The sequence below is a fragment of the Shewanella sp. M16 genome (genome assembly GCF_018224605.1).
GTDB lineage: Bacteria > Pseudomonadota > Gammaproteobacteria > Enterobacterales > Shewanellaceae > Shewanella > Shewanella oncorhynchi.
In genome coordinates this window covers 57672-98646 of record NZ_JAGTUL010000020.1, presented here as the reverse complement: position 1 = coordinate 98646, position 40975 = coordinate 57672, and the positions used below count along the sequence as shown (strand labels likewise).

The window sequence follows — 40975 nt, the reverse complement described above, 5'->3', positions numbered from 1 at the left end:
TTTTGCGAGATCAATTCCTATTAGTGTAACTTTCATTTTGGACACCTTTTGTTGTTATTGAACGTGCAAATTCAATATGGCGTAAATGACGCCTACTTCACAAGAGGTGTCCATCCCATCATCCGTGTATGCTCGAACGTGGCATCCATGCCGCGGACGGTCACATCCATGCGAGTGCTTAATCTAGTTAAGACCTGCGTATACATCTAGCCTCGTTAAATCCGTGAATCAGACTTGCCTAGTCTGGTTCACACGCGAAAACACAGCCATTTTGCGCTGGCTTCGGGTGCCCCATTCCGTGTTTCGGCTCGTTAGCTCAACCGAAAATTCCCACTCCTGCTGCCATACAAATTCTTATCTATTTGCCTATGTTTGGCCTTACCAGAGATCGACTAACAATGTATGGGTACAGTTGTATTTAAATGTAGATGCTTTTGAGTGTTTTTAAGCTCATTTGTTTGCGCATTTATCCAGCCTTAAATTAATAAAATACATTAAAATCATTCATATATATATTTGCCAAATTAGATAATAGGTTTGGGAAACGCGCATGCGCATTTTTCCAGATGGTCTATTGGATAGAAATATGATAATTTATTTATAATACAATTAGTTAACAATACGCGTTTTTACTGGTCTAATGAGGTAAACAGCGCAGCGCATAAATACTAAGACGTTATACGCTAATTGAACTTTGTCGCTAACTTTAAGGGGGACACTATGGATGAACTAATTTTAATCAAAGACTTTGTGATATCGACATTAATGGCAGGATTTCTGGCTTATATTGCATACCAGCAATTGGAAACAAATAGAAATAAATTAAAGCTGGATTTATACAATAAAAGATTTGAAGTCTATTCAGTTTCTTTGACGTTTTACCAAGAACTAACAGGCTCTGGTGCATCAAAGGAGCTTGTAAGAGAGTTCATTGAAAAAAAGGAAGCTGCAAAGTTTCTTTTTTCAACGGAACCATCAATATATTCATTATTAGATGAGATGCATGAAAAATCATTTAAAATAAATGCAGTAAAAAAGAACCGTGATGATTTGGTAGATAATATCGAAGTAATGGATTTGTTAGCTAAAGATGCCACGGAAGCTGCAAATTGGTTTGGTCCTGCAATTAAAGAACTAAGCCAAAAAATGGAATTTTTTTTGAATACTTAAAAGCGTATAACAAGTTGCTGCACGCGGACTCGATACAGTTGTCGTGGTTTTTGCTAAAAGAAAAGGCAGCAAAAACAGCACCAACTTACTCGCCTGTGAGCAAGGCGTTATGTTTTTTGAGGAGAGTTGTAAGTGTATAAAAATCCAACTGATTTAGAGTTGCTTGAATGTATTTATAACCACTATAAATCAGAGTTCGCATTGTATGATTCAGATAAAACAATTAGAGCTGGGAAAGTATATGTGCCTATAGACTGCAAGTTCATTGCAGGGAAGTTGCATGCCGACCCAGAATTAGTATTTGGTCGATTGTATTATCACTTAGCTAATGTATACAAATATCAACAATCCAAAGGTGTTGAGGTTAAGTTGTTTGAGTTTGAAGTAGATAAACAACGTCATTGTATACAGTTTCCCGTTTTGGCGTCAGCCGTAGCCAATCTAAAAGCTGAACATCAACGCTATAAACACACGCTTATAGCTTCAATATTCGCGGTAGTAGTAGCTGTCGGTGCTGCGGCAATAACAGCATACGATGTATTTGGCTCCAAAAATGAGCCAGTGAATCACTCTACCCCAGACTGATTCATCACTCCGCTAAAACATGCCCTTAAGCCCTGTTATCGGGTATTGGAGGGCATTTTTTTACCCTAAAATGAATCAAATTCCTTAAGAACTGATTCAAGCCATCTTGATGATGCCACATTATCAACATAACGAGTTTGTGATGGCGGCGCAGTTTCCTGAAACGTAAATTGCATAAGGCTAATGGCTAAATTAGATCGTTAATATGCGCGGGAGTTGATGAGATTAAGCGCTGGCATGTAAGGGACCGTTCGTGACAGGGATGTCACGGTCGAGCCCTCAAGGATGAGTTTATGGCGCGTCACTGGAAAGCCAGTGCTTAATCATTTTCTGATTATTTGCACATTGCCGCACACTCAGTACAGGGTTACTTAGTTGACACAATCAACTAATCTCGATATTGTTGATACAGTCAACTATATCGAGAGCCTTCTATGTCGTCATTGTCACTCAGTGAAACTTTGCACAGATTAGTGCATGCCTACAAAAAGCAATTGCGTAGTGATATTGCTGCACAAGAGATTGATTTACCTGTCACTCATATCCGAGCCTTGAAGGGCGTGTGTCGCAATCCTGAATCGACAGCCCAGTCTATCGCCCTGCGTATGCAGCGGGATAAAGCACAAATTACCCGTGTTCTTAATGAGCTACAGCAGAGCGGGTTGATCACTAAAATCGATAACCCTAAGGATGGCCGCAGCCAGTTACTGCGACCCACGGCTGAGGGGGAAAAGATCATGACTCAGATCAATGCCTCAGAACGTAAAACCGTGGCGCGCATGACGCAGGCGCTCAGTTCAGACGAAGTCGATACTTTTATTAAACTTGCCAATAGGATCAGTAAAAGTGTGGATGATGCCGCTGCCGCCAAAAGTGAAACTGATTGCCTTACTCAAAAAAGACCATCTAGTAAGCCAAAAGATACGGCTGGAAAAGGAGCCATTGAGTTGCGCTTAACGGCAGAAAACGCAATAGGAGAAAATCATAATGAATAAACCTGCACCACGTGAGCTAGAAGTGATCCGCTCCACTTATATTACTCCGCATATGTTACGCATCACCTTAGGCGGTGCGGGATTGGCTGGATTTCCTGCCGATCAAGAGAGTGCCTATATCAAGTTGTTATTCCCACAAGCGGGTGAGCGTCCATTAATGCGAACTTACACTATCCGTCAGCAACGCGATGATGAAATCGATGTGGATTTTGTGCTGCACGATACCGACGGCCCCGCATCGAGTTGGGCGAAAACGGCGCAGGTGGGTGAACTCATTCAAATTGGTGGACCCGGGCTTAAAAAACTGATCAATTTTGAGGCGGATTGGTTTTTACTCGCAGGTGATATGACAGCCTTACCCGCCATTAGCGTGAATCTGGCAAAATTACCAAACAATGCAGTGGGTTACGCTGTGATTGAAGTGCTAAGCGAGGCTGACATTCAGCCTCTCGTACATCCTGAACACGTGGAGCTGCATTGGGTGATCAATCCTGAGGCCGATCCCGAAGGTCGCCCTTTGATCGAGCGAATTGCCCAATTACCTTGGCTTGCTGGCGAGCCCGCCGTATGGATTGCCTGTGAATTTAATAGCATGCGCGCGTTAAGAAGACACTTTAAGCAAGCGCATTCATTGCCTAAGAGTCATTTTTATACCTCGAGCTATTGGAAAATAGGTTGTAACGAAGGTGAGCATAAGCTGGTAAAACAAGAAGATGAACAGTTAGAAAATGGGGCCAGTGTTTAAATCCAGATAAGGTCGCCAAGTTTGACTTAACGACCTTATCTAACCTTTCGCTTATGCCGTTTTTGCTGCTGATGCACCTATTATTGATGCACTTAGGCTACTGGTGAACTAGCTTGCCATTCTTCACTACATCTTTGCAGGGATTGACGCCGTAGCTGTAGGCCAACTGCGCAGGCGTGGCGATATCCCACAGACAAAAATCGGCTTGTTTGCCAACGACTAAACTGCCGACGTTATCTTCAATTCCGAGTGCTTTGGCGGCATTTAAGGTGAGTCCAGTTAGGGCTTCTTCTGGCGTTAAGCGGAACAAGGTACAGCCCATATTCAGCATCAACAGGGTTGAGCAAATGGGGGATGAACCGGGGTTGAAATCGCTGGCGAGCACCATAGGTACGCCGTATTTGCGCAGTAAATCGATAGGTGGTTTTTGGGTTTCCCGCAAAAAGTAAAAGGCGCCCGGCAGCAGTACGGCGCAGGTGCCGCTTTCACTTAAGGCTTTTACGCCTGCCTCATCTAAATATTCGATATGATCCACAGACTTAGCACCAAGACGTGCGGCCAGTGCGCTACCGCCCATATTGGTTAGCTGCTCGGCGTGGAGTTTAATCTCTAAGCCCGCCGCTTTGGCTGCGCTGAGTACCCGTTCTGTTTGCTCAAGGTTAAAGGCGATATTCTCGCAGAACACATCCACTGCATCGGCAAGATTTTCGGCGATCACTGCGGGCAGCATTTTATTGATAATTAAGTCGACATAGCCGTCGCTATTGTCTTTATATTCTGGCGGAATTGAATGGGCGCCAAGGAATGTGGTCTTCACATCTACATGGTGATGCTTGCCGAGCTCGCGGGCGACACGCAGGATTTTGAGTTCAGTTTCAGTATCTAAGCCGTAACCCGATTTGATCTCAACCGTAGTCACTCCTTCTTTGGCCAGCGCGTTTAAACGCTGACGGCCGAGTTCAAATAATTCTGCTTCATCCGCTTCGCGGCAAGCTTTAACGGTCGAAATAATGCCGCCACCTGCACGAGCAATTTCTTCGTAACTGGCGCCCTGTAGGCGTAACTCAAATTCATTGGCGCGATTACCGGCAAAGATTAAGTGGGTGTGGGCGTCAATTAATCCTGGGGTGATCCAACCGCCTTTGCCCCTGTAAACGGGAATTGACAAAACATCGAAGGCGGGCAGTTCGCTGCGGGGGCCAAGCCAAGCAATTTTGCCATCTTTTACTGCGATGGCCGCGTTGGTGATCGCACCATAAGGTGCTGATACGGAAGGGTCCATTGTGGCTAAGTTAACGTCTATCCAAACCTGATCCCAAGACATGTATTCCCCTCGCTGTGCTGGCAGATGTTAACCAAGTGATTAACGGTTTATTAAATTTATGTGAGCTGGCTTGTATTTACTTGTATATACAAGCTAGGATTGTAGCCGCAATTTTGAACGTTTGAAAGAGTGAATAGCACCTAGATTCTAGCGCTTTATATTGAGGAAATGTTTTGGCTACACCTAAGTTTGCAGAAATTAAGCAATACATTATCTCCTCTATCGAGTCGGGTGAGTGGGAAGAGCATGCTCGCGTGCCTTCTGAGAATCAGCTTGCCGATTTGTTTACCTGCAGCCGAATGACGGCGCGACGTGCGCTAACCGAGCTGACGGATAGCGGTGTGCTTGAGCGTTCTCAAGGGTTAGGCACCTTTGTCGCAGGGTGTAAATCCCAGTCGTCTATGTTGGCGATCCGCAATATTGCCGATGAGATAAAAGACCGCGGCCACGGCTATAGCGTGCAGCAATGGGTGTTAGAACAAGTCGCGGCGAGTACGAGTATCGCAATTTCCCTTGGACTTGAGCACGGTGCGACAGTATTCCATTCGATCTTAGTGCATTGCGAGCAGGGCTTACCGTTGCAAGTTGAAGAGCGTTATGTGAATCCTGAGCTGGTACCCGATTATTTATTGCAGGATTTTACCCAGCAGACACCCCACGAATATTTGTCCCAAGTGGCACCGCTGACCGAGGCGCATCACACGATTGAAGCGATTATCGCCAGTGAAGCATTACAGCAAAGGCTCGAAATCCCCGCCACTGAGCCCTGTTTACAGATTTTACGCCGCACTTGGTCACGCCAAGGCGTCGTGAGTTTCGCAAAATTAGTTCATCCAGGTAGCCGTTTTAAACTCGGCGGCCACTTAACCTTTAGCAAGTAACGCCAGTGGCGTGATTAACAGATGTAAATCAGTAACTTTGATAGCTGTACCCTTATAAGTTAAAAGATAAAAACAATAGTGCTAACCCGTATTAGCGACTTAGCGAATACGAGTTAGCACCACAGGTTGAAAGAGGAAAATTCAATGGATAAGCGCCACGACCCAAGCCGCCGTATTATTGCACCGCATGGCACACAATTAAGCTGTAAGAGTTGGCTCACTGAAGCGCCAATGCGTATGTTAATGAACAACTTACATCCCGATGTCGCCGAGCGCCCAGAAGACTTAGTCGTCTATGGTGGTATCGGCCGCGCCGCCCGCGATTGGGACTGTTACGACAAAATTATCGAAGTTTTACAACGCCTCGAAGACGACGAAACCTTATTAGTGCAATCGGGCAAACCTGTGGGCGTATTTCGCACCCATGCGGATGCACCGCGCGTACTGATTGCTAACTCAAACCTAGTGCCACATTGGGCGAACTGGCAACATTTCAACGAGTTAGATAAGTTAGGTTTAGCCATGTACGGCCAGATGACGGCGGGTTCGTGGATCTACATTGGTACTCAAGGCATAGTCCAAGGTACTTACGAGACCTTTGTGTCGGTCGCAAAACAGCACTTTGAGGGTATCTCTAAAGGCAAGTGGATCCTCACCGGCGGGTTAGGCGGCATGGGCGGCGCGCAAACGCTGGCGGGCACTATGGCTGGCTTCTCAGTGTTAGCCTGTGAAGTCGACGAGACTCGCATCGATTTCCGCCTGCGTACTCGCTATGTTGACAAAAAAGCCACTTCGCTCGATGAAGCATTAGCCATGATTGAAGAAGCGAACCAAGCTGGCAAGCCAGTATCAGTGGGCTTATTAGCGAATGCCGCCGATGTGTTTGCTGAATTAGTTAAACGCGGCGTTACTCCTGATGTGGTGACCGACCAAACCTCGGCACACGATCCATTAAACGGTTATCTGCCGCAGGGCTGGACTATGGCTGAGGCTGCGGCCATGCGTAAAACCGACGAAGCGGGCGTAGTGAAAGCGGCGAAAGCCTCGATGGCGGTGCAAGTACAAGCCATGCTCGACCTGCAAACCGCGGGTGCAGCCACGCTCGATTACGGTAACAACATTCGCCAAATGGCGTTTGAAATGGGCGTTGAAAATGCCTTTGATTTCCCAGGTTTTGTACCTGCTTATATTCGCCCACTGTTCTGTGAAGGCATTGGCCCGTTCCGCTGGGTGGCGTTATCTGGCGATCCCGAAGATATCTACAAAACCGACGCTAAAGTCAAAGAACTGATCCCAGATAATCCACACCTGCACAATTGGTTAGACATGGCGCGCGAGCGTATCGCCTTCCAAGGTCTGCCAGCGCGTATTTGCTGGGTTGGCTTAAAAGATCGCGCTCGCTTGGCGTTAGCTTTCAACGAAATGGTTAAAAACGGTGAGTTGTCGGCGCCCGTGGTAATCGGTCGCGACCACTTAGATTCTGGCTCAGTGGCCAGCCCGAACCGGGAAACCGAATCTATGCTGGACGGCTCAGATGCGGTATCCGATTGGCCATTGCTGAACGCACTACTCAACACCGCTAGCGGTGCAACTTGGGTGTCTTTGCACCACGGCGGCGGCGTCGGCATGGGCTTTAGCCAACATTCGGGTGTGGTGATTGTGTGTGACGGCACAGATGCGGCGGCAAAACGGGTTGGCCGTGTGCTGTGGAATGACCCAGCGACAGGCGTGATGCGCCATGCTGATGCGGGCTACGAGATTGCGAAAAACTGCGCCAAGGAGCAGGGCCTCGATTTACCTATGCAAGACTAGCCGATGCTAACGACTCAATAACAATAATAACTAAAAGCTTGGAGCTAAAAATATGAAATCTGTGAATCACTTAGTGTTAACGCCAGGCAGCTTGAGCCTAGCGCAATTGCGCGAAATCAGCCGTCATAAGTTGACACTGGAACTCGCACCAGAGGCGATTACTGATATCAACACCAGTGCGCAAATCGTGCAAAAAGTGTTGGATGAAGGCCGTACCGTTTATGGCATCAACACGGGCTTTGGCTTGTTGGCCAATACCAAGATAGCGCCCGAAGATCTGCAATTACTGCAACGTTCTATCGTGTTGTCACATGCCGCTGGCACGGGGCAATACATGCAAGATGCCACAGTGCGCTTGATGATGGTGTTAAAAATCAATTCATTAAGTCGTGGTTTTTCAGGCATTCGTTTAGAAGTGATTAACTTCTTAATCAGTTTAGTGAACGCCGAAGTCTATCCCTGCGTGCCAGAAAAAGGCTCTGTTGGCGCCTCGGGTGACTTAGCGCCACTGGCGCACATGTGTTTGCCTATGCTGGGTGAAGGTGAAATGAGCTATCGAGGCGAGTTAATTTCTGCCGCCGAAGGCTTAGAAATCGCTGGCCTCAAGCCAATCGATTTAGCGGCCAAAGAAGGACTCGCTTTGCTTAACGGCACACAAGCCTCGACTGCGCTGGCGCTGGAAGGGTTATTCCACGCCGAAGACTTGTTCGCGGCGAGTTCTGTGATCGGTGCCATGAGCGTCGAAGCGGCGATGGGCAGTCGTAGTCCGTTCGATCCTCGCATCCATGCGGCGCGTGGTCAGAAAGGTCAAATCGATTCGGCCATGGTCTTCCGTCATCTACTGGGTGAAGAGTCTGAGATAAGCTTAAGTCATGCTAACTGTGAAAAGGTGCAAGATCCTTACTCACTGCGCTGTCAGCCACAGGTACTTGGCGCTTGCTTGACCCAAATTCGTCACGCGGCCGAGGTGTTAGGCACTGAGGCCAATGGCGTAACCGATAACCCACTGGTGTTCCAAGACACGGGCGATATCATTTCGGGCGGTAACTTCCACGCCGAACCTGTGGCTATGGCGGCGGATAATCTGGCGATTGCGATTGCTGAACTGGGCTCCATTGCCGAGCGTCGTATTGCACTGCTAATCGATTCTAGCCTGTCAAAATTGCCGCCTTTCCTGGTGAAAAACGGTGGAGTTAACTCAGGCTTTATGATCGCCCAAGTGACGGCGGCTGCATTGGCGTCCGAGAACAAAACCTACGCACATCCGGCATCAGTTGACAGCTTGCCAACATCGGCTAACCAAGAAGACCATGTTTCTATGGCGACCTTTGCGGCGCGTCGCTTGCGCGATATGAGCGAAAATACCCGTGGTGTACTGGCAATTGAATTGTTAGCGGCGGCTCAGGGTTTAGATTTCCGCGCGCCTTTAGCCCCAAGTGCTGCAGTGGCTAAGGCTAAAGCCGAATTACGTGAAGTTGTCGCTTATTACGATAAAGACAGATACTTCGCGCCAGATATCGAAGCCGCGACAGATTTGTTGTATACAGCGAGCTTTAACACTTATCTGCCAGCAGGAACGCTAGCCAGCTTTTAGGCGTTTGTTTTAGTTTAATGGCTGAACAGGTGTTTACTTTGCGAGAATAGGCTGCACTGAGGCGCTTTTGTTATCGCGCCCAGATTTTGCGCCTCAATGTGCTAAAAATAAGCGTTAAAAGGCAAAATTTAAGGTGCAGGCAGATTGCTTGTGCCTTTTTCTTTGGTTTTTATCTGCTTTTCCTCGATCTTTGTCTTTGCCATTTTGGTGTGTTTAACACCGCAGACTCTGCACTTTTTACCCTAATCTTTACATTGTCAGTTTTTGTGGCTGTCTATCCCTCTAGAAACCGTTACCTTTGTGTTTTTATCCGCCATCATTATGCATATTTGGATGCATATAATCATTTTTAATAACCATAACCCTATAATGTGGGACAATATGGGGATGTCATGTTGGACAAATTGTCTTTTGCGGTTTATTGGTTTTTAATTCCAATTTTTGTGCTTTTATCATTGATAAGTAGTATTTGATACTTTGTTGTTGGTGTTTTTTGGAGTTAAGTTCTGTGGTTGTTTATTTGAGATCTTGATCTCATGTCATTATTTGTTATCTATTTCTTCTTTGGGGATAATCTTAAATTAAGTGTGGTCTTTAGTAGGACTCACTCAATCGGTTGCCATTTTTACCACAGCAACCACTAGACTCATAACGACAAGAGTGTGAGAGGACGCAATGAACAGACGCCAGTTTTTTAGACTGTGTGCTGCCGGAGCTGCCACCTCAGCAATTTCAGCGTTGGGATTGATGTCCGAAAAGGCCTATGCGGCCGTTCGAGAATTCAAACTCATTAGCGCGAAAGAAACCCGCAATAACTGCTGCTATTGCTCAGTGGGTTGCGGATTGCTGATGTACAGCAAAGGAAGTAACGGCAAAAACGCCGAACAAAGTATTTTCCATATCGAAGGGGATGCAGACCATCCAGTTAACCGCGGGGCCTTGTGTCCTAAGGGTGCTGGTCTAGTGGATTATGTGAACAGCCCTAATCGTCTTAAATATCCTGAGTACCGTGCGCCAGGCAGTAATGAATGGACTCGTATCAGCTGGACTGAAGCTTACCAACGCATCGCCCGTCTGATGAAGAATGACCGTGATGCTAACTTGATTGAAAAGAATTCTGCTGGGATGACGGTTAACCGTTGGCTTAGCACTGGGATGATGACCTCGTCGGCGATGCCGAATGAAGGCGGCTATATCACCCAGAAATTTGCACGGGCACTGGGCCTAGTTGCAATCGATACTATTGCGCGTAACTGACACTCTCCAACGGTAGCAAGTCTTGCTCCGACATTTGGACGTGGTGCCATGACCAACCACTGGATCGATATTAAAAACTCTAATTTGATCATTATTATGGGCGGTAATGCTGCAGAGGCTCACCCTGTCGGATTCGGCTGGGTTACAGAAGCTATGCAACATAACAACGCTAAACTTTTGGTGGTCGATCCTCGCTTCACCCGTAGCGCCGCTGTGGCCGATTACTATGCGCCGATCCGCTCGGGCACAGATATCGCCTTCCTGCTCGGGGTGATCCGCTATCTTATTGAAACCAAACAAGTGAACTATGACTATGTTAAGGCTTATACCAATGCCAGTTACATAGTGCGCGAAGACTTCTCTTTTAGTGAAGGTCTGTTCAGTGGTTTCGATGAAGAAACAGATAGCTACAATAAAGAGTCTTGGTACTACGAGTTAGACGAACAGGGTTACGCGAAAATCGATCCTAGCTTCGAACATCCACGCTGTGTGTGGAACTTAATGAAGCAACATGTAGAACGCTATGACTTTGAAACAGTAAGCAATATTACCGGTACGCCGATTGCGGACTATGAGATCGTTTGCCAACAAATTGGTAGCACTCATACCCACGATAGGGCCGCAACCTTTATGTATGCCTTAGGTTGGACTCACCACAGTAAAGGGGCGCAGAACATTCGCTCTATGGCAATGGTGCAGTTGCTGCTGGGTAACATTGGGGTGTTGGGTGGTGGTGTTAACGCTCTGCGAGGACACTCGAACGTGCAAGGCGCGACCGATATGGGTTTATTGTGTCAAAGCTTGCCCGGTTACCTCAAGTTGCCGAACGAAAAAGACATTAATCTTAAAACCTATCTCCACAACTATACCCCTGTCGCTCTGCGTCCGGGTCAAACCAACTATTGGCAAAATTACCCTAAATTCTTTGTTTCGCAAATGAAGAGTTTTTGGGGCGATAACGCCACGGTTGAAAATGACTTTGGTTATGACTGGTTGCCGAAATGGGACAAGCAGTACGACTTTACTAAACACTTAGATATGGCTTTCCACGGCGAAGTGAATGGCTACATTATCCAAGGTGTTAACGCCATTAACTCTATGCCAAACCGTAATAAGGTACTCAAAGCCTTGAGTAATCTTAAATACATGGTGGTGTTGGATGCCTTGGCAACGGAAACCGCAACCTTCTGGCAAAATGCCGATGGCTTCAATGAAGTCAATCCCGCTGAAATCATGACGGAAGTGTTCCGTTTACCTACGACGTGTTTTGCCGAGGAAGAAGGTTCCATCGTCAACTCTGGCCGTTGGATGCAGTGGCATTGGAAGGGAGCTAACCCGCCGGGTGAAGCCAAGCCAGATGCTGAGATTCTCTCTGGCGTCTTAATGGCAATGCGTGAACTGTACAAACAAGAGGGCGGTAAGCTGCCTGAGCCAGTGCACGCGATGAGCTGGAATTACCACAATCCTCACTCACCGCACGCTGAAGAAATCGCTCGCGAGCTTAACGGTAAGGATCTCGTGACTCAACGTCAGCTCAGTAGTTTTGCTGAACTGAAAGCTGATGGTAGTACCGCCAGCGCCTGTTGGATTTATGCGGGTTCTTGGACCGAAGAAGGCAACTTGATGGCTCGCCGTGACAACCATGATCCTTCCGGTAAAGGTGTTACTCCGGGTTGGGCATTTGCTTGGCCAGCAAACCGTCGTGTGCTGTATAACCGCGCTTCTTGCGATATCAACGGCAAACCTTGGGATCCAAAACGCACTATCGTCGAGTGGGTTGACGGTAAGTGGCACGGTATCGATGTGGGCGACTTCAATATGAAGTTAACACCACAGGAATCCGCTGGCCCCTTCATCATGCAACCCGAAGGTGTGGGTCGTTTCTTCGCCCTTAAACTATTGGCCGAAGGTCCGTTCCCTGAGCACTACGAGCCGATGGAGTCGCCTATTGGGTTGAACCCGTTACACAAGGTCACCAGTAACCCTGCGGTACGTATGTTACCGGGTGTGAAGGAAACCTTAGGTTCCCATAAGGACTTCCCTTATGTGGCAACTACTTACTGTGTAACTGAACACTTTAACTTCTGGTCTACGCATGCTCGTTTAGCTGCGATTTCTATGCCTGAAACCTTCGTCGAAATCGATGAAATGTTAGCGGCAGAAAAAGGTATCGCCAATGGGGATTGGGTCACTGTCAGCTCTAAACGCGGCAGCATTGAAACCAAAGCTTTAGTGACTAAACGGCTACAGCCGTTAAAGGTAAATGGCCAGTTAGTCCATACCGTCGGGTTACCCCGTCACGGCAGCCATAATGCACTCACTCGTAAGAGTTACTCCTGTAACGTACTCACCACGGAAGTGGGGGATGCAAATACACAGGTGCCTGAGTTCAAAGCGTTTTTGGTTAACATCACTAAAGCGGAGGGGATCTGATTATGGCATCACAAGACATTATCCGCCGCTCCGGTACTTCAGCGGTGACGCCTGCGGCAAAGGGGCGTAATTCGTCAGAAAAGGTCGCCAAGCTGTTCGACGCCACTAAGTGTAATGGCTGTAAAGCCTGCCAAGTGGCGTGTTCTGAGTGGAATGATTTACGGGAAGAGGTAGGTACTTTTCAAGGCAGTTACCAAAACCCTATGTCGCTATCGGGCCAATGTTGGACCCTGATGGAGTTCCATGAGGTGATGGAAAGCAACAAGCTGCGTTGGCAATTTACCCACTCGGCCTGTATGCACTGTGCCGACCCTGCCTGCTTAACGGCCTGTTCGACCTCTGGCGCGATTATCCAGCACGCCAATGGTGTGGTGGACTTCGATTCGGACAAATGTATCGGCTGCGGTTATTGCGCCAGTGCTTGTCCCTTTGATGTGCCCAAAATCGATCCTAAGGATAACAAGGCCTACAAGTGCACTATGTGCTCTGACCGTTTGGCTGTGGGATTGGAACCTTCCTGCGTTAAGTCCTGTACCACAGGGGCGCTGCGTTTTGGCACCCGTGAGGACATGTTGTTCTACTCGCAAAAACGGGTCGAAGAACTGAAGGAAAAGGGCTTTGCTAAGGCAGGACTTTATAACCCTGAGGGTGTAGGTGGCACGGGTATGATGATGATATTGCACGATATCAATCAGCCAGAAAGCTACAACATGCCTGATAACCCGCAGATCCCACTGTCACTTACTCTGTGGCAGGACTGGGTCAAACCTTTAGGCACTATGGGCATTCTTGCCACTGCCGCCGTCGCTTGTCTGCATAAGATCACCGTCGGTCGCAACATAGTCGAAGAAGACCAACCGGGTTATCAACCGCCAGAGGAAGAGGCTAAGCAGGAAGAGGGGGCCGACAAATGAGCAAGCATGATAAGCAAGAAATGATAGTGCGTCACAAGCTGTTCGATCGCATCTGTCATTGGTTCATTGTGGCGGTTGGCCTAGTGACATTTCTCACTGGCTTTTCCTTCTTCTATCCGTCGTTTCAATGGCTGGGGGCGATAGCGGGCACACCGCAATTGGCGAAGTTTATTCATCCCATTGCGGGCTTGATGATGTGCTTACCTCTGATGTTGATGTTGGTGCGTTACTACAAACACAACAAATGGGAAAAGCACGACCTCGCTTGGATGCTCGCCATTAAGGATGTGATGTTCGAGAACGAGGAGAAAATCCCGCCTATCGGCCATTACAACCCTGGGCAAAAGGTATTGTTTCGCGCCTTCGTGCTGACATCTATCACTTTAACGGTGACGGGAATCATCATGTGGCAGCCTTACTTTGCGCCCTATTTCTCAGCCACTGTGGTGGGTTGGGCCATTCTGTTGCACGCCATTTGTGCGCTCATCATGTTGATTTTTGTGATGGTGCATTTCTGGATGGCGACATGGGTGGAAGGGTCGGTTACAGGCATGCTTTACGGCAAAGTCTCTAAGGCTTGGTGCCGCAAACATCACCCTGTGATGTTGGATGAACATTCGGACGTGGAGAAACATTAATGAGTCATACAGCCGAGATACCTCTGGCCCAAGGCAGCGAATCGCCGCTGGAACTTAAACCGTTAAAAGCGGCAGATCCCCAAGCTGTGTATCACAGAAGGGCGCAACGTTTGCTGTCATTGGCCAAGGACTCGCCGCTGGCTGATTACTTTGAGCTATGTCGCCGTTTGGTCTCTATACAGGCCAGGTTAGCGCAGGAGGCTGACTTCGGTAAGCTTCTCGCTTGGGGGAAAGATGAGGCGACTCCGCTTTCCCTGTTGGGCTCAGAGGCAGATAGCTATTGGCAAGGACTGCTACAGCAACTGTTAAGTGATTTGTTGCCGCAGGTGGATGAATCCATAGCTCGGGTAGTGCGTTTGTTGATGCAGCAATCACCCGAGCAACTGAGTTCGTGGGGGCGTTCACTACGCCAAGGGCATGTCAGTGAAGTGCCTGCCCGTTTTAGCTTATTCATCTGGGCGGCGATGGGCGTTTATTGGTCGCATTGGGCACCTATGGTCATCAAGCGGATGGATCCGTGCAAGGTGGCGCAGCAGAGTATGTGTCCCGTGTGTGGATGTCATCCGGTGGCGAGTGTGATTGTCGATCAGCCTCGAGCTGGTTTGCGCTATCTGCATTGCAGCCTGTGCGAGAGCGAATGGCATTACATTCGCGCCCATTGCACCAGTTGCGGTCAGGACAAAGAGATGACGATTTGGTCGCTAGATGATGCCAAGGCTCAAGTGCGGATCGAAAGCTGCGATGAATGTCATGGCTATACCAAGATGATGTTCGTCGAGAAGTCACCTTCTATGGATGTGGCGGCAGACGATCTCGCAACCTTGATGTTAGACAGTGAGCTAAATGCTAAGGGCTTTGGGGCAACAACACTGAACCCACTGTTACTGGCCCACGAAACCACGTAAGCCACATAGCTTAAACAAATGCGGGAGGGAGTCGGGTTGCTGATCCCTTCCTGCTTTTTATAAACCAATGGCAATAATATAAACAAAATGACACAGATGATGACCCAAGCACCTGAAACACTACAAGTTCTGTACCGAGCTTTGCCTTCAATGGATAGCCTACTTGCAGAGCCTAGTTTTGTGGTATTGCAGCAGTCCTACGGCAAAGCGGCGGTAAAGGCCGCACTGGATACCCAGTTAAAGGCGGCGCGCAGCTTAATCGGCCGCGAGCACCGTTTGCCGACATGGTGTGGTGAGCTTGCGCAATTGCACAGATGTTTGGTTGATCAACTGTCTAACGATTACAGCCACAGCTTAAAACCCGTGTGGAATCTCACTGGCACCATATTGCATACCAACCTTGGCCGAGCGCAACAGTCAGAAGCGGCAATTCGAGCCGTGACTTCTGTTATGCGCTACCCCACACCGCTGGAGTTTGAGCTTGTGGCAGGTGAACGTGGTCACAGGGATAATGCAATCAGTGCTTTAATCCAGCGCTTAACGGGTGCCGAGGCTTGTTGTGTCGTGAATAACAATGCCGCAGCTGTGTTGTTGATGCTGTCAGCGGTGGCAGCGGGGAAAGAAGTCATAGTCTCCCGTGGTGAGTTGGTGGAAATTGGCGGCGCGTTTCGCATCCCTGACATTATGCGCCAAGCGGGTTGCACCTTAGTCGAGGTCGGCAGCACCAATCGGACTCACCTTAAGGATTATGAGCAGGCCATTACTGAAAATACCGCTGCGATAATGAAGGTCCACACCAGTAATTATCATATTAGTGGTTTTACTGCCGCAGTGGAGGAGGCAAGGCTGGGTCAGTTATGCCGTGAGCGTGGCATATCACTCATTTCAGATCTTGGCAGCGGTTCACTTACTGATCTGCGCCGCTTTGGTCTAAAGCAAGAACCTACGCCCCAAGCCATGCTAGCCGATGGGGTCGATTTAGTGAGTTTTTCCGGCGATAAACTATTGGGTGGCCCTCAGTCTGGTTTGATCGTTGGCAAACAGTCGCTGATTAAGCAGTTACAGAGTCATCCACTAAAGCGCGCCCTGCGTTGCGATAAGCTGATTTTGGCGGCGTTAGAAGCGACATTGATCCACTATCTTAATCCTGAAACCTTAGACATTGAGCTGCCTATTATGGCGAAATTTGCCCGTAGCCAAGAGACGTTATGGCAGATTGGTCGTCGCTTACAGCAAGCTTTGGTTCCACATTTTGAACCTTGTTATCGCATTGAGTTAGTCGAGTGCCAAACACAGGTCGGCAGTGGCTCACAGCCCGATACTTTTTTACCCTCAGTGGCGCTGTGTTTTACCGCACTCAATGGCGGTAGTTTAAGCCTATTAGAGCAATATTTTAAGCAGGCGGCACGGCCTATCATAGGTCGCATGAGTCAGGACCAACTCAGGTTAGATCTGCGCGGTCTTGATAGTGAAGCCGAACTCCTCGCCGAGTTGAGTACGTTAGGTGTGCAGTTGTGATCATTGTGACTGCGGGTCATGTCGATCATGGCAAGAGTACGCTTATTCGTGCTTTGACTGGGATGAATACCGATCGTCTGCCGGAGGAAAAACGCCGCGGTATGACGATCGATCTTGGCTATGCGTTTATGCCACTTCGAGATGGTTCGCGCCTTGCTTTTATTGATGTGCCCGGCCACGAAAAATTTATCAACAACATGCTGGTGGGCGTGAGTCATGCTCGACACGCCCTGTTGGTGATGGCCTGTGACGATGGCGTAATGCCGCAAACCCGTGAGCATCTGCAAATTCTTGCGCTCTTACCTTTGCACAGTTTGACCTTAGTGCTAACTAAGCGGGATTTAGTTGATAGTGGCACGGCGGCACAGCTTGTCGCCGATGGACTCACTTTGCTCGCCGAGTATGGCATTGAGACCAGTGGTGTTTTTGAAGTGTCGGCGAATGGCACCGCCGACTTAGCATCCAATGGTGTGGCGGCGCTGAAGGCGCATATTCTTGATTTAGGTGAGCAAGAGTCAAAGCGGGCGGAGGATGCCAGCAGCTTTAGGATGACGCTCGATCGCGCCTTTAGTGTGAAAGGTGCGGGTTGTGTCGTGACTGGCACAGTGATCAGCGGCAGCGTATGTGTGGGGGATAGTCTTTTTAGCTCAGGGCAAAAGGCCAAACTCAGAGTGCGAGGCATACATTGTCAGGGACAAGAAGCACAAAGGGCTGTCACAGGTACACGCGTAGCACTCAATTTAACGGGTGTCGATAACCATAGGGAGCCAGAGCGTGGCGATTGGCTGAGCAGTTTACCTCAAGCAGAGCTTTGTAGTCGCCCTGTAGTGCACATTCGAGCCTTCGATTTTTTAGGCAGTGAGTCATTGGTGCATTGGCAAAATGTCCACTGTCATCATGGCGCTGATCATACTTTAGGTCGAGTTTCCCTGTTAAATGAAGCTGATGAAGAAGGCTTCTGTCTGGCGGAGTTGGTACTCGAAAAGCCACTACTCCTATGTCAGAACGATCGAATTGTCCTGCGACACATTGGAGGTAAACAGACTTTAGGTGCGGGGCGAGTGTTGGCGCTGAAAGTCCCTAATCGTAAGAAACGTACACCTGAACGAGTCGCGAGATTACTGCAATTAGCACGCTTGGATAATCCTGCCCATGTGGTGGCTTTACTCGGCCAAACTCAGGCGATAGAGCTTGATGAAATCGCGTGGCGTTGGCAATTAACCGACGAAGGGCTGGCAATGCTGTTAGCCCAAGCGGGTTTAGTTCGTTTTGGGGCATTTGCTATAGCGACAAGTTTGCTTGAGCAAGAAAAACAACAGTTTGTTTCTTTACTTAGCGAGTTCCATCAACAGCATCCTGACCAACTTGGGCTTGGGCGTAATCGCCTGCAGCGCATGAGCCACAGCGCTTTGCCGCCCGAATTAGCCAATAAAGTGCTCGACACGCTTTGCCAAGAAGGTCGCATGGTGCTGCGTGGTGCCTTGTTGCAGCTCGCTGAACACAAAATAGTACTAGACGCTGAGGCTCAGCATTGTTGGCAGGCGCTTGCGCCTTGGCTTGCCGAGCAAACCGCCCCTGTATGGGTCACCGAAATGGGCGAATACCTTGCGCTAGAACCTGCCAAATTAAGGTTGTTGTGTTTCCAGCTGGTGCAGCAGGGGTTTATTACTGCTGTGGTGAAGGACAGATATTTGCTCAGCGAGCAAATCTGTTACTACGCCAGCTTAGTGCGTACTCATATTGCAGAACACGGCAAGCTCGAAACGGCAGAATTTAAAGACATGGTTGGGCTTGGGCGTAAGGTGAGTATTCAACTGCTTGAGTTCTTTGACAGAAGTGGTTTTACCCGTAGGAAGTATCGCAGTAATAGCCGAGAAGTTCGGGATGCCGAGTTGTTTTTTTCCCATGAGAATTGGCGGAAGAACATAGGAGTCGAACCTACCCAGGACTGCTGGCAGCCCTACCCGGATTTGAAATCCGGACGCCTCACCGGAGACGACGTTCTTCCAATAGAAGACTTAGGGATAGTAGAAAATGCGTAAGGATGATTCAAGGCGATTCTTATTTAGTTTATGGGTTTGTGATACAAGTCTTAAATTGTCATCAAACTAATTGTTTTTATTTGGTTTTATAGTTTTAAAGGGGCGCTATGGAATATCATTCACATGAAGTGGTGACAGAAAGAAACGTGATCTTGTTAGAACATGGGCACGCATCTGAGCTGACTGACTACTTAGCTAATGAAGTGCGAGTCGCACTGGTCTATAACGGCATAGCGCATACCGTGATGTTGGCGAGTCCTCAAGATTTAGAAGCCTTCGCTATTGGTTTTACGTTATCTGAACGTATCGTTTCCCATATCAATGATATCAAAGGGGTGGAGCTCGAGTTCACCAGTGAAGGCGTGTTGATCCAAGTGGAAATCAACCAACGATGCTTTATGGAACTCAAGCAACAAAGGCGCAATATGGCGGGGCGCACAGGTTGTGGATTGTGCGGCGTCGCCCAGCTCGAAGAGGCCGTCAAGCCTGTGATGCGGGTGGACTCAAATGCCAGATTCGATATCGAACACTTACAGGTTGCACTTGGGCAAATTCAAGATAATCAACAACATTTTAAGCTGACGGGCGCCACTCATGCGGCCATGGGGCTTAACCATCAAGGACAGATCATCGCCGCCTATGAGGATATAGGCAGGCATATCGCACTAGACAAGCTAATTGGCGCCTTTTCCGCTCAAAATGTGGAACGTCCAGTGGCCGTATTGCTCACCAGTCGCGCGAGTTTTGAGATGGTGCAAAAGGCCGCTAGTGCCAATATCCAAATTCTGTTTGCTATGTCCGCCGTGACTTCACTGGCGTTGGAATTAGCAGAGAAAAGCAATATCACGCTTATCGGTTTTTGCCGTAATGGCAGGGCAACGCTTTACACCCACGGTTATCGCCTGTTGGGGCAGCAGTGTGTCAGCTTAGCTAAAGCCATTTAAGCGTGAGGCCACTTGTGATTGAAGTTGTCGAACGACTTCAATCACTCTGGCACACAGGTTATAAGCGCATTGCGCTTATTTTTTATAGTCTCGTTCATTAGGGTAATGACATGACATGGCAACAATTTAAACAAGAATATTTAGTCCGTTTTTGGGCGCCTATGCCAGCGGTTATCGCTGCAGGTATCCTTTCTACTTACTATTTTGGTTTGACCGGAACCTTCTGGGCTGTTACTGGGGAATTCACTCGTTGGGGTGGTCATTTACTGCAGTTTTTAGGTGCAGATCCAGAAACTTGGGGTTATTTCAAAGTGATAGGTCTGCAGGGCTCTCCTCTAGATCGTATCGACGGCATGATGATTATCGGTATGTTTGGTGGTTGTATTACTGCTGCGCTTTGGGCCAATAACGTCAAACTGCGTATGCCACAGAGCCGTATCCGTATTGCTCAGGCACTGATCGGCGGCATTATTGCTGGCTTTGGTGCCCGTTTAGCTATGGGTTGTAACCTTGCCGCCTTCTTCACGGGTATTCCGCAGTTCTCTTTACATGCTTGGTTCTTTGCTTTGGCGACTGCGGCAGGCTCTTACTTTGGTGCAAGATTTACCTTGCTGCCGATGTTCCGTATTCCGATAAAACTGAAAAAGGTAAATAAAGCGACTTCAATCAAGCAGGACGAAAACCAAGCTAGACGTCGTTTCCGTATCGGTATGTTGGTGTTTGTAGGCATCGTCGGTTGGGGGTTATTGACTATGTTCAATGCGCCAAAACTCGGCATTGCTATGCTCTGTGGTGTTGGTTTTGGTTTATTAATCGAACGGGCGCAAATCTGCTTTACCTCAGCGTTCCGCGATATGTGGATCACTGGTCGTACTCACATGGCGAAGGCGATTATCTTAGGTATGGCGGTCAGTGCGATAGGTATTTACAGCTATGTGCAACTGGGTGTGCCACCTAAGATTATGTGGGCTGGCCCTAATGCGGTGATCGGCGGCTTACTGTTTGGTTTTGGTATTGTACTGGCTGGTGGTTGTGAAACGGGTTGGATGTATCGTGCAGTCGAAGGCCAAGTGCATTTCTGGTGGGTGGGCTTAGGTAACGTGTTGGGTTCAACCTTACTGGCGTATTACTGGGATGATATCGCTCAGCCATTAGCAACGAACTGGGACAAAGTTAATTTACTGACCAGCTTTGGCGATAAAGGCGGATTATTGCTGACCTATGTGCTGCTGGGGCTCTCCTTTGGCGCTATGTTGCTGTGGGAAAAACGTTTCTTTGCTCGTAAGGCGAAGCGTGATGAACAATTGCTAGCGGAGGCGGCGTAATGGCTCAATATATTCCAGATTATCAACTCGATATGGTGGGTGAACCTTGCCCTTATCCCGCAGTGGCTACCCTTGAGGCTATGCCAAAGTTAAAGCTCGGTGAAATTCTCGAGGTGATTAGTGACTGTCCGCAGTCTATTAACAACATTCCCCTCGACGCTAAAAATCATGGTTATAAAGTGCTGGAAATTGAGCAGAATGGTCCGACTATTCGTTATCTGATCCAGCGTTGAGGATAGGACTATGTTGACTATTCTCAGTGGCTTAGGTATTGGCTTAGCCATGGGATTTGTGATGCAAAGGGGTAGATTTTGTATGGCGGGCGGGATCCGCGATACCTATCTGCAACGGGACTTTACCATGGTGATCGCTATTTTGATTGCCATCAGCATCCAAAGTCTAGGGCTGTTCCTGTTTTACGAATGGGGTTGGGTTAAATTGCCAGAAGGGCATTTCCCTTGGTTGGCAACCTTAGTCGGTGGTGTATTGTTTGGTGTGGGTATGGCAGCAGCGGGAAGCTGTTCCACTGGCGCCTATTACCGCGCTGCCGAAGGGTTGGCTGCCAGTGTGATGGCCGTTCTCGGTTTTATTGCTGCCAGTAAATTAGTGCGTCTCGATGAGTTGAAAGGTCTACTTAAACCTTTTAAACAGCATCAACTTGAGGACCAAACGCTCTATCAAACTCTGGGCGTTTCCCCTTGGGTGATCGTGCTTGTCCTCGTATTACTCACATTGTGGTTGGCATTGGGTTATCTCAAACGCCGCAAACGTCCAGTTGCACTGATGGCACCCCGTAAAACGGGTTTAGCTCATTGGTTGTTTGAAGCGCGCTGGCATCCCTTTGTAAGTGCTTTGCTGATTGGTTTACTGGCGCTACTTGCATGGCCTGCAAGTCTTGAAAGTGGCCGTGTAGGCAGTGTTGGGATCAGTGGCCCGAGTGCGCAGTTATGGGATCTTGTCACCACAGGTAACACTAAGTTTTTTAGTTGGCCGGGATATTTTCTCTTGGGATTATTTGTAGGCGCCTTTATCGCTGCCCGGGGCAGTGCTGAGCAGCGCTGGCGCTACCCAGGTCATAAAGTGGTGTTATTTGGGTTTATTGGTGGCCTGTTGATGGGCGTGGGGAGCGGGCTTGCCGGAGGTTGCATGCTTGGTAATGCGCTCGTTGGCACGGCTTATTTGTCGTGGCAAGGCTGGCTATTTATCCCTGCTATTTTATTTGGCAGTTGGTGCTTTAACTATTTTGCGCTACTGAGGCCAATGCGTCTTGCGCAGATTTAACGTTTATAAAGGAGCTGTATATGGAACAGTATCTCGACACAACGGGTAAGCTATGCCCTTTTCCTTTAATTGAGCTACAACGCTTAATTGCGAGTCTTGAGACTGGCGATAAAGTGGTACTGGATTACGATTGTGGCCAAGCAACTGAGAATATTCCCCGCTGGGCGGCTGAAGCCGGGCATGAGGTGACCCACTTTGCCCAGAAGGGCGATGCTGCTTGGACTATGACGATTCAAAAGGGCTAACTCGTCCTCAACTAAAAAGCGCTGCATTTGCAGCGCTTTTTGATCTTAGCCTTGGCAATCTACTGGCAGATATTCATCCGGAATACCGTTGCTGCTGCAAACCCAAGTGATATTATTTTGCTCATCAACTTGAGGCGATAGATAGACTTCATAGCCTTGATAATCCCCGAGTGCTTCGCTTCCTATAAAACCGACTATGCCATCTGTGTACAGATTAAATGTCGCAATCTGCTCGTCCGTGAGTCCAAGCACATCCAATTCGGTTGGCCAAGCTTTGTTGGTTTGATAGTAACCGACTAAGATGTCAGTGATCGGTGCCAGTGCTTGATGTTGCTGGTCGATACTGGCAATGGCCAGTGCCGCATCGGGTACATTCAATGCTGCTGGTGTGGCTTCGGTCGTGGTTGGCGCCTCATAACTCGTGGCGGCACCCATTTTCTCTTGATAGTCCTTATACGCTGGCAACGCGACTGCTGCAGCAATACCAATAATCGCAGCGAAGATTATCAATCCACCGCCTGCTGTGCCTAAACGTGGCATAAAGAAGCTGAGTACATAGGCCCATGCACTGCGTGATGGCGGTGCATATTCCACTCCTTGTGCTTTGGCTTGGACTCTTGCCATGCGCTTGGTCAACCAAGGATAGCTGCCATTAAGCTCGTGCAGCGACATCCAAAAACCACTCGACTCACTGGCTTGGCGGATATATTGATCCACATTCATACGTTTCCATTGCTCGACACCAGCGGCTAACACAGCAACGGCATTTGTGGCTGAACGTAAGCTGTTGCAGCAACGTAATCCGTGGAGATCGCAGGTATATTCACAGGCGCGAGAATAAGCCGCACCCACTAAAGGTAACCAAGTGGCGAAGACTAAGAAGGGCGCTTTACCTATATGATTGCGGCGAATATGGCCTAACTCGTGGCCGATATAGAAGTTGAGCGCATCTTTATCTGACTCAAGCGCATCCACAATCGATGAAAATAGCACTATATAGTTGCGACCGAGGAAGCGTGTCGCCAGTGCGTTTAACATGCCATCGGCGGCCAATAAGTAAGCGCGTGGTGGCTCGCGCATTTCTAAACGTTCGCAACACGCTAAATATTGTTTATGTAATTCAGGAAATTGCTCTGCATTGATTTCGACAGCCGTGCCTTTTAAGTAGCTGATAAAGGCGGAGTGGCTAAAGAGATAAATAATGAAAAACATCAACACATAGAGCAGCGCCATGCCAAAAGTGCCTATGATCAATGCCGCCCAGACGATCCCAGAAATAATAGCTAACAGAGTGAACAGCGATTTTTCCTTCGAATAGACAATATCTGTCATTTGAATGGGATTCTCGTTCCCTGCGGTAATAACTTGTTCCATGTTGATCCTTTTCCTTGTGAAGAGACAAACGGCGTGAAAATAGTCAATTTTACTCGAAAATTCAACCACTATCGCGTGCAAAGCAAAAAATTAACCGTTTTGACATTCAGTTTAATCAGCTATGCGCAAATTGGAGTAGGTCGATTTCATCAGGATTTTGTGGTTTTTTAGCGCTAGAGAGTCCGATTATGCAGGCGGACACAGGTTAGTAAGTGGCTCTTAGTCTCTGGGCATTTTCCTCGCAGCGCACTAGAATTAGGTGTTTTCGCAGCATATCAGCTGAGGGTTAAGTCTTAAGTTAGAACCGAGATAAAAGTAAATTACATCACTATGAGTGCACTTTAAGGCATAGTTCTTCAAGGCAGAGTGCTTTGAGTCAGGCTCGGTTAAGCCTATATAGGGTTAGCTATGGCAAGCGTTAAAACAAACCACAGAAATACAAAGGAATTGAGATGGCTAAGTTAACAAATAAGATGATAAGTAATCGATTGGGTTTCAAATGGTACTGTGCCGCAGGCGTGATGGTTAGCGCGTTAAGTGCGGGAGTAATGGCGGCTAATGCACCTTCTTTTGACTGCACGAAAGTGAATGCTGGCAGTATTGAAGACATGGTCTGTAAGGATGCAGGGCTGAACCAACTTGATAATCAGTTAGCTAAGGTTTATAGCCAAGCGCTTGAAAAAGCGAAGAATGAACAACCTCCTACTTTAAAGGCGATGCAACGTGGTTGGGTGAAAGGCCGTAATGAATGCTGGAAGAGCGACGATAAGCACGCGTGTATTGAATCTAGCTATCAAACCCGCATTGCCGAACTGCAGGCACAATATCGTTTAGTCGACATGACCGGCCCAGTGTTTTATGCCTGTGACGGCAATCCTGCTAACGAAGTGGTCGTGACTTATTTTAAAACCGAACCTGCAACCCTGATTGCTGAACATGGTGATAGTACTTCATTAATGTTTGTGCAACCCAGTGGCAGCGGCGCTAAGTATCAAGGCCGCAATGAAAGCCTATGGGAACATCAAGGCGAAGCGAAAGTAGTTTGGGGCTACGAAGCACCAGAAATGACCTGTAAACTGGTGACCAAATAGGATTGATTTAAGGTCGCCATGAAACAAGCTCTCGTGCATATCGCCTTAGTCGTAAGAGATTACGATGAGGCGATTGATTTTTATGTGAATAAATTAAAATTCGAATTAGTCGAAGACACTTATCAAGCCGAGCAAGATAAGCGCTGGGTCGTTGTTGCCCCACCGGGTTCTAAGGGCGCTTCTATCTTGTTAGCGCGGGCGTCTAAACCTGAGCAGTTCGATTTTATCGGTAATCAGGCGGGTGGTCGGGTGTTTTTATTCTTGAATACCGATGACTTTTGGCGTGATTATCGCCGTATGGTCGCCGATGGCGTGGAGTTTGCGCGCGAGCCGCAAGAACAAGACTATGGCACAGTTGCTGTGTTTAAAGATCTCTACGGTAACTTATGGGATTTACTGCAATTGAATGATGAACATCCTATGGCTCACAGGTTAGCTTATCGGGAATCAGGATTAGAAGTTAACCCCTAATCCTAAGGTGTAGCTGGTATCTCTCGTATTGCCTATCACTGTTTTAGTGTCATTGAAGTCATATTTAAATGACAAATAAATCCGCTGAGTTAGCAGATATTTAAGTCCTACTGTCGAGTTTGAGATGTAATCAATCGAAGGCATATCTGGGAAGGCAATTTGCAGATCGGCATAGGACTCTAAAATGCCACCAAACCAATATTGTTTATAGTTAAGTGAGGCCGCCCAAGCATTTAGTTCTAGTTTAAAGGACTGTTGTTCAAGCCAAAAATGGTTGTAGGTTACGACGAAGTCTAATTTATCGCGCCCAGCACCCCAAAAGCGATAACCAGGACCGAGCGCTGCATAATAGCTATGGCTATCGATGCCGAGTTTATCTTCTTCATAAAAATCTTCCTGACGTAACAGCCAATGCTCATTGAGCAGATAGTCTAATGAATAATGTCCTTCGAGGGTGTTGCGCTTAGTCACGTCATCTTCGGTTTCGTAGCGCACTTCGGTCTTGATATTATGTCGCCATTGCAAGGTTTCCGCTGTGATATCGCCTTTGATATGTAGCTTCTGACTATTTTTCTTGTTTTTGGTGACATCAAGTGTGGTTTCTACACTACCGTTAAAATTCCAATCTGAGTTTGCATAGTGCTGCGAGAATCTCAACTCACTCACGGGAGTGTGCTGGTTATTAATTAATACCATGCCATGTTCATTAGAGGCTTGAATTCTTATGTCCTGTATGGAACGACTGACACTCCAAGGTCTAGTATCTGTGACTTCGAGGCTGAGAATGGCACTGCGTTGAATGGTAATTTTAGGGGCATAACTGGTGTTGATGATGAGATTTTGATCGTTAAACTCTTTAATTTCACCGCTAATTTTATCGCCATTGAGCAAAAAAACTGTGTCGGCATAACACAAGGGGCTGACACTACAGAGCGTAGCAACAAGGTACAATGCTGGATTGGATATCAGATTATGCATCTTGCTCGTGGGCTCAAAATAAAGGGAGAGTAAGTGTTGTCATTCTACTCGAACACAGGCTCTACAAAGCAATAACATTTGATAAAAGTGTTGATAAGGGATTGAAAACGGGTTTGCAAACGGGTTTGCAATCCCTTACTTCTTGGCCATGTTAGCGTGAGTTAATTTCGGTGATTTTGAGGTTAATGAGCTGCTTCTGCCATTGGGATTTATCTATGCCTTCGACCCAAATGACGCTGCTTTTACGCTGTTCGCCTTTGCGTAGATAGGTCTCAGGCATACGGAAAATGGCTTCCCACACTTCGAGTTTTTCGGTTTTGAGCAAAGTACCATTATCGGCGAAGAAGCTAGCTTCAACTTCAACTAAGGTAACGTGTTCATTGCTGGTGCTGGCGAGATCGAAGCTGAGTCCGAGTTTGTCGCCTTTCCATTGACCTTCAGCAAAGCTGACTTTGATCCCATCTTTTGCCGTTGAGCCTAATAGCTCAGGTTGGGTAATCGCAGTGGCGGTCAATGTGGTGACTGGCGCAGCAACAGTTTGAGTGGTAACTGCGGCACTTGGGACACTGGCAACATTGCTCGATGCACTTGCTACGGCTGTAGCGGCTAAGGCATTGGGCGCGGCTTTGGTTTCAGTGATCACGTATTCCCAGGTAAAGTCGTCTTTGAGCCTGACTTGGGCGCCATTTTCTAGGGTGATATTGGCTACGTCGGCGGCCATAACCGATGATGTTAGCAATAACAATGAGCTAAGTGCGCTAAGGCGTAATGAAGTGTGCATTAATTTTCTGGCTCCGATATCCGTCTGAGTCAATATTCTGCCCTAACATAAACAATTTGCCGCATGTTAGTCACTGTCTAAGTCGTGTTTTGATGAATAAAGTGGATTAATGGCGAGATTTTAACGCTAGTACAGATTGAGCTAGCTGACTGTGGCACTATTAGGGGGACATGAGCGGTATGCTCAATGAATAAAGTAACAGGAGATTAAGATGCAGATGAAACATGGAATTTATGGCTTAGTGATTGGATTGGCATTTAGCACTGTCACTTTGGCTGCTGAAGCACCGAAAGTGGGCTGCGCGGCGAAATTAGATGCTATTAGTGCCGAACTTGCCCAAGCAAAAGCGGCAGGTAATAAGCATAAAGTCGCGGGACTTGAAAAGGCCTATGACGAAGTTTCAACCCATTGCGACGATGATAGCTTATACGCCGAGCGAGTCGCTAAAGTTGAGGCCTTAGAGGAAAAACTCATTGAGCGCCAAAACGAATTGGCCAAAGCCATAGAAGAAGGTCGTTCTATGGATAAAATCAACAAGAAACGCAATAAAGTCGCCGAAGTCGAGGCTGATCTTGCTAAGGCGCGAGCCGAGCTAACGCAATAAATAGTTCAAGCTCAAGCCCAATCGCTAGGAGCTTAGCCCGCGTAACCTATGCTTAAAATAGTGGATTCTGTGCTGGAGTTATAACCGGCACTCAGTATGAAGTGCTCAGTGATTCGATATCTTAGCCCAGCTTCTGCGCCCCAACGGGTCGTTTTATCTTCTTCCCATGTGGGTTTGCCATCGACAATTTTGGGTGAAATGTTATTCGTGTAAGACACTGTGCTGATATAGCCACTGCCGCCGGCATAAAAGCTTAAATCTGCCGTTAAGCTGTAGCTTAAGCCTAAGCGGAAGAGGCTTTCTTGGCGATAGGATTCCGCGGGTTCTGGCACGATAATATCGGTTTCACGACTGCGGGCATAGCCTAGGTAATAACCCCATTGTTGGTAATTATTATCGAAATGATAGGGGGCGATTGTAATGCCATAGAGATTATCTGTGGCGGGAATATAATCGAGCATGAGAGCGATATAAGGTGCATTGGCAGTTTCGTCTGATTTATCTGGCCTAACTAATTGCTTAGAAGTGCTATATTCGGCCGCTTGAAGCGGTTGGCATAGGCTCAGGAGTCCAATGCTAAGACAGGCTAGCGTATATGAATGACGACACATGGGATGGTTTCCTTAGGGATAGGGGAAATATTGTTCATTTTCCTGTGTGCGGGGTCAATTCAAAATGCTAAAATCTCTTTTAAAATAAGTATTTGTAAATATTTTGTGTTTTGATTTGAGTGTTTTCTAGGGTGAAATTTAACCGAGGTCAACTCGGCAGTTACCTTTGTATGGGTTTGTTGCGCTAGCGCCTACGTTGGAGTGAAATTGTGGATCAGGAAATAAGGCTCGAAATTTCGGCATGGTTAGCGGGCTTTGGGATTGATAGCCAACCCTCTGATGGTATATCGACCACAGTTATGGTCATTGCTTGCTTACTGTTAGCGAGCATCGCTTATTTTATTGTCCGACGCGTGGTGATTCGTGCGGTGAATATGGTGATCCTGCGCTCTAAGGCGACGTGGGACGATGTATTCATGCGTTATAAGGTGCTTGAAAAGCTGGCCATGCTTGTGCCCGCTATCGTACTTAATCTATTGGTGCCAATCGCGCTGACTGAGCATCCACTGCTAAGCGGGCTAGTCGACCGATTACTGAGTATTTGGTTAGTGGTGCTGATTATCCGCGCTATGTATGCAGGTATGGATGCGGTTGATGAAATTTCAGATGTGAATCTGGTGAGTCGGCGCTTGCCTGTTAAGAGTTTCGTACAGTTAACTAAGCTATTTTTATTCTTTGTTGGGATTATCGTTTCTATCTCAATCTTGGCCGATCAATCACCTGTGTACTTCCTCAGCGGCTTAGGTGTGGCAACGGGTTTTGTGATGTTAGTGTTCCGCGACACTATCTTAGGTTTTGTGGCGGGCATTCAGTTAGCGGCTAACCGTATGGTGAGTAAAGGCGACTGGATCCAGATGGACAAATACGGCGCCGACGGTGCGGTAGAAGAAGTCTCGCTGACCACAGTGAAAGTGCGTAACTGGGACAAAACCATCACTATGATCCCTGCTTATGCCTTAGTGTCGGATGCGTTTCGCAACTGGCGGGGTATGTCTGAGTCGGGCGGTCGCAGGATCAAACGCGCGATCAATATCGATATCAACAGTATAAAGTTTTTGACCGAGGAAGAGCGCGAACGGCTCAGTAAGATCAATTGCTTAAAAGAATATTTCCCCGCAAAAATAAATGAAATTCGTGAGGCGAATGCCAGAGTCTCTGACCTTGATATGAAAGTGAATGGTCGCCATTTGACTAACGTTGGCACCTTCCGCGCTTACCTGCAGGAATACCTACAGCGTCACGATAAGGTGCACAAGGACATGACCCTAATGGTGCGGCAGCTCGCGCCAACCACAGAGGGTCTACCGATCGAGATTTATATCTTCACTAACGACACTCGCTGGGCATTTTATGAAGCGATACAAGCGGATATCTTCGACCATGTTTTTGCAATATTGCCTGAGTTTGGTCTGCAGGCGTTCCAAGCGCCCACCGGCAATGATATTCGCAGTTTAAAGTCGGTTAAGGTCGACTAATTTGATGACTGTCGATGATTATCGATTTAGTTTCGAGAGACAAGAATCGCGGCTAAGGTGATAAATACACCGCCGCTGGTTCTGTCAAACCAATGCAGCTTGTTGCTCGCCTTTAGGCTGGGCGCAAGTACATTGGCCATGCAGGCATAAATCATCACAAAGCTAAAATCCACCACGGCCCAAGTGACTGCAAGAATGGTCAGTTGCGGTAATTGCGGCGCGGCAAGATTGATAAATTGCGGAAACAAGGCGGCAAAAAACAGTAAATCCTTCGGATTACTGATCCCCACTAGAAACGCCTGCTTATAAAGCTGCGCAGGCGTACCTTTGCCCTCTGACGGGCTAACTTCAAGGGCTTGACCTTGGTTTTTCGTCAATAACAGCTTAATACCTAAAAATACTAAATAGGCCGCGCCGCACCATTTGAGCAGGGTAAAACCGTATTCTGAGGCGCTAATAATCGCCCCCAATCCTGCCGCTGACGCCATCATTAAGATTAAAGCGGCGCTAACACTGCCAAGGCCTGTGGCTATGCTACGCATCTTGCCGAAGTGGATCCCATGGGACATAGATAACATAGCGATAGGACCGGGTGAAATCCCAATCAATACAATGGCAAAGAGATAGAGTAACCAAGTTTCGGGTTGCATATTTGCTGCTCTAAATGGAATAAATGTTAATGTTTAGCACTCGCTATAAAATCAGGGATCACCTTGGGATGACGGCCTTTAATGGTGCGATAGAAGCTCAAAATCTCTTGCATGTCGGTCACGATATCGTCACTGGGTTGCAGTGGCGTGCGGATAACGACAGTGCGGCGGCTAAAGTCTAAGCCTACGGGAGCAATGGGTACTTGGGCCTTGCTGGCTATATGATAAAAGCCGCACTTCCAGCGCGTCACTGGGCCGCGGGTGCCTTCTGGCGCTAGCGCTAACTTGTAATCGGATTTTGACTCAAACAGCTGCACGGCGGCATCGACTAAGTTGTTGTTCTTGCGCCGATCCACCGGACTGCCGCCAATGGCGCGGAAAAACCAGCCCCAAGGCGGGATAAAGAGTTGGTGTTTGCCGAGAAAGTGAATGCGGATACCTAGGGCGCCACGGGCTAAAATGCCGACAATGAAGTCCCAGTTACTAGTGTGCGGCGCAACTATGATGATGTATTTAGCACAGTCGGGCAGTTGGCCTTCTATCTGCCAGCCTGAAGTTTTAAGTAGCCAACGGCAAAGTGGTGTAAACATAGTTCGGTGCCCAGAGTCGAAAAATTAATAATATCATCAGCTTTTTTAGATTTTAAACTGGCTTAAACAAGATAGTCTGTACTGAATTCGCGATATACCCAAACAACCTCAAGATGCAGAATTCAGCGGTAATTGAACGCATTTTAGGCAAGGCGGCTATTTGCGGACCTAGTGGACTAAGTTAAAAATAGCCAACACGGCATAAAATGCGTTAAAACCCGCCGGGACGGAGCGCCTAGGGCACCCCACTTCCGTGTTGCATCAATTCAAAAGGTGGTCGACATTCTTTCATTGAAGCGCCTTGAATTGGTGTACCCTAGACGCTCTGAAACTCGTATCTTGAGGTAGCTTGGGTATAATACAGTTTAACCTGATTGATTGTGGGGGAACGATACTATGTTGAAAAATGGACTATTAAACAAGGTTATCTGGCAGCGTGTTTTTGCGGCACTGTTACTCTTGCTGACTTGTCATGTTAATGCGGTGCCGACGGATGAAATTACGCAGATGCTCAAAGGCCAAGAAGAAGCCTGGAATCGCGGCGATCTCGATGCTTATATGCAAGGCTATTGGAAGAGTGATCAACTGCGTTTTGTCTCTAATGGTAAGTTTCGTTTTGGCTGGGAAGAAACTCTCGCTGCCTATAAGAAAAATTATCCAAATAAAGAAGCGCTTGGTGAACTGAAGTTCACTATCAAAGAAATCAAAATGCTCAGTAATTACGCCGCTATGGTTGTTGGGCGCTGGGATTTACGGCGGATAAAAGATGCCCCAACGGGCGTGTTTACTCTGTTGATTGAAAAAATCGACGATCGTTGGGTGATCACTATGGACCACAGTTCAGACTAAACCGTGTCCTTTACACTCAGTGCTGCACAGCAGTTCAAATTAGATTTGCGATAATAAACAGTCTGGTTTGGTGGGCGGCTCGGCAGGCAGAGTTAAATGGAAATCCTGCTGTCCAAGCTGTCTACCTTTGCCATCGTATCTCACTTCGGTGAAATGCATACCGCCCTCTGCATCTTCGAGCAGAATGCTGGTGGAGCGGGTGCCATAGTCGGGGTGACGAATATAAATCGCAGCTAAACGCCGTTCCCACTCGATCCCGACTCCCGTATTAGGCAGCTCATTATCTTGCGGCTGGGAATCGTCTTTCATTAGTTGTAACAGTACTTGCACTTCTATACTGCTGGACTGGTTGATTGCCGCTTCTAACGCTTGCTGTCCCTTCGCCATTTTCGGCCAAATATCGTCGAGTGCACCATTGCTAATGGCATGAAATCCATTGGCAAGTTTTACTGTGTCTTTATTGATACTGTTAAAACAATATAAGTCAGTACCTTGGCCGAAGATGAGATTGAACGGCTGATAATTGTCGCTATGTTCAACGAGCCAATTAGGGCACACGAGCGACCCTGAGTTGAGCGTCATAGTAATCAGCTCGCCACGACTACGCATGGCTTCAGGGCTCTTTTGCGGAACGCGCAGATTGGTTACGCCAGCGATTTGTCCTTGTTTATTGATACCAAACCAAGTGCCACCGGCCTGCAGATCTTTACCCGCGAGTATATTTTCTTCCGGTGGCCAAAAATGCGCTGGCGCAGTTGGTCTATGATGAAACTCATCGCGGTTGGCACAGATGATTAAGGGATACTTAGGATGGGCATTAATGGCGACAAAGAGTATGCACATAGCAGGCTAAATTAATCCAAAGGTAGATTAACTTAGCCTGTCTGCTCACAAATGAACAGCGTTAGTGGTGCGAGTGCTTATCCGTTTTTGCGTGTTCATGTGCATGTTTATCAGCACTAGGTGTCGCAACAGGTTTCTGCTCGTCTGTGTGCGAAGCGCTATATTCGTGAGTATGTGTATTCTCGTGGGAATGGCTATGGGCGTGACTATGCGCATGAACTGCAGGTTTGCTGAGCATTAAGCGGCGTAAAAATTTACGTGGACCTAAGCGCAGTAAGCTGGCGGCAAACAACCCTGAGAGGATCAGTAGAGCAATTAAGTTCACGACTTCAGGCAAGGTAAATAAGGAGAACCATAGTGGCAAGCGTAATGCTGCGGCTAAGCTCAGCGCAATAATACTCAGTAATATCGCCCTTTGCGTCCATGTCATTAACTTAAGCTGAGCTATGTTGAGCACAGGTGCTGCAATCAGCGGCATCATAATCGCAATAGGACTCCAGCCACTATAAGCCAGTGCAAGAGCGAGTACGGCGGCGCCTAAGTTGCAGAAACGCATAGGTAAAAATACAAGCAATAGCACAACAACCTGTAGCAATGGATTGCTTAAGGGCATTGAAGGGTGGCCAATTAAATTCACTAATACTAGGCTGAGTAAAATCCAAGGTGCGCTGCGATCGACTAAATGAGCAAAGCCGAAACGCAGTGAATTGCTGGGTAATTTAGTGTGTGGATCGGTAATGATGACGTTAGCATGGCTTAAATACGCACTCAGAATAAACACTACAAGCAATTGGAATAACGCTAACCAAGGACCGAGAAGTAGAGCTGTGATCACTAAGGCTTCAGGCCCTGCTAAGCGTTGGAACCAGCGACGGGCTAAACTGCTATCCTGCGGCGTCAAACCTAATTTAAAGCGCAGCGCAGCCGCACCATAGCTTAGCAGCAACACGGGTGCGAGCTTTAATAGCCAAGTCATTAATTGCTCTGTGCTGTGATCATGGTGGGCATGTTCGTGGCCGCCTGAATCCATTAATAGCAGCATCACGAGTAAACCGATGCCGAGCAAACTACCTATGCCAGCTTGGTATTCATATTTGCCTTGCGTATCACTTTCATGCTGACCATGGGGTTGATGTAGTACCACATGCAGAATTGTGCCAGTAATAAAGGCTTGTAAGTAGACAGTGTCATCGATATTTAAATAAGGAAGTAGTTGCTCACCGGCGAAATAGCCTATGCCTGTAAATAGCATCTGGGCAGCAAAGATCATGAGTGTCCAACGTGTTCCGAGATGGGGTTTTAGTATCCACCATACTGCAAAACCGACGGGTAATTGGTGGAGTATGACACCAAGAGCTAGCAGAATGGAGTTATCGTCTTGCTGCGCCAAAACCATAGCGGTGCCATCGGTGATGGTATGCAGTAATAAGCCACCAATACCCAAGAAAAGCGTAAAATTATGGGTGACTTCTGAATAACGGTGAAATAGGCGTTCGCTGGCGGTAGGCCCCCAGATGCCGAGGAGTACAAAGATGATCGCAAGCATGCCACCATGCTCGAGTAATTCTGGCAAGATGTGGATCAGCACTAATCCGCCTAATGAGACGAATATAAAACCATCGAGCCCCTTTTGTAAGCCACTACTCGATGAGAAGTAGCGATAAAACAGAGGGCCAATTAAGAGTGCGATACAGCTAGCAAGAAGATAGAGCATGGATTCCACGGAAAATTTGCTGAAAAAACGCCATAGTATACCAGCTGTAAAGCAAAGTGAGCAGTGACTTGCAGGCAATTTACTCAACTGACATTTTATACTGTGTTTTGAAGGTGAGAATTTTATTCACTTTGGCCATTCTGCGGAGAAATTTTCAGATCTAACTCGAGAAAAGGTACTATACCCAAGCTACCTGAAGATACGAGTTTCAGAGCGCCTAGGGTGCTTCAATTCAAGGCGCATCAATGACAGAATGTCGGCCACCTTTTGAATTGTTGCAACACGGAAGTGGAGCTCCCTAGGCGCTCCGTTCCGGCGGGTTGTAACGTACTTTATGCCGTGTTGGCTATTTTTAACTTAGCCCACTAGGTCCGCAAATAACCGCAATCGCCATGGATGGCGTGAATGCCATTTATGCAGGAGCAATAAAGGGCCTTGCCTAAAGTGCGTTACATTCCCGCTGAATCCTGCATCTTCAGGTTGTTTGGGTATATAATATGGGCCTATGTTGACTTGGGTGTTGATACGTTAAATGGATATATTTTCTGCTGCGGTAATGTTGTTTTTGATCATGGACCCTCTGGGGAATTTGCCGATTTTTGCGTCGATTCTACGGCATATCGATCCTAAGAAACGCCGTAAGGTATTGATCCGCGAGTTACTCTTCGCCTTAGTGATCATGCTGTCTTTCCTTTATGCGGGTGAGGCTATCTTAAGTTTCTTAAATCTTCGCTCTGAGTCTGTGAGTATTGCAGGCGGTATTATCCTGTTTCTTATCGCGATTAAAATGATTTTCCCTCAACCCGGTGGTGTCGTTGGATTAGCCGCTGGAGAAGAGCCTTTTATCGTGCCTATGGCTATTCCCTTGATGGCTGGCCCATCGATTCTTGCAGCCTTGATTTTACTGGCGCATACCGATAGCTCACGTATGGGCGATTGGACCATAGCGTTAGTGTCAGCTTGGGGGGCGAGTGCGGTGATCTTAATGTTTTATAAACTTTTCACCCGTGTGCTGGGGGAAAAGGGGCTCACAGCAGTCGAGCGTTTGATGGGTATGGTGCTGGTCATGATCTCAGTGCAAATGTTCCTCGACGGCATTTCAAACTATCTGAAAACCGCTGGCTAACTTTATCTAGTTTGATCAAAACGAAACCGTATTAACGTTGTTAATGCGGTTTTTTTATGGCTGAGATTTGGCTTGGAATTGAGTCAGCACAGAGGTTTGCTGACAAAAGTGCAAATCTTACCTGCGAACAGGTGTATCAAGTTGTTACTGAGGTGCAGTGCTGCTAATGTCGAAAACTCTGTCTCTATCACTTGAAGACGGATAAACCCTGAGTAGGTTACTAATTAAAGGTAATTTGTCTTAATACAAAGAGACACTAGTCTTAATAAATAGAATGGCGTAAACGGCGTTAGCTGTTACAGAAGGATGTTAAAAATGCGAAGTACAAAAGGCGTAACAGCGTTTGGACTGATGTTGGCATTGATTAGCGGCGCGAGTATTGCCGCTCCGAATCATACGCCTGCAGATGCGGGTGTGATTAATAAAGATCGAATTTTATATTGGTTGATTAAGCGTGGCGAAGTGGCCGCCGATGCCAGTGATAGCGTAAAGCAGGAGGCGATAGAAGCTTATATTCATCGCGCCACTTTGGCACAACCCAAAGCGCCGCGCATCGAAGTTGAAGCTGAACATGCGCGTCTACAAAGAGCTAAATCATCGCAAATGATGCGCTCATCCGCACAGCGTTTACAGGCCGATGCGGATGTAAAGAAAACCGTTAAAGTGCTCACAGTATTAGTGGATTTTGCTGATCTAAAACATGATGATAATGGCTTAAAAGCGGGGGATACAGACATGTATTACCCGAGTTATCCTGCGTCCCACTACAAGGAATTACTCTTTTCGCCTACGGGCTTCAAAGGTCCACAGGGGCAGACGTTAGATTCGGGGTATCAATATTATCAAGCGGTTTCTGGGCAAACCTTCTCCTTTACTGGGGATGTGAAGGGCTGGTATACCGCCTCGCAAAATGCCGAATACTATGGTGCTAATGATCCAGATACCCGTAGTGATTCACAGGTCGAACAATTGGTAAAAGAAGCTGTATCTCAAGCGGTTGCAAATATGTCTGCAGTTGAGTTGGCGAGTTATGATGTTGAAGACCAAAATGATTTGAACAATAACGGTATTTACGATGAGCCCGATGGCATTATCGACCATGTGATGATTTTCCACTCTAGCGTAGGCGAAGAGGTCGGCGGCGGAAAACTAGGATCGAGTGCGATATGGTCGCATCGATATTATGTCGACCAAGCAACCAATGGTTATGCGCTTCCTGGTACGAACAAAAAAGTATTCGGTTATACAATCCAGCCTATTGATGCGGCAACGGGCGTGTGTACCCACGAGTTTGGCCATGATCTAGGTCTGCCTGATGAGTACGATACCTCTGAAAATGATAAGAAAGACGGCTCGCCTGTGGGGCTATGGTCTTTAATGTCTGGTGGTAGTTGGGCTGGTGCTATTCCTGGCGCTCAGCCGAGTGGTTTTAGCCCTTATGCTCGATCTTATCTACAGAAAAGATACAAAGGTAAGTGGTTGAATGAACGTGAAATCACCTTAGATAGCATTCCCAAATCAGGCATGGAAGTGACGTTGAATGAGGCGGTTAATCATCAGGCGGTTAATCAGATCTCTATTCCACTTCCTCCAACGCTAATTCCTTTTAAAACACCTTATCAGGGCAGTTATCAGTACTATTCTGGCCAAGGAAATATGCTGAATAACAGCATGATTTTTAATGTTAAATTACCTGCCGTAACCACAGATAAACTGATTCTGAGTATGAAGGCCAGTTGGAGTATTGAACTTGACTTTGACTACATGCAGGTGAAAGTGGATGGTGCGGCCATTGCGGGTAATTACACTAAGTCGAACAATGGGATAAATAGCGCTCGTCATATCATCACTGGTGAATCGTCTGCGCTTGCTCAGGCGGAAGGTCGTGATGCTTGGGTAACATTAGAATATGATTTATCAGCATATTCTGGAAAATCTGTTGCTGTCGAGATCAACTATGTCACCGATGATTTAACCTCTAAGTCAGGGATCACTATTGATAACATCAGTGTTAAACAAAATACCACTGAGTTATATGGTGATAACGCTGAAGTTGCGGATAAAATGACGCTTTATGGCTATAGCCGGATTAAGGATTCTCGTCCGGATCCAAAATCCCAGTCTCGTTATATTATTCAGCTGCGTAGCCATAATGGTGTCGATGCGGGTTTGAAAGCAAAAAGCTTTGATCCCGGAGTTTTACTCTGGTTAGAAGATTTAGGTTTCAGAGACAATAACGTTTCAAACCATGCTGGCCATGGCTTGATTGGCGTGATTGATGCTGACCAAAACATGATTGGCACTCGCTCTACCGACGTACAAATTCGTGATGCGGCCTTTAGTACAGTAAATCAAACCTTCTATTTTGAGGACAATCATCGCGATGCTGTCAGCCTGTTCGATGACAGTTTTGATTACAGCGCGCCACTACAGCCACAGTCAGGTATGGTGTTGCAGCAGCTAGGGTTGACAATGCAGGTACTATCTCAAGCCAGCAACAATGGTACTGCGGTTATTCGTCTTGCGAATGCGAACTCTGATGCTATAGCGCCGTTAACTGTCAGTTTTGGTAAGACAGTTAGTCAATTAGCGGTGAACTTCACCAGTAACGTTGATGGTGGTATGGGAGTATTAACCTACGCTTGGGATTTTGGTGATGGCACGACAAGCACTGTCACGGCGCCAACCCATACCTATGCGAAGGCTGGCACTTATACAGTGATACTTACGGTTATCGATGCGCAAAATACTAAGGCGATTAGCAGTTCGACGGTAACGGTTGTTGCACCTGTTACGCCTCCAGTAACTCCGCCGGCCAGTGAGAGTTCAGGTGGCGGCAGCTTAGGTTGGTTAAGCCTTGCCTTCCTTAGCTTATTGACTTGGCGCCGCCAGTTAAATGTTCACTAAGTTGATTGTTTGAAACACGAACAAAAATGCCTCTGATCTAGAGGCATTTTTTATCTGTCTTGAGGCTAAATTCTGACTAAGCTTTGGATGAAGTCTAAAGTTTACAACTGACGGATAGCTTGCTCGGCCGCTGGCAGAAAGATTTCGCTGACGATCATTTCATGCTCACCGTGATGGAAATAGCGGCGGCGTCCCCAGAGTGCATGTTCGACACTTTGATCTAAACTTTCAGCTAAGTGGGCAAGGCGACTACAGGTTTCGAAACTGGCAACTTCGATTCTACCGGGGATGAAGTTATCTTGGCTAAACAGTAATTCACCTAAGGGGCGAGTACCCAAACTAAGGAAATCCATTTTGCGCTCGGCCATTAATTTTTCAGGGATTAAGGTTCTGGCAAATACCCAAGGTATCGAGTCGAGGCAAAGCAAGACTTCACGGATCCATACAGCACCTTGCTGGGGATATTCGCCCTCTAAGGGAGCATGCAGTCCTTCGCCTAGTACCTTTACTTCAAATTGAGCGCAGCAAGTTTTGAGTTTTTGCGTTAGGCTGCCAGTGGCAAGCAACCATTCTTTCAAGGGCGATTTGGGGAGTTTGTCGGCTAGATCGGCTGAAAACCACTGAATAGATTCACCATAGGGAAAGCTTAAGCTAGTCACATTCATTAAATACTCGTTACAATATAAACAAACGTCGGCAGTCTAGCATGTCGCGACGCGAGCATATATACCCAAGCTACTTCCAGATACGGATACTGCATCTTCAGGTTGTTTGGCTATATAGATTGGGAAGTTTCTTCCATTACCATTATTGTTTTAGGGAGCCGTAAGTCGCTATGAAAAAATTACTCTCAGTCTGTCTTATCCTGTTTACAAGTGTTTTCAGTGTTTATGCGGCCGATGAAAAAGAAGCTGCACCTGCTGCAGCAACCCCACCTACGGGTGAGTATGCCTACTATGGTTTCGAACCCGAAATTGTCACTAACTACATTTCTAATCGCAAGAAATTGGGTTTTGTGAAGATTAGCGTTGAGTTAATGGTAAAGAGTCCAGATGATCTAGTGACAATTGAGCTCCATAATCCATTATTACGAGCCGCAATTGTTGAAGTGTTAGGCAATCAATCGGAAGAGAAGATTAAGTCACTCACGGGTCGTGAAGAGATTCGTCGTGAGTGCTTTGAAATGGTTAACAATTTGATCACCAAAGAAGCTGGTAAACCCTTGATCGTAAACTTATTGTTTACCTCTTATCTGTACGATTAATTTACTGCCTTACTCTATGGGCTGACTTAGGTCGGCCCACTGCGTTACAAGAGCTATTATGTCAAAACCTGCCGTGAAACCCGTCCAATTAGTAACTGCGAAACGCCTAACGAGTACAGCCAACATTGGTCATGCAAAAACTAAAGCACCAAAGCAGGCTAGAACTGAGGTGAAAGGCAAAGTGAAGTCGGTCAAAAACAGGCCTAGTGCTGAGATCAAAAAAGCTTTGCATCCTCGAAATGTACACTTGAACGGCTATGATTTTCCGGCGCTGATGAGTTCATTCCCTAAGCTAAAAGCCTTTGTTCGACCCACGCCTTATGGGGCTTTATCGGTCGATTTTGCCGATCCGTTAGCAGTTAAAATCCTTAATGCGGCGCTACTGAAACATCATTATGGGATTGAGTGCTGGGATATTCCTGATGGAGCGTTATGTCCTCCTATTCCCGGTCGAGTCGATTATTTACATTATTTAGCAGACCTTCTAGCCGAAGGCGATGATGTATTTGCTTTGGATAAAACTAGGGTATTAGATATTGGCACTGGTGCGAACGGTATTTATCCCATATTGGGTTGCCAAGTATACGGTTGGCAATTTGTCGCCTCGGATATTAATGCCCATTCACTCAGTAATGTGCAGAGTATTATTGAGCAAAACCCAGTGCTGCAAGGGCAGATAAGTTTACGATTACAGCCAAATGATAAGGCGGTCTTCAAGGGAATCATTCAAGCCGGAGAACGTTTTGCGTTAACCCTGTGCAATCCGCCATTTCATGCCTCTATGGCTGAGGCGAGCGAAGGTACAAAGCGTAAGGTGAATAATCTGCAGCTCAATCGGGGTGGCTTGGTCAAGTCTTCCCCTAAGCTGAATTTCGGTGGTCAAGGAGCTGAACTTTGGTGCCAAGGCGGTGAACGACAGTTTTTAGCGACTATGATCCGTGAGAGCCAAATATTTGCAGATCAATGCTTATGGTTTAGCAGTCTAGTGTCGAAGAAGGAAAACCTGAAACCTTGTTATCAAGCCTTAGCGCAGTTGAAA

The 40975-nt window shown here is 47.2% G+C and carries 36 protein-coding genes, 1 tRNA gene and 1 pseudogene (1 of these 38 running past the window's edge); 27 read left to right on the top strand and 11 right to left on the bottom strand.

All coding sequences use genetic code 11. The features are described from left to right. The first annotated feature begins 720 nt into the window (after positions 1-720). The 4 genes from KFE26_RS14630 (at position 721) to KFE26_RS14615 (ending at position 3495) form a co-directional block, all read left to right on the top strand. Positions 721-1170 (top strand): hypothetical protein, encoded by a 450-nt coding sequence (locus KFE26_RS14630; protein ID WP_212600833.1) that lies wholly within the window; start codon positions 721-723, stop codon positions 1168-1170. A gap of 132 nt (positions 1171-1302) precedes the next feature. Then, complete coding sequence (locus KFE26_RS14625; protein ID WP_212600832.1) at positions 1303-1755, top strand: hypothetical protein; 453 nt, start codon at positions 1303-1305, stop codon at positions 1753-1755. A 434-nt stretch (positions 1756-2189) separates the two neighbouring features. Further along, complete coding sequence (locus KFE26_RS14620; protein WP_113941237.1) at positions 2190-2750, top strand: MarR family winged helix-turn-helix transcriptional regulator; 561 nt, start codon at positions 2190-2192, stop codon at positions 2748-2750. Then, positions 2743-3495, top strand: a complete 753-nt coding sequence (locus KFE26_RS14615) for a siderophore-interacting protein (RefSeq protein WP_113941238.1) — start codon at positions 2743-2745, stop codon at positions 3493-3495. Before KFE26_RS14620 ends, KFE26_RS14615 begins: the two co-directional genes overlap by 8 nt. A gap of 97 nt (positions 3496-3592) precedes the next feature. Here the strand turns inward: KFE26_RS14615 and hutI are convergent, their stop codons facing one another. Then, the gene (hutI, locus tag KFE26_RS14610; protein WP_212600831.1) at positions 3593-4819 is read right to left on the bottom strand and encodes an imidazolonepropionase; all 1227 of its coding nucleotides are present in this window, start codon (positions 4817-4819) and stop codon (positions 3593-3595) included. A gap of 173 nt (positions 4820-4992) precedes the next feature. Between hutI and hutC the strand changes: the two genes are divergently transcribed. The 9 genes and pseudogenes from hutC to selB form a co-directional block, all read left to right on the top strand. Further along, positions 4993-5700, top strand: coding sequence for a histidine utilization repressor (gene hutC, locus KFE26_RS14605; protein ID WP_212600830.1), 708 nt, complete (start codon positions 4993-4995; stop codon positions 5698-5700). A 144-nt stretch (positions 5701-5844) separates the two neighbouring features. Next, positions 5845-7512, top strand: coding sequence for a urocanate hydratase (gene hutU, locus KFE26_RS14600; protein ID WP_212600829.1), 1668 nt, complete (start codon positions 5845-5847; stop codon positions 7510-7512). Between the two features lie 52 nt (positions 7513-7564). Continuing rightward, a complete protein-coding gene (gene hutH, locus KFE26_RS14595) occupies positions 7565-9106 on the top strand; it encodes a histidine ammonia-lyase (protein ID WP_212600828.1) in 1542 nt (513 codons plus the stop codon). A gap of 675 nt (positions 9107-9781) precedes the next feature. Further along, positions 9782-12796 (top strand): formate dehydrogenase-N subunit alpha, encoded by a 3015-nt coding sequence (gene fdnG / locus KFE26_RS14590; RefSeq protein WP_173496974.1) that lies wholly within the window; start codon positions 9782-9784, stop codon positions 12794-12796. A gap of 2 nt (positions 12797-12798) precedes the next feature. Further along, positions 12799-13710, top strand: a complete 912-nt coding sequence (gene fdxH / locus KFE26_RS14585) for a formate dehydrogenase subunit beta (protein ID WP_168826883.1) — start codon at positions 12799-12801, stop codon at positions 13708-13710. Beyond that, positions 13707-14348, top strand: a complete 642-nt coding sequence (locus tag KFE26_RS14580) for a formate dehydrogenase subunit gamma (RefSeq protein WP_011982054.1) — start codon at positions 13707-13709, stop codon at positions 14346-14348. Before fdxH ends, KFE26_RS14580 begins: the two co-directional genes overlap by 4 nt. After that, positions 14348-15253, top strand: a complete 906-nt coding sequence (fdhE, locus tag KFE26_RS14575) for a formate dehydrogenase accessory protein FdhE (RefSeq protein ID WP_212600827.1) — start codon at positions 14348-14350, stop codon at positions 15251-15253. The genes KFE26_RS14580 and fdhE overlap by 1 nt, the downstream gene beginning before the upstream one ends. A gap of 96 nt (positions 15254-15349) precedes the next feature. Further along, complete coding sequence (selA, locus tag KFE26_RS14570) at positions 15350-16771, top strand: L-seryl-tRNA(Sec) selenium transferase (protein WP_212600836.1); 1422 nt, start codon at positions 15350-15352, stop codon at positions 16769-16771. Further along, positions 16768-18615 (top strand): annotated as a pseudogene (gene selB / locus KFE26_RS24420) (selenocysteine-specific translation elongation factor); the annotation flags it as partial. The gene selA and the pseudogene selB, both read left to right, overlap by 4 nt. A 69-nt stretch (positions 18616-18684) precedes the next feature. Here selB and KFE26_RS14560 read toward each other — a convergent pair. Then, positions 18685-18779 (bottom strand) — tRNA-Sec (locus KFE26_RS14560). A 141-nt stretch (positions 18780-18920) separates the two neighbouring features. Here KFE26_RS14560 and fdhD point away from each other — a divergent pair. The 5 genes from fdhD (at position 18921) to KFE26_RS14535 (ending at position 22608) form a co-directional block, all read left to right on the top strand. Then, positions 18921-19757: a formate dehydrogenase accessory sulfurtransferase FdhD gene (gene fdhD / locus KFE26_RS14555; protein WP_212600826.1), complete on the top strand. Its 837-nt coding sequence runs from the start codon at positions 18921-18923 to the stop codon at positions 19755-19757. A gap of 110 nt (positions 19758-19867) precedes the next feature. Further along, a complete protein-coding gene (gene yedE / locus KFE26_RS14550; RefSeq protein WP_212600825.1) occupies positions 19868-21082 on the top strand; it encodes a selenium metabolism membrane protein YedE/FdhT in 1215 nt (404 codons plus the stop codon). Then, positions 21082-21315, top strand: a complete 234-nt coding sequence (gene yedF, locus KFE26_RS14545) for a sulfurtransferase-like selenium metabolism protein YedF (protein ID WP_198573378.1) — start codon at positions 21082-21084, stop codon at positions 21313-21315. Before yedE ends, yedF begins: the two co-directional genes overlap by 1 nt. Positions 21316-21325: 10 nt before the next feature. After that, positions 21326-22363 carry a YeeE/YedE family protein gene (locus tag KFE26_RS14540; protein WP_212600824.1) on the top strand — a complete coding sequence of 346 codons (1038 nt, stop codon included), beginning with the start codon at positions 21326-21328 and terminating at the stop codon, positions 22361-22363. A 20-nt stretch (positions 22364-22383) separates the two neighbouring features. Then, on the top strand, positions 22384-22608 hold the full coding sequence (locus KFE26_RS14535; RefSeq protein WP_107946198.1) for a sulfurtransferase TusA family protein: 225 nt from the start codon (positions 22384-22386) through the stop codon (positions 22606-22608). A gap of 45 nt (positions 22609-22653) precedes the next feature. On the opposite strand, the gene KFE26_RS14530 is transcribed toward KFE26_RS14535, so the two are convergent. Further along, complete coding sequence (locus tag KFE26_RS14530) at positions 22654-23982, bottom strand: M48 family metallopeptidase (protein WP_113941250.1); 1329 nt, start codon at positions 23980-23982, stop codon at positions 22654-22656. Positions 23983-24434: 452 nt separating this feature from the next. Here KFE26_RS14530 and KFE26_RS14525 point away from each other — a divergent pair, with 452 nt between their 5' ends. Together KFE26_RS14525 and KFE26_RS14520 are read left to right on the top strand one after the other, a co-directional pair. Beyond that, on the top strand, positions 24435-25073 hold the full coding sequence (locus KFE26_RS14525; protein ID WP_131524607.1) for an MliC family protein: 639 nt from the start codon (positions 24435-24437) through the stop codon (positions 25071-25073). Positions 25074-25091: 18 nt separating this feature from the next. Next, on the top strand, positions 25092-25544 hold the full coding sequence (locus tag KFE26_RS14520; protein WP_212600823.1) for a VOC family protein: 453 nt from the start codon (positions 25092-25094) through the stop codon (positions 25542-25544). Here KFE26_RS14520 and KFE26_RS14515 read toward each other — a convergent pair. Next, entirely contained in the window at positions 25527-26522 is a 996-nt protein-coding gene (locus KFE26_RS14515; protein WP_212600822.1) for a DUF481 domain-containing protein, read from the bottom strand. The two genes, KFE26_RS14520 and KFE26_RS14515, sit on opposite strands and share 18 nt — an antisense overlap. 151 nt (positions 26523-26673) lie before the next feature. Next, a complete protein-coding gene (locus KFE26_RS14510) occupies positions 26674-27303 on the bottom strand; it encodes a DUF3157 family protein (protein ID WP_212600821.1) in 630 nt (209 codons plus the stop codon). A gap of 211 nt (positions 27304-27514) precedes the next feature. Between KFE26_RS14510 and KFE26_RS14505 the strand changes: the two genes are divergently transcribed. Beyond that, positions 27515-27907 carry a DUF1090 domain-containing protein gene (locus KFE26_RS14505; protein WP_212600820.1) on the top strand — a complete coding sequence of 131 codons (393 nt, stop codon included), beginning with the start codon at positions 27515-27517 and terminating at the stop codon, positions 27905-27907. Between the two features lie 32 nt (positions 27908-27939). Here the strand turns inward: KFE26_RS14505 and KFE26_RS14500 are convergent, their stop codons facing one another. Next, positions 27940-28518 carry a hypothetical protein gene (locus KFE26_RS14500; protein ID WP_105250961.1) on the bottom strand — a complete coding sequence of 193 codons (579 nt, stop codon included), beginning with the start codon at positions 28516-28518 and terminating at the stop codon, positions 27940-27942. Between the two features lie 209 nt (positions 28519-28727). Between KFE26_RS14500 and KFE26_RS14495 the strand changes: the two genes are divergently transcribed. After that, a complete protein-coding gene (locus KFE26_RS14495; protein ID WP_113941257.1) occupies positions 28728-29993 on the top strand; it encodes a mechanosensitive ion channel family protein in 1266 nt (421 codons plus the stop codon). A 26-nt stretch (positions 29994-30019) separates the two neighbouring features. Here the strand turns inward: KFE26_RS14495 and KFE26_RS14490 are convergent, their stop codons facing one another. Continuing rightward, complete coding sequence (locus tag KFE26_RS14490) at positions 30020-30643, bottom strand: LysE family translocator (protein ID WP_168826912.1); 624 nt, start codon at positions 30641-30643, stop codon at positions 30020-30022. Between the two features lie 26 nt (positions 30644-30669). Further along, complete coding sequence (locus tag KFE26_RS14485; RefSeq protein ID WP_212600819.1) at positions 30670-31233, bottom strand: lysophospholipid acyltransferase family protein; 564 nt, start codon at positions 31231-31233, stop codon at positions 30670-30672. 396 nt (positions 31234-31629) lie between these two features. Here KFE26_RS14485 and KFE26_RS14480 point away from each other — a divergent pair, with 396 nt between their 5' ends. Then, positions 31630-32082 (top strand): DUF4440 domain-containing protein, encoded by a 453-nt coding sequence (locus tag KFE26_RS14480; RefSeq protein ID WP_212600818.1) that lies wholly within the window; start codon positions 31630-31632, stop codon positions 32080-32082. 39 nt (positions 32083-32121) lie between these two features. On the opposite strand, the gene KFE26_RS14475 is transcribed toward KFE26_RS14480, so the two are convergent. Together KFE26_RS14475 and KFE26_RS14470 are read right to left on the bottom strand one after the other, a co-directional pair. Further along, a complete protein-coding gene (locus KFE26_RS14475) occupies positions 32122-32925 on the bottom strand; it encodes an NRDE family protein (protein ID WP_212600817.1) in 804 nt (267 codons plus the stop codon). A gap of 61 nt (positions 32926-32986) precedes the next feature. Beyond that, a complete protein-coding gene (locus tag KFE26_RS14470; RefSeq protein ID WP_212600835.1) occupies positions 32987-34639 on the bottom strand; it encodes a metal transporter in 1653 nt (550 codons plus the stop codon). A gap of 532 nt (positions 34640-35171) precedes the next feature. Between KFE26_RS14470 and KFE26_RS14465 the strand changes: the two genes are divergently transcribed. Both KFE26_RS14465 and KFE26_RS14460 read left to right on the top strand, forming a co-directional pair. After that, positions 35172-35765 carry a YhgN family NAAT transporter gene (locus KFE26_RS14465; RefSeq protein ID WP_011848195.1) on the top strand — a complete coding sequence of 198 codons (594 nt, stop codon included), beginning with the start codon at positions 35172-35174 and terminating at the stop codon, positions 35763-35765. Between the two features lie 315 nt (positions 35766-36080). Beyond that, positions 36081-38672: an immune inhibitor A domain-containing protein gene (locus KFE26_RS14460; RefSeq protein ID WP_212600816.1), complete on the top strand. Its 2592-nt coding sequence runs from the start codon at positions 36081-36083 to the stop codon at positions 38670-38672. A gap of 101 nt (positions 38673-38773) precedes the next feature. Here KFE26_RS14460 and KFE26_RS14455 read toward each other — a convergent pair whose 3' ends face one another. Then, on the bottom strand, positions 38774-39337 hold the full coding sequence (locus KFE26_RS14455) for a chorismate lyase (protein ID WP_212600815.1): 564 nt from the start codon (positions 39335-39337) through the stop codon (positions 38774-38776). 170 nt (positions 39338-39507) lie between these two features. Between KFE26_RS14455 and KFE26_RS14450 the strand changes: the two genes are divergently transcribed. Together KFE26_RS14450 and rlmF are read left to right on the top strand one after the other, a co-directional pair. Continuing rightward, entirely contained in the window at positions 39508-39936 is a 429-nt protein-coding gene (locus tag KFE26_RS14450) for a flagellar basal body-associated protein FliL (RefSeq protein ID WP_105250969.1), read from the top strand. Between the two features lie 58 nt (positions 39937-39994). After that, on the top strand, positions 39995-40975 hold the 5' portion of the coding sequence (rlmF, locus tag KFE26_RS14445) for a 23S rRNA (adenine(1618)-N(6))-methyltransferase RlmF (protein WP_212600814.1). Its footprint extends 120 nt past the window's final position; only the first 981 of its 1101 coding nucleotides appear in the window; the start codon lies at positions 39995-39997; the stop codon falls past the right edge of the window.

What these genes read in the sequence shown, in the direction of transcription:
- KFE26_RS14530 (WP_113941250.1), bottom strand. Translation starts at nt 23,982, where the DNA reads ATGGAACAAGTTATTACCGCAGGGAACGAGAATCCCATTCAAATGACA.
- yedF (WP_198573378.1), top strand. Translation starts at nt 21,082, where the DNA reads ATGGCTCAATATATTCCAGATTATCAACTCGATATGGTGGGTGAACCT.
- KFE26_RS14465 (WP_011848195.1), top strand. Translation starts at nt 35,172, where the DNA reads ATGGATATATTTTCTGCTGCGGTAATGTTGTTTTTGATCATGGACCCT.
- KFE26_RS14455 (WP_212600815.1), bottom strand. Translation starts at nt 39,337, where the DNA reads ATGAATGTGACTAGCTTAAGCTTTCCCTATGGTGAATCTATTCAGTGG.
- KFE26_RS14450 (WP_105250969.1), top strand. Translation starts at nt 39,508, where the DNA reads ATGAAAAAATTACTCTCAGTCTGTCTTATCCTGTTTACAAGTGTTTTC.
- KFE26_RS14535 (WP_107946198.1), top strand. Translation starts at nt 22,384, where the DNA reads ATGGAACAGTATCTCGACACAACGGGTAAGCTATGCCCTTTTCCTTTA.
- KFE26_RS14480 (WP_212600818.1), top strand. Translation starts at nt 31,630, where the DNA reads ATGTTGAAAAATGGACTATTAAACAAGGTTATCTGGCAGCGTGTTTTT.
- KFE26_RS14615 (WP_113941238.1), top strand. Translation starts at nt 2,743, where the DNA reads ATGAATAAACCTGCACCACGTGAGCTAGAAGTGATCCGCTCCACTTAT.
- hutI (WP_212600831.1), bottom strand. Translation starts at nt 4,819, where the DNA reads ATGTCTTGGGATCAGGTTTGGATAGACGTTAACTTAGCCACAATGGAC.
- KFE26_RS14510 (WP_212600821.1), bottom strand. Translation starts at nt 27,303, where the DNA reads ATGCACACTTCATTACGCCTTAGCGCACTTAGCTCATTGTTATTGCTA.
- KFE26_RS14500 (WP_105250961.1), bottom strand. Translation starts at nt 28,518, where the DNA reads ATGTGTCGTCATTCATATACGCTAGCCTGTCTTAGCATTGGACTCCTG.
- KFE26_RS14475 (WP_212600817.1), bottom strand. Translation starts at nt 32,925, where the DNA reads ATGTGCATACTCTTTGTCGCCATTAATGCCCATCCTAAGTATCCCTTA.
- KFE26_RS14470 (WP_212600835.1), bottom strand. Translation starts at nt 34,639, where the DNA reads ATGCTCTATCTTCTTGCTAGCTGTATCGCACTCTTAATTGGCCCTCTG.
- fdhD (WP_212600826.1), top strand. Translation starts at nt 18,921, where the DNA reads ATGGAATATCATTCACATGAAGTGGTGACAGAAAGAAACGTGATCTTG.
- KFE26_RS14485 (WP_212600819.1), bottom strand. Translation starts at nt 31,233, where the DNA reads ATGTTTACACCACTTTGCCGTTGGCTACTTAAAACTTCAGGCTGGCAG.
- KFE26_RS14505 (WP_212600820.1), top strand. Translation starts at nt 27,515, where the DNA reads ATGCAGATGAAACATGGAATTTATGGCTTAGTGATTGGATTGGCATTT.
- KFE26_RS14540 (WP_212600824.1), top strand. Translation starts at nt 21,326, where the DNA reads ATGTTGACTATTCTCAGTGGCTTAGGTATTGGCTTAGCCATGGGATTT.
- KFE26_RS14490 (WP_168826912.1), bottom strand. Translation starts at nt 30,643, where the DNA reads ATGCAACCCGAAACTTGGTTACTCTATCTCTTTGCCATTGTATTGATT.
- hutH (WP_212600828.1), top strand. Translation starts at nt 7,565, where the DNA reads ATGAAATCTGTGAATCACTTAGTGTTAACGCCAGGCAGCTTGAGCCTA.
- hutU (WP_212600829.1), top strand. Translation starts at nt 5,845, where the DNA reads ATGGATAAGCGCCACGACCCAAGCCGCCGTATTATTGCACCGCATGGC.
- yedE (WP_212600825.1), top strand. Translation starts at nt 19,868, where the DNA reads ATGACATGGCAACAATTTAAACAAGAATATTTAGTCCGTTTTTGGGCG.
- fdhE (WP_212600827.1), top strand. Translation starts at nt 14,348, where the DNA reads ATGAGTCATACAGCCGAGATACCTCTGGCCCAAGGCAGCGAATCGCCG.
- KFE26_RS14525 (WP_131524607.1), top strand. Translation starts at nt 24,435, where the DNA reads ATGGCTAAGTTAACAAATAAGATGATAAGTAATCGATTGGGTTTCAAA.
- KFE26_RS14515 (WP_212600822.1), bottom strand. Translation starts at nt 26,522, where the DNA reads ATGCATAATCTGATATCCAATCCAGCATTGTACCTTGTTGCTACGCTC.
- selA (WP_212600836.1), top strand. Translation starts at nt 15,350, where the DNA reads ATGATGACCCAAGCACCTGAAACACTACAAGTTCTGTACCGAGCTTTG.
- KFE26_RS14630 (WP_212600833.1), top strand. Translation starts at nt 721, where the DNA reads ATGGATGAACTAATTTTAATCAAAGACTTTGTGATATCGACATTAATG.
- KFE26_RS14520 (WP_212600823.1), top strand. Translation starts at nt 25,092, where the DNA reads ATGAAACAAGCTCTCGTGCATATCGCCTTAGTCGTAAGAGATTACGAT.
- fdxH (WP_168826883.1), top strand. Translation starts at nt 12,799, where the DNA reads ATGGCATCACAAGACATTATCCGCCGCTCCGGTACTTCAGCGGTGACG.
- KFE26_RS14580 (WP_011982054.1), top strand. Translation starts at nt 13,707, where the DNA reads ATGAGCAAGCATGATAAGCAAGAAATGATAGTGCGTCACAAGCTGTTC.
- KFE26_RS14460 (WP_212600816.1), top strand. Translation starts at nt 36,081, where the DNA reads ATGCGAAGTACAAAAGGCGTAACAGCGTTTGGACTGATGTTGGCATTG.
- KFE26_RS14620 (WP_113941237.1), top strand. Translation starts at nt 2,190, where the DNA reads ATGTCGTCATTGTCACTCAGTGAAACTTTGCACAGATTAGTGCATGCC.